Raw genomic sequence first — 57671 nt, 5'->3', positions numbered from 1 at the left:
GGCAAGACCTGAAATCGATGTGTTGATCCCGGGCGCCAAACGCGCAGATCAGCTGATCGACAACCTCAAAACGGCAGAAGTCAATCTGTCTCAAGAGGACATTGATTTCATCGACCGGCTGTTCGCCCGCTAAATAATCAGGAAACCTATCTTAAAAGATAGGTTTCTTTATTTTTAAAATCATATTGACAGCGCTTCCATTTTTGGTATGATAGGAAAGAAGTTAATACAAGTGACGGAGAATGGGAGATTCACAATAAGACCCTCTTGTGCCAGGGGTTTTTTTGTGGATCTCTCTTTTTATTCGTCACATAAGGAGGCGAAAAAAACCGGAAACCAACATTCTGCATACCGACTTGAAAGGGGAAATCATTTGATGAAAAAACTTGTCCGCAGCATCTTCCTTATAACAGCTGCAATCGTTGCCGCCGGTTTTGGACTCAGCGGGCATGCGGAGGCCGCAAGCCATTCCCAGCCGCAGCTCAATCCGGGTCAGCTATTAAATGTCGCACACCGCGGCGCATCGGGTCATGCTCCCGAACATACGCTTTTGGCTTATAAGCTTGGGCAAAAAATGAAAGGCGATTACATAGAAATCGATCTTCAAATGACAAAAGACGGACATTTGGTCGCCATGCACGATGAGACATTGGATCGCACGACCAATGGTACGGGTTTTGTCAAAGACTATACGCTGAAAGAAATCAAACAGCTTGATGCAGGCTCCTGGTTTAACGAAGCATATCCTGAGCGGGCAAAAACGGAGTACGTTGGGCTGAAAGTGCCTACCCTGGAAGAAATCATCCAAACATTCGGGAGAAGCGCGCGCTACTATATCGAAACAAAATCACCGGAAGACTATGATCATATGGAAGAAAAGCTCCTGGACATTCTGAAGCAATACAAACTGACCGGGGCAAACATTCATTCAAGCAAAGTCATCATTCAATCTTTTAGTCCTGAAAGCTTACAAATCATTCATAACGCTAATCCAAACATTCCGCTTGTGCAATTATTATGGTACGACAAACCGGCTGCCATTACTGACGCCGAATTAAAACAATATCAATCTTACAGCGTCGGACTCGGCATGAACTTTGAACGCATTGACCGGGCATACGTGCAAAAAATTCGAAGCACCGGCATGCTGGTCCATCCTTATACCGTGAATGAAAAAGAAGATATGAAGCGGCTGCTCGATTGGGGAGCGACCGGAATGTTCACCAACTTTCCGGACCGGCTGCGCGATGTTTTACGTGAAAAGAAGTAAATGAATAAAGAAGGGGTATACCATGTTAAAACTGTTTAAACCAGCACCGCCGATTGAGCGGATGCCGGACGATCAAATTGATTCGGAATATAAGAAATTCAGACTGCAAGTTTTTCTCGGCATCTTCATCGGTTATGCGGCATACTATTTAATTCGCAAAAATTTCTCACTTGCCATGCCTTATTTAATCGAAGAGGGATTTTCAAAGTCGGCGCTCGGCTTTGCCTTATCCGCTCTATCCATCTCTTACGGGCTGAGCAAGTTCGTGATGGCCACGATATCAGACCGGAGCAATCCGCGGATGTTCCTGCCCGCCGGTTTGATCCTTTCCGCTGTCATCAGCTTGTTGATGGGGTTTGTTCCTTTCTTCACCTCATCGATCGCCATTATGTTTATCATGCTGTTCTTAAACGGCTGGTTCCAAGGCATGGGGTGGCCGCCGTCAGGACGCGTCCTTGTCCACTGGTTCAGCGTCAGCGAAAGGGGAAATAAAACAGCCATATGGAATGTCGCCCACAATGTCGGCGGGGGACTGATGGCGCCTATAGCCGTTGCCGGCGTCGCCATCTTCTCAGGCATTACGGGATCTGCTACAGGCTATGAAGGCGTATTTATTTTGCCCGCCTTGGTCGCCATCGCCGTTGCCGTCATTTCTTACTGGCTGATCCGGGATACGCCGCAGTCTGTCGGACTGCCTCCAATCGAGGAATACCGCAACGATTATTCAAGCAAGTCGAAGAAAACATTTGAAACGGAATTATCAACGAAAGAAATCCTCTTTAAATATGTATTAAATAATAAATGGGTGTGGGCGATCGCACTTGCCAACATTTTCGTGTACTTCGTCCGCTACGGCGTTCTGGATTGGGCGCCAACCTATTTAAGCGAAGAAAAAGGCTTTGATATGAGCAAATCAAGTGTCGCTTATTTTCTGTATGAATGGGCGGGGATTCCGGGGACATTGCTTTGCGGCTGGATCTCTGACAAATGGTTTAAAGGGCGCCGCGGACCGGCAGGCTTTGTCTTTATGGTAGGTGTTTTGATCGCGGTGCTTGTATACTGGTTCAATCCAGCCGGCAATCCGATGATCGACATGGCATCATTGATCGCGATCGGATTCCTCATTTACGGTCCAGTTATGCTGATTGGTCTTCAGGCACTTGACTTTGTTCCGAAAAAAGCGGCAGGTACGGCTGCAGGATTGACGGGTCTGTTCGGATACCTGGGCGGAACCTTGACGGCAAATGCGCTGATGGGTGTTATCGTCGATGCATCCGGCTGGAATGCGGGCTTTACGCTCTTAACCGCTTCATGTGCAATCGCAGCACTCATCTTTGCGATGACATGGAATGTGCGGGGACAGGAAGTTGTGAAACATTAACATCAAAAAAAGATACATCTCGCCTAAAGCTGAGATGTATCTTTTTTATTTTTATGCCATCACTTTGCATATATCATTCGTAAATTCAACGGGGTCTTCGATTGGCAAGCCTTCTATCAGCAGCGCCTGGTTGTACAGGATGCCGGTGTACAGCTTGAATTTATCTTTGTCGTTTTCAAAAGCATCCTGCAGTGTTTTGAAGACTTCGTGATTTGTATTGATTTCCAATGCTTTATCAGCCTTTACGTGCTGGTTGTCAGGCATTGCGTTTAAGATTTTTTCCATCTCGATGGTGACTTCTCCGTCAGCGGCAAGGCATACAGAGTGTGTCTTCAGCCGTTTTGACGCCCTTACGCTTTTCACTTTTCCATCCAGGGTCTTTTTCATCTCTTCAAAAAGGTCTTTGTATTGGCTGTCGTCCCCGTCTGATTGATTTTGCTCATCATCGTTTTCGATTCCGAGGTCGCCGCTGGATACCGACTTGAATTCTTTTTCTTGATAATTCGCCAGCATTTTGATGGCGAACTCATCGATGTCCTCGGTGAAATAAAGGATTTCATACCCTTTTTCCGAAACCAGCTCGGTTTGAGGAAGCTTTTCAATTCGGTCATACGAGTCGCCTGACGCATAGTAAATGTATTTTTGATCTTCAGGCATTCTGGATACATATTCATCAAGGGTGACCAGCTTTTTCTCTTTTGATGAATAGAAAAGCAGCAGGTCTTTCAGCATATCTTTATGAGCTCCAAAATCATTGTATACCCCAAATTTAAGCTGTCTGCCAAACGATTGATAAAAAGACTCGTATTTTTCTCTGTCATTTTTCAGCAAGCTTTTCAGCTCATTCTTGATTTTTTTGCTGATGTTTTTGGCAATCAGCTTCAGCTGCCTGTCATGCTGGAGCATCTCCCTCGAAATGTTGAGCGATAAGTCTTCTGAATCGACCATTCCTTTGACAAAGCTGAAGTGGTCAGGCAGCAGGTCCGGACACTTTTCCATGATCAGCACACCGTTCGAATACAGTTCAAGACCCTTCTCAAATTCCTTCGTGTAGTAGTTGAACGGAATATTTTCAGGGATGAATAAAATCGCATGATATCTCACTGCGCCGTCCACGCTTGTATGGACGTGAGCGAGCGGCTTGTCAAAACCGTAACGCTTTTCCGTATAAAACGCCTCGTATTCTTCATCTTTCAGTTCGCTTTTGTTTTTTCGCCAAATCGGCACCATGCTGTTGACTGTCTGTTCTTCCTGAACTTCTTCAAATTCATTTTCAGCGTCTTCTTTCGGCTTGTTAACGGTGACATCCATCTTGATCGGATAGCGGATGAAATCAGAATATGTTTTGATGATCGCTTTTAAGCGATGAACATCCAAGTATTCATCATAGTTTTCGTCGTCTGTATTTTCTTTCAGCTTCAAAATGACATCGGTTCCCGCTGATTCTTTCGCAGCCGGTTCGATCGTATAGCCGTCGGCCCCCGCTGATTCCCATTGATACGCTTCATCGCTGCCATGGGCTTTTGTCATGACGGTGACGGTGTCCGCAACCATAAAAGCGGCGTAGAAACCGACGCCGAACTGGCCGATAATATCGTGCCCGTCTTTTAATTCGTTTTCTTGTTTAAACGCAAGCGAGCCGCTCTTGGCAATGGTTCCAAGATGTTCTTCAAGCTCTTCTTTCGTCATGCCGATCCCGGTGTCCGCAATCGTCAGCGTTCTGTTTTCTTTGTCTGCGGAGATTTTTATGTAGTAATCATCTTTGTTAAACGTCAGTGAATCGTCTGTCAGCGCTTTGTAGTAGATTTTATCGATGGCATCGCTCGCATTGGATATCAGCTCCCTTAAAAAGACTTCCTTTTGGGAATAAATCGAGTTGATCATGATGTCCAGCAATCTCTTGGATTCTGCTTTAAATTCTTTTTTAGCCATCTGTCTCTCTCCTCTTTTGCTCATATGATATACATATATCGTTCGATTCTGTTCACAAATTAAATAACACACTGCCTGCACGATGTCAATTCATATGGCAGCGGTTTGACAACCGGCACTCCGCTTCATATAATGTGTTGTGAAGGTAAATTTGACCAAAACGAGGTGGAAAGGAATGAAAATCTTATCAACTGTTCTTAAAAGAGAATTGGCTTAAAGACGGGAGAAGTCTGCCCTTTTTTAGACAAGCCATCTCGGGAACAGTTTGATATGATTTGACATCCTTTCTTGCTGTATTTTAAATATGTATCGGGTAAGGTGTAGTTTGCCTTACCCGTTTTTTTTGCCGGACAGGATAGCGAGGCTTCACGCTGTTCTCTTTTGATGGCTTGTTTTTTCAAAAAAAATAAGCCTGAAGGAGAGAATCACCATGAGTATTGTTCATGTCACGAATCTGACCCATATATATGGAGACCGTATTATCTTTCAAGACGCCGGGTTCCGCCTGCTGAAAGGCGAACACGCCGGCCTTGTCGGTGCAAACGGAGCCGGAAAATCGACATTGCTGCGGATTTTGACAGGCAGCCTTCTGCCCGATCACGGAAACATTGAATGGCAGCCAAACATTCGGGCCGGCTTTCTTGAACAGCATGCCAAGCTGACGAAAGGCACAACCATCCTTCAGTACATGGAGCAAGCGTACGACCGGCTGTTTGAAATCGAAAAGCAACTGAATCGGCTTGCCGAAAAAATGGCCGACGCCGAAGACAATCTGGAGGCCATTTTGAAAAGATACGGAGAGCTCCAATCCGAACTGGAGAGTTCAGGATTTTACCAAATCGGAACGAAAATTGAGGATGCCGCTCAAGGCCTCGGCTTTACGGAAATCGGGCTTGATCAGGATGTCGCGGCTTTAAGCGGCGGGCAGCGTACGAAGCTCCTGTTGGCCAAACTGCTGCTTGAAGAACCTGATGTGCTCCTGTTGGATGAGCCGACCAACTATTTGGATGCGGCCCATATTGAGTGGCTGACGGGGTATTTGAAAAACTATAAGCACGCCTTTCTCGTGATCTCACATGACGAACACTTCTTAAATGAGATCACGACGGTGACATTCCATCTGGAACATCAAACGATCAAACGGTACTCCGGCAGCTATCAATATTTTCTGAAGGAATATGTGCAAAGCAGGGCACAGGCTGAAGCCGCATACGCCAAACAACACAGGGAAATTAAAAAGCTAGAGGCGTTTATCGACCGGAACAGGGTCCGAAAGGCGAAGCAGGCCAAAAGCAGGGAGAAAGCATTAAGCAAAATCAAGCGAATCGAAAAACCGACAGATTCTTATGTCCCCAGCTTTTCATTTAAAACGGGGCGAAATCCGGCGATGACCGTACTCAAAACGGAAAATCTTGAGGCGGGCTACACCGTTCCATTATTTAAGCCTCTTTCTCTGACCGTAAAACGGGGCGATAAAATCGCCATTACCGGAGAAAACGGCGCCGGAAAATCGACGCTCATTAAAACGCTGCTCGGTGATCTCAAGCCTCTTAGCGGCACCGTCACAGCAGGACAGCATTTACAGGCGCCTATTTCAGACAGGAAAGTCCGGCTTCTCATCATACACCGCTTGAAAAATTGCGGGCGTTCTTTCCTGATCTATCGGAAAAAGACATCAGGCAGACGCTCGCGATATCCGGTTTGACGCCAAAGCATATCAGCCAGCCCCTTGCTACGCTAAGCGGCGGTGAACAGGCAAAGGTCCGGCTGGCGGAACTGATGCTTTCAAACAGCAATCTGCTTGTTCTTGATGAACCGACAAACCATCTTGACACATCAGCAAAGCGTGCGTTAAAGCAAGCGCTCTGCGACTACAAGGGAACGATTTTGCTCGTTTCCCATGAACCGTCTTTTTATGAAGACTGGGTGACTCATATTTGGCGGATTGAAGCATGGCGCCGCAAATAGGTAAAAGCCGGCCTTTCGAAGGGCCGGCTTTTTCATTTGGACAATACAAGCTCATGAATGGCGTGAGCAACGCCGTTTTCGTTATTCGTACGCGTTTCATAATCGGCCGAAGCTTTTACCTCAGGGATCGCATTCCCCATGGCGACTCCGCATCCCGCCCATTCGATCATCGACATGTCGTTTCCGTTGTCTCCAATACAGATCACTTCTTCTTGCGCGATGCCTAATATGTCGGCAAGCTGCTGAACGGCATTTCCTTTACTTGCCGCAGGGTGAAGAATTTCATAAAAGAACGGCGAGCTTTTCACCATTGTATAACGTTCCTTGACGTCTTCCGGTATTGCTGCGATCGTCCGATCCAGCTTTTCCGGTTCATCAATGTACATCGCCTTTGGCGCCAGAAGATCTTTCGGGATTTCTTCGATCGTCCGGAACCGGAGCGGCACTTTGGTGACGTATGATTCGTGAACAGTATACGGGCTGATTTCCCGGTTTGGCGTATATAAATAAGCAGAATCAAAAAAATGCATCGGCGTATCAAGCTTTTGGCTAAGCTCATATAACGATTTTACATCATGATAGCCCAGCGTCAGCTCTGACACGACTTCCTGAGTGTGCGTATTTTGAACGAGCGCTCCGTTATAGGCGATGACATAATCGCCGTCTTCATTTAGATTCAGTTCTTCCAGATAGCGGCTTACACCGCCGAGAGGACGGCCCGTGCAGAGAACGATTTTGACGCCTTGCTTTTTTGCAGCATACAGGACATTCCGAACTTCCTCTGTTACTTCATGAAGATCATTCAACAATGTTCCATCCATATCTATCGCGATTAGTTTGTACATTTTACACTCTCCCTGATCAGAATCGAGCCCTAACATCGTACTTATGACCCATACCTTCTTTATTGTATCACAGCTTTTCCCCGTCATTTTCGTCTGATGCCCACGGAAAAAACGCCTTACAGCAAATAAGGCGTTTTTCGAGCCGTTTGGCCTGCTTAAAATATTTCCTGCAGAATCGGATCTTCATCAAGGATGCGAAGCGCTTTTTCGCGATAGCCGGCTTCATGCAAGTACGTATAGCGGTTCGGCTTGACAGTGTGCGACAAATTGATCGCTTCGCGAAACTCATCTTTGTTCAGATTCAGCGTTTTCACATATTGAAAAAAGCCTGTTCTCGTAAACACCTTTTCAATCCGCTCAGCCCGATGATCCTGTACATGAGCCATGATGTAGGTGGCTACCCCGACTTGAATGCCGTGCATCTGCGGTTTTTCCGCAATTTTGTCCAACGCATGGGAAATCAGGTGCTCAGAACCGCTGATCGGCGCGCTGTTTCCGCTGATTTCCGTGGCGATGCCTCCCATTGTCAAAGAGCTGACAAGCTCTTTTAAAAAGATCGGCTGTTTAATATCCTGCATCGGTGTACGGACAAAGCTGTTGACCGCTTTCTTGCTGAGCATGGACGCAAACGCATTTACATCGCTGACCCCTTGCCACTCTTCAAACTCCCAATCATAAAGTGCCGTAATATTGGACATCAAATCGCCGATCCCCGCCAAAATAAAGTGCTCCGGCGCTTTTTGAATGATACTCAAATCAGCTATGATTCCATACGGAACCCTTGCCGGCACAGTTGTTTTTTTTCCTTCGACTTGAAGCGAGCAATTGCTGCTCGCAAACCCGTCATTGGATGCCGACGTCGGAATGCTGATGAACGGGGTCCGCTTGGAAAAAGCGATGTATTTTCCGCAATCGACAACATACCCGCCGCCCATGGCAATGATGACATCGTAATTCCCGATTGAAAATGCCTGCTTCAAAAGCTCCTGTATGTCCAGGTTGGACGGCAGCAAAACAGCTTCTACTTTGACATGTTGAAAGGCGGCTTTTAATGAGTGTTCATACTGCTGATAGGAAAAATCGTCAAAAAACATGATCGCCTTGTCAAACTGATGTTTTCTCAATATCTCATCCAATCGGCCAAGCACGCCTTCACTAATGTCCAAAACCGCGGGAATGGCTATGCTGGTAACCTGGCGCGGCATTAGACGATCCGCCCTTTTTCTTTAAGATACTGTTCAATGTCTTCAAATGTTTCAACGGCTACAAATGGCACCCCCTGCTGACGAAGCAAATCCTGAAGCGCATCCTTTGCAAATGTTACATCCGCAAATTTAGCCGGGTGGGAATCCGGTTCACTGTCACCTGCAAAATAAATCGTCTCGTACTCTTCTTTCAGCTTCTGAATGACCTTTGATTTATCAATCCCATAGCGCTCAGAGTAATGCCAATGATTCTCATCAATGTCCAAATGAACATTGTCTTCTTTAAAAAAGCCTTTATTTGAAAAGACCTCAACGTCTGTAATCCCGTATTTCTTTAAAATATAATGAATGTAATAATTCGTGCCGGCGCTTAAAATGTAGAAATCGCCGCCGTTTTTCTGGACATGCTGAATGAAGTCTGGCACATATTCATCAATTGGTATGGAATGAATGTCATCAATGATTTTTTGCTCGCTTTGATGAATTGAAGCAAAAACAGTTCCCAAAAACTCGATATCTTTTAATTCTCCGGCCTTCCACTTCTTGAACAATTCACGGCCTTCCGGAAAATATTTATCAATGACCATCCAGTAAAAATCCTGTTTGGAAATCGTCCCATCAAAGTCTGATACAAATGCCCATTTCTTCATACTGCATACCTCTTTTCTATGGTATTTTAAAAGATTAGATTCATTATACAAAAAGTTTGTGAAGCATTGAACATAATATTATTTCTTTTTTGTGTACTTTCGTTCACAAGCTGAATCATCTGCCTCTCTGAAAAGAGACATATATGATCATTCTTGATCTGTACGCTGTTTACCTTTTTCCGTCACGGCAAATTTGCGCTTCATCGTTTTAATGTTTTCCGCCTTGCGAAATCTGAGCGCAGACCAATCTTCATCTATTGCAATTTGCCGAACCGGTTCATAGCCCTGGTCCGCAAGCAGTCCGGCTACTGTGTCGCGGCTGCAGTCCGATCCTTTGTAGACTTTCGAAGATTTTTTCGGGTAGCAAAGCCAAAACAGTCCGTCTTCCGCCAGATGACGCTCAGCCTCTTTAGCTAAAGCCTGCAACTTTGCGTTGGTCGCTGCGAATACCTGAACAAAATCGTACCGGTCAGCTTCGGCCTGATGATCGACATGGCCTTGAAATTCAGCCATGATGCCGCTGTATGCCTCTGGCGGATTCACGATCAGTACAGGCTGTCCATTATCCTTGAACTGCAGTTTTTTGATCACCGGGTTCGTTTCTGCCATACTTCATCAATCCTTTTTCTGTTTATAGTAACAAATTAACCAAAACAGCACTAATCATACTTAGCAAAAAAAGTGATAGACGAAAGAGGGATTCATTTGCTATATTTACATTGATAATGCGAATCATTATCACTTAGATAATTTCATATGCTTTATATCAACAGGAGGGTCAAGTGAAAAAGAACTTATTGATAATCGGTTTAGTTATGCTGTTGTGTATCGTGATCAGCGCCTGCGGAGGCGGCAATTCGTCAAACAGCAACAAAGAAAAAGCGTCTGAAGAAACGACAAGAACATATCAATCAACGCGTGGAAAAGTAGACATTCCAACACATCCAAAGCGCATCGTGACAGACTTTTATGCCGGTGAACTGTTCACGGTCGGCGCCAATGTCGTCGGCTCCGGCTCGTGGTCTTTCTCCAATCCGTTTTTAAAAGACCGCCTGAAAGATGTGACAGATTTAGGCGACCCAATTAATGTGGAAAAAGTCATGAAACTGAAGCCTGATTTAATTGTTGTCATGAACGATGAAAATTACGACAAACTGTCCAAAATCGCACCGACCGTTGTGATTCCTTATAATACGGCGAAAAATGTTCAGGAAACCGTTAAGATGTTTGGCGACATTGCAGGAGCTAAAGAAGAAGCTGAACAATTCCTCGCCGATTTCGAACAGAAATCGAAATCAGCAAGGAAAAAAATCGCTCAAGTCGTCGACAAAAAGGCTACTTTCGGTATTTATGAAAACACAGAAAAAGGACAATTCTGGGTGTTCAATGACAACGGCGGCCGCGGAGGCCAAGCCGTGTACAACGCGCTCGGCTTAAAAGCGCCTGAAAAGATTCAAAAGGACATCTTCAAAAAAGGCGACATCAAAGAACTATCCTTGGAAGTCGTACCTGAATATGCTGCCGACTACATGTTTGTAACAGACTATAACCCGAACGGCGACAGCAAGACGCTGGACAAACTCAAGCAGTCTTCCATTTGGAAAAACCTTGACGCCGTCAAAAACAATCGTGTCTTTATCAACGACTTTGACACGTTCTACCCGTACGATCCGATCTCTGTCAGCAAACAGGTTGATTTGATTACGGAAATGCTGGTGAAGCGTGAGAAAGAGAATAAGTAAAAAAGCTGGAATTTCCAGCTTTTTTTATTGTTTTCTTTCTTGAATGTTTGAAATCTTAAAAGCAAATTGAAAGATAAAAAAGAAAGGAATGTAGAAAAGAAAAAACATCAATATTTGAAATGATAACCCTTCCAAAGTAAATGGATAAGAAATGTCATGAAACAGAAAAGATAATGCCATCCAAACGACAAAGGCAAACAACCCGGCTTTAAAGCCAAGTCCCCTCTTTTTTCTCAACAGACCTTTGCTCACAAGCCTAATAGAATAATAGCCGCTGCCAATGAAAAAAAGAATGATCAGTAACAGATTGCTCGGTATCTCGTATGAGGTCGTGATAAAGATGGAAATAAAGATGAGTGAAAGAAGAAGCACAAACCCTTCATATCCAACTTTTCTTTCCTGGTCAGCCTTTTGATTTTCACTCATTACGTTCGCCTCCTCTCTACTATTTCCATTTAAACCGACATAAACCATGTTAATAAACATCCATGAAAACAATGATTTAACACGCATGCCCCCCGCTGTTTCACGTGAAACAAAAAACACAGCGAAAAATAGATATTTTGGAATCAATTGCGTAAAATGAAAATAATGACAAAAAAGGGAGGGATCATGATGGGAATCAAAAAGGTTGGACAAATTGGGGTACCGGTTCAAGACCTGGAACGGGCTGTGGCATTTTATCAGGATGTATTAGGCTTGTCCCTTTTATTTCAGACAGATCGTATGGCTTTCTTTGAGTGCGGCGGGCTGCGGCTTCTTCTCAGTCTCCCGGAAAAAGATGAATTTGCTCATGCAAGCTCCGTCATCTATTTTCAAGTTGAAGATTTGCCGGCAGTATATAATGAAATCGCTACAAAAGGCGTTTCTTTTCCAATAGAGCCGCATGTGGCGGCGAAAATCGAGCAAACGGAAACCTGGATGGCCTTCTTTAAAGATACCGAAGGAAATACCCTCGCTTTGATGAGTGAAATGCAAGTCTAAAAAACAGCTGAGCACCTCAGCTGTTTTTCACATCATCACAAGCCGATTGACACGTACGATTTAATTCACAGGCGGCGCATTTTCCTTTCCGGCTTCGTCTGACAAATTTAATAAGCGTCCATGCCGCATAACCGAAGATGAGCGCTCCGATCGTGATATTAAACAACATGCCCTCACATCCTTCCTATGATAACCCAAGCAATCTTCCGCCCTGATAAATCAAGAACGCGATCGCATACGCAATGGCCAGTCCGTAAACAATGGACAGGAACATCCACTTTTTCGAGTTTGTTTCTTTTTTAATCACCGCGACTGTCGCGAGGCATGGTACGTATAAAAGAACGAAAGCCATAAATCCGTAAGCGGCCAGCGGTGTAAATTGCTCAGCCATCATGCCTTGCAGCTGGGCTTCAGGTACGAAATAGATGATGCTCATCGAAGCAACGACAACTTCCTTCGCCAGAAAACCGGTTAATAGTGATGCCGCTGCCTGCCATGTGCCGAACCCCAGCGGCATCAACAACGGTGCGAGCACTCCGCCAATCATTGCTAAAAAGCTGCCATCCATCTCAACGCCCGTTCCACCGGGCCCTGTATACGATAAAAGCCAAATGAGGACAGAACCGCCAAAAATGTAAGTCCCGGCTTTGCGGACGAAACCTTTGCCCTTTTCCCATGTTGCCCGCCACAATGTACGCGCTTGAGGCAAACGATAAGGCGGCAGTTCAATCACGAAAAACGACTTTTCTTCTTTGAGCTTGGATGAGGATAAAAACTTCGCCAGCACCAGCGCCGCAGCAATGCCCAGCACATACAAGGTCAGGACGACGAAAGCCTGATGAGCCGCAAAAAAAGCCCCTGCAAACAAAGCATAAACCGGAAGTCTTGCCGAACAGGACATAAATGGCGTCAGCATAATCGTCAAAAGTCTTTCCTTAGGCTGCTCTACAGTTCGTGCAGCCATGACGCCCGGAACATTGCAGCCGAAGCCGATGATCAGCGGTATAAAGGCTTTACCGTTTAAACCGATCGCCTCCATCAGACGGTCCATCACCATGGCCACACGCGCCATGTACCCGGAATCTTCGAGCACCGAAATGAAGAAAAACAGAATAAAAATCTGCGGGACGAAAACGAGGACACCGCCGACACCGGCAATGATCCCATCGAGAATGAGCGCCTCGATAAACGGGCTGGCTCCCATTGCCGACAGTGCCGAAGCCGTCCATTCCGTCAGCGGTCCGCCGATGAAACCGTCCAGTGTATCAGACAATGGAACACCAAGCCAGTCAAACGTCAGCATGAACATGAGATACATGAACAACAAAAAAATCGGAATGCCAAGCACCGGATGCGTAACGATCTGATCCACGCGTTCAGTCAGCGTCTGTTTTCGGTCTGACTGATATTCAACAGAGGATGACATGATGCGGTCAATCCATCGTTCTCTCTCATTGTAAATATGCTGATGCAGCGATTTTGCGGATTGTTCCTGAAGAAGGCGTTTTTCTGTCTCCTCGTAAATTTCCTTTAACCGTTCGCTGTCGGCCGCGTCTTCCAGCTGCTCTTTCATTTTCGAGTTGCCTTCCAAATATTGAAGAGCCATCCACCGTTTTAAAACGCCGGGACGTTCCGGTATGATCGACTCGATCCGGCCAATCGCTTCTTCTACTGTGCTTCCGTAATTGATGACGAGCGGCTTCGTTCTCTTTTCTTTTTCAAGAAGCAAATGCCGGCTCAGTTCATCACACCCTTTGCCGCTGCGGGCAATCACAGGAATCACCGGAACATCTAGCGCTGCAGACAACTTTTGATGATCAATGAAGACGCCTCGCTGTCCTGCGACATCGATCATATTTAAACCGATTGTGAGCGGATGACCAAATTCGAGGAGCTGCACAGTTAAGTGCAAATTCCGCTTTAATTGGGATGCATCGACAATATTCAATATGTCTGAAAATGATTCGTTGAGCAGGAAGTCAGTGACGACCCCTTCATCGCGGGACAGCGGGCTCAATGTATAAACGCCCGGGAGATCGACCATCATTCCTTGTTTATGGCGGAGCAGTCCCACCTTTTTCTCAACGGTCACCCCACTCCAGTTGCCGACATACTCATAGGAGCCTGTCAGCGCGTTAAACAATGACGTTTTCCCCGTATTCGGATTTCCGAAAAGGGCAATCTGCCGGCTGTTCATAGCTTTTCAATCCTGATCTTTTTTGCTTCTTCAAGCCGTATGCCGAGGCACTGTCCGCCTGACTCAAACATGAACGGTCCGCCAAACGGCAATTTCCGCTGCACGCAAATTTCAGCTTCTTCTTTCATCCCGAGCTGTATGAGCCTGCGCTGAACAAGTTCATTCACTTCTGAAAAATCTATGATTCTTGCTCTCTCTTTTTGTTTTAATTCAGCTAAAACCATTGTTGAGGCCTCCACATTATGAAAATGATAATCGTTATCATAATATGATTATAGGCAATAAGCCACCTTCCATTTAAAAGAAGATGTGTCAAAACCGGAACATTTTTGCGAGAATATAAAAAAGCGAAAAGCTCCGGCGGTGCAACCTGCCGTTCTGGCTTTTCGCTCTATCAATCTAAGTCGTTAACCGGCATGATGGCTCACTTTTTGCTCGATTCTCCTCTTTTTCGGCACGTAAATTTTTCCGACAAACATATAGCCATACTTCAATTTATTGACGGCCCAAGATATGAAAACCGCAACGCCTGTAGAGATCGAAAACAAGAGCAAAACAGCCGAAACCGTACCGATGCTTTCAAAGCTCGTTAAAATGACCAACCCGAAAATCAGGATAAAAGCGTGCAATAAATAAATAGAAAAAGAATAGTTGCTGATCATCATGATCAGCTTCGGCACCGACTTCAGTTTTGAAAACAGGTGAAAGCATAAGAAAATGATGCTTGTTGAATAAAGCAGGATATCCGGACGCTTTGACGTCACTGCGATGTCTTGTCCGAAGTAGGAAACCGCTACAATGAAACATCCGGTCACAGCAGCCGCTGCATATACCGCATGCCTGTATCGTTCCAGCAATGCCAAAAAGCGCTCGTAATTTTTGCCGCAATAATAGGCCAAACAAAAATAAAAGAGCCAGCCGGGAAACGGCACCCATGAAAAAGGAAACGGCGCCTCTTCCTGTACAACCGGAGGTTGAATGAACGTGAAATAGCTCAAATAAGCCGCTGTGACCGCAAAAGAAATCGAAAGCACCCATTTAGGCGACGCCTTTTGCAAAAATGAATGGAAGCACATGTGCAACAAGTAAAATTGAAAAATGACGAGGATGAAATAACCGATGAAATTCCCCAGGAAAATATTCGCCAACAGTTTTTTTAAAATGACCGATGCATGAAATTGCTGCATCATCAGACCAGCGGTCATAAAAGCATCCAAAACAGCGATAAATAGAAAAGGGATGAAAATCGTTTTAAACCGCTTTTTTAAAAACCCTTCCGGAACGCCGCCAGGGTAAGCATGCGCGAGCAAAAATTCGGAAATAAAAATAAACGCAGGCGTACTGAACATCAGAAGCGTCCTGAAAGATTCAACAACCCGGAAAACCGTATCTCCAAGCATGTCCGCCCGCACCATGAGCACCATCGATATCGCATGAAGCAAAACAACGCTTAAGCAGGAAATAAAGCGAATAACAAATATTTCTTTTACCTGCAAATCGATCACTCCTCTTTCAAATTTGAAATAATATCAAATTAACATAATCAACCAAATGAAGAAAGAGGCAAAATACATAGGTATGTTTATCCCAAATTTTCCGGCTGCAAGTATAAAAAAAGCTTGTAGAAAAACACAGGTTTCTCTACAAGCTTCGGTTAGACGCAGTCTAATCTTTTTTAAATCGCCGCTTTTATCTGTTTTGTATAGTAGAAGCGGACAATGAAGTAATATATAACCTGGATGGCGAAGAACACGCCGAGCACCATTGCAGATTCCTTGAAGAGGTTGTACTGAAAGGCATGCGATAAAGCGGTAAGCGCCACAGCTCCATGGACAAGGGCAACAGCGATAGGCGCGAAGAACAGAATGCCGATCTGCCTGTTCAGCACTTTATGCAGTTCCCGGTCTGTTAAGCCCATTTTGGCAATCGATTTGAATTTCTGCTTATCATCGTCCAAATCAGTGTACAAGCGGAAGTAGAGAAAACTTCCTGCTGAAACGAAGAAGACGATTCCGATAAACAGTCCAACAAATAATACCGGGCCATACCCTTTGCTTATATCATATACCTCATAATCTACAGCCGCGAAATAAATCCGATCCAGTTTCTTTTGCAGAACCTCCCCGGCTTTCACTAAAGCCATGCCGTCAGATTCTTTTGCCTGCCAGGCATAGAACCGGTTTTCGCTTTTCGGTTTTTTCAACTGTGCGAAATCTTTGTCTGTCACAATATAATAACTGTTTTCAGATAACGCTTTTGAACGGACCGTTTTGTCAGCCTGCAGCTTTTGTCCGGTTGCAAGAGGGATTGATGAAGGGAGCGGCTGGTCGTCTTCTCCCTCTAGGCCAACCTTGACATCATACTCGGCAGCTGCGGCTTTCCCTTCTTCAAGCTTGACGTGGTCGGCTCCGACCAGATCGGCAAACTTGTTATAGTCAGATTCTTTCACAATCAGCATGTCATGGCCATCGACATCGAAATATTGAAGGACAGCTGATGCTTTGTCTGTTTTGATATTTCGTTCTTTTAGCGTGTCATTGATGAAAGCCACGTCTTGTTCGGTGTCTTTGTTTGTTTTCGGCGGTTTATACGAGAACGTATGCGGGTTCATATCTTTAATTCCGTTTGTCAGCAGAGTTTGGAAACCATACAGCGTCCCAATCGCACTGAACGCGACAGTAGAGATAATGGCCACCATAAAAAACGTCCGCGCATTGTCTTTCATCCGGTAAGACAGATCAGAAAACAAAATCATATTCGTTTTCCGCCAAAACAGGCTTTCCCGTTTTTTGAGCCTGCGGATCACATAAACACTCAGCTGCGTAAACAGCAGATATGTGCCGATAATGACAACAATCGTCACCGGAACCATCGCCACAAGAACGCCTATTTTCTTGACAATCAAAGCGGTGTAATAGCCTCCGGTAAGCAGAACAGCTGCAACCACTGTAAGCAAGGCAGATGCTTTCGGCTCCCCTTTGGAGATTTTGTTTCCTTTTAGCAGAACAATCAGCTTCTCGCTCCTGAGCACAAATGACACAAGAAAAGAAATAAATAAGAACAGGCCGTTAAAAGAAATAAACGTCACAATGATCGCCATCAACGGAAAATAAAAATCGAGCTTGTTATCAATAATCAGCACATTTTCCGCTGTGAGCAGTATCAATTTGGCGAAGACAAGTCCGAGCACAATCCCGCCGATTGTCGCAAAAAGCCCAATCAGCATATTTTCAAGAAATACCATCATGCGAATTTGGCGCATAGACATCCCTTGGATCATTAAAACGCCGAATTCCTTTTTTCTCGATTGAAGAAACGAACTCATTGAGTACAGAACAAAGAAGAAAGAAAAGACAAAGATAATGCCGCTGGAGACTAACAGGCCAATGGAAACATGCTGCCCGATGCCGGAGGTCAAAGAATCACTTGTCATCACCGGGTGGAAAGCAAAGATCGCGAATGCGAAAAAAACCATCACTGTAAACATGCTGCTGAGAAAATAAGCGGCATACAGCCTTTTGTTGCGAATGACGTTGTTAAACGCGAACTGACGAAAGGTCATTTGCATCCCCTCCCAACAAGGACAGTGTATCGAGAATCTTTTGGAAAAACGCTTGGCGGTTATCGCCGCGGTTGATCTCCGAATACAGCTTTCCATCCTTAATAAAGACGACCCGGTTGCAATAGCTTGCCGCCTGAGGGTCATGCGTGACAAGCATCATGGTCGCTTTTTCGTTGCGGTTGATCGATTCAAGCATTTCCATCACATCTTTGGATGACTTTGAATCAAGGTTGCCTGTCGGCTCATCAGCAAGCAGAAGCTTCGGCGAATGAATCATCGCTCTCGCTACAGCGGCGCGCTGGGCCTGACCGCCCGAAATCTCATATGTGCGCTTTTTCATAATGTGGGTAATTCCAAGCTTTTCAGCTAAATCGTTTGCCCTCCGCTTCATTTCCCTGACCTTTTCACCGTCAAGCGTCAAAGGAAGTACGATATTTTCTTCAACGGTTAATGTCGGCAGAAGATTAAAGTCCTGAAACACAAATCCCAGCTCTCTGCGGCGAAATTTAGCCAATTTTTCTTTTTTGAGAACATGCGGGTTTTGGCCGCTGATCAATATTTCGCCCGTCGTCGGTTCATCGATCGTTGCAATCATATTTAATAGGGTCGTTTTTCCGCTTCCGGACGGCCCCATGATGCCGACGAATTCACCTTTATCAATCGTTAGGTTAATATCCGTTAACGCGCGATACGCAATTTTTCCTTCGTAAATCTTACTGGCTTGTTTGACCTGAAGCATCACAAGATCCCCTTTCACCTTTAACTTTTGATCTGTGATCAGTTTACCTAAATTTCTTGTTGATGAACTATCGATTCTTCTTTCACTTTCATTACATCGATGTAAGGTTTTGTGTAGCCGTGAAAATCAGCCGGATTGTCGTGCCTTGCCCTTCTTGTGAGTCAAGTTCGATCCGGTGTCCAAGCTGGTCAGCCGCCGCTTTTGCCAAATAGAGACCCATTCCGGTTGATTCTCTGAAACGGCGTCCGTTTTCTCCTGTGAAAAACGGGTCGAATACCCGCTTTTGATCTGTATCCGGGATGCCGGCGCCGAAATCTGTCACTTCCAATACCGCTTCCGAATCGTTTTCACCAATAGAAATAATAACCGTATTGCTTTTTCCCGCTGAGTATTTGACCGCATTGTTGACAAATTGGGAAATGATGAAAAACAGCCACTTTTCATCTGTTTCGACTGTGATGCCTTTTTTGACTTCCTTGAACTTAGGATAAACTTGACTGCGAATATAGAAGCGCTTGTTTTCACGATTGACCTCGTGAACGATATCCGCCAATGCGACCGGTTTTATCCGGAAATCCTGCTCGATCGTCCGCAATCTGGCCATATAGAGAATCGTATTGAGGCCCGTTTTCATCCGTTCGGTCTCCTCGCGGATGCTTGATGATTCCGGTTCATCCAAATTTTGAGCCGTCAGTTCGATGACCGACAGCGGCGTCTTCATTTGGTGCACCCATTGATCCATGAAGGTCAAATGCTCTTTTTGTCCAAGCTCCAGCTTCTTTAATTCTTGACGGTATTGCCTGTACTGGCTTTTCAGCAGCTGTTCAAGCGCTTCTGAAAGAGGGGATTGGGGCTGATTCGATTGCCTGAAGGTGTCATCCAATGATTCCAGCCCGCTCGTCATCCGTTTGTAGAACTTCCGGCGCGTATAGTAATGGTAGAAAAGATAGCAGACAAGAAAGAAAAAGCCGAGAAAAACGGCATAAAAAGCCGGCCTGATGTGCTGATACCCATCAAGCCAGTACACCGACAGCATCGTGATAAACTGCAGCACTTGCACGGCAATCAACAAATAGTGTTCTTTGAAAAAAAGCTTCATTCCTCTCCCGCCTTCACCCAGGATATATTCAAGCGGTAGCCTGCGCCCCGCACTGTTTCTACCGCATCTTCAATTCCGAGCTCCTGAAACTTTTTTCTGACGCGTGTAATGTTGACATTAAGCGTGTTTTCATCCACATAGGCCTGATCATCCCACAGTTTGGCCAGCAAATCTTCCCGGCCGGAAATCCTCGGGTGGCGTTCCATTAAGCTTTCGATAATATCGGCTTCTTTTTTCGTCAAAGCAGCCGTTTGACCGCCGAATGTCAGTTCAAGTCTTTCCGGATACAGCCGCAGTCCTTCTTTTTCGAGAAGCCGTTCCTCCACTTTTGCTGCATACTCCCCGTAAGCTCTGCGAAGCTGGCTGCGTATTTTTGCCATCACGATTTCGGCGTGAAACGGCTTGGTGATAAAGTCATCCCCGCCGTTTTCCAATGCCATGACCTGATCCATTTCGCCCGTCCGCGCCGAAATAAACAAGACAGGGCAAATCGATTCCTGGCGGATTTGCCGGCACCAGTAATAGCCGTCAAAGCTCGGCAAATTAATATCAAGCAGAACAAGATCAGGCGCCGTGCTTCTGAACTCATCGATGACACGGTCAAAGTCTTTCACGACATGAACGTTGTATCCATATTTGACAATATGCGATTTTAACAGATCGGCAATCTTCGGGTCGTCTTCTACAATCATCACTTTTTGCATCTCGGTCTCTCCTTTTGTTTGGATATATTATGACACGAAGCTGTCTGATAAACAAAAGCCGCCGCGATTCGTCCTACCTTACAATCATGTAATTGTACTGTAATATGAATCAATTTCTTCTCCTTGCGCCTTTTTTATAAAATAATACCATTCACAAACTGAATGAAAGAGGAGAAGGTATATGAAGACACGGGCAGGCGGCCTGATTGCCGCGGTTCTGATCGCCGTTGCCGGCGTTTTTATTGCCGGCGTTTTTATCCTGCAGAAAGCGACAGGGGGCCTTGTGCCGCTGGCCGATCATTTCATACAAGGCCAGGGAAAGCCTGAGGCTTATTATCTCAAAGCCGAAGATCATGCAGAAAAGCTGAATAACGGAAAGTACAACTACACATTAACCGGATATGACGCGAGCGGACACAAACAGCAGATTGAAGCAGAGGCGGACGAAAAACTGCGTCCCGGCGCTTTCATCAAAGTATGGGCGTACGGAACGAAAGCCGGAAGCTTGACTGAAGTACACGAAGAGGAAATCCCCGAGGGCGCTATAGCCGCCATGAAAACCAATTAAAACCCCATCGCCTGATGGGGTTTTCTGCTTAATATTTAAATCGATTGATGACGGTTTGAAGTTCTTCAGCCAATTGAGACAGCGATTCTGCTGCATAAGAGATTTCTTCCATCGAAGCCAGCTGCTCCTGAGTTGAGGAAGCAACCGCTTTTGTGCCAGCCGACGTTTCCTGTGATCCGGAAGCTAATGTTTGAATGGTGTTTTGAACCATTTCGACACCTGATGTCAGCTGCTGAGTAGAAGCTGCGACTTCTTGGATTTGAGAAGCAACCTGTTCCACCAAGTTCAAAATTTCGTTGAAATTGCCGGTTGTCTCCTGGGACAGAGCGATTCCGGAGCTGACATTTTCTTGAACGACTTTAATATTATTCACCGTTTCTACCGATTCATTTTGGATCGTTGTGACTAACGATTGAATATGGTTCGCCGATTTATTCGTTTCGTCCGCCAATTTCCGGACCTCTTCCGCCACGACGGCAAACCCTTTTCCTTGTTCTCCCGCTCTTGCTGCTTCAATTGCCGCGTTTAGCGCCAGCAAATTCGTCTGCTCCGAAATATCGGTGATAAGCGAAGAAATGTTGCTGATTTCCGCCGTGCTGGACACGAGCGCCTCGAGGCCGCTGCCGGCTGAGTCGACGGATTTATCAATGAAGTTCATTTGCTCGAGCATTTTATGAACGGATTCGGAGCCGATTTCGGCTTTGTCTCTCATCGAAGACGACAGATCCGCTATGCTGCCTGTATTGGAGGCAACGGATGATAAACGGTCCAGCAATTCATGAATCGATTCCGAGCTCTTTTCTGTCATTTCGCTTTGCGTCATATTGCTGTCAGCAATCGCCTGCATCTCTTCCGAAATCAGTTCGGAGGTCGATTTCGATTCCTCCGCGCTTGCCGACAACTGTTCAGAGGATGCGGCGACTTGCTCGGACGAACTGCTGATCTGCTTCACAATTTGCGTCAGCGACTGAACAAAAGCATTGAAAGAATTTGCAAGCTGGCCGAACTCGTCTTTATTTTTGACGATCACTTTCTTGGTTAAGTCCGCCTCACCGTGGGCAATGTCCCCAAGCTGCTGATTCAGGCTTCTCAACGGTACCAGAATAGACTTCAAGAGCAGCAGACTCAAGACAATTCCAACTATGGCTGATACTGCTGTGACAGTGATGATGACCCATTCGCTCATCGTCCCGTTGGCGCTGATCTCTGCTTTCAGATCTTCCACCTCTTGTTCCAGGCTTTCGACCAGCTGGTTGACAGACGGATCGAGGACTTCTTTTCTTAATGTTCTTTCCTCTCCGAAATGAATCGATTCAGCTTTTTTAGAGCTTGAAGCGTAAGACTGTATAACTTGTTGATTTAAACCCCAATAAGCCTTAAAATTTTCTTTAATTTCTTCGACGTTCGCTTTGTATGTGTCTTCCCGGATCAGTTTTCCTGCGCGGTCAAGACTCTTTAAAACATCGTCGGCCTTGTCCTTCATTCCTTCACTGTATTCATTATCTCCGGTCATAATAAGGCCTCTTTCATCATTCGACAAACCGGTCAGACGATATTGAATATGCTTAATCTCTTTTTGAAATTCCATCTTGTCCTTAAGTTCTTCATTCTTTTTCACCGTAGAAGAAATCATAAAAACAGAGGAACCTCCGATTCCAATAATGGAAACGACTAAAATCGATATAATTCCCAGCAGTTTTGTTTTTACTTTCATGATGGTGATCCTTTCTCCTTTATGTCATCAATGATAAAATGCAATTTTCAAATTAAAGATCTTCTTCATTTCATAGTATCGACATTTTTCGTCAAAATTTGAGATCTTGTATGATTGTAAACAAAGAAAAAGCTCTGCCTGGAAGGCAGAGCTTTTAATTGATTAATGAATTGGTTTACTTGGCGGACCCGCCGATTTGGTATGTTCATAGAAGTGATGAAAATAATCATTTGTCTCTGCTTTGATAACTTTCCAAAGCAGCAGGATGGCGATCAGGTTTGGAATCATCATCAGTGCATTCGCCATATCGGCAAATGCCCAGACGGTGACGAGGTTGGCGACCGTCCCGATGCCGCAGGCGAGGATGTAGACCAGCCTGTAGCCCGCAATTCCTTTGGAACCGGCCAAATACTCGAAGCATTTTTCTCCGTAAACATACCAGCCGACAATTGTAGAGAACCCAAAGAAAATCACCGACAGCGACACAATATATTCGCCTGCCGCGCCGAGTACTGAGGCAAATGCCGCGCTCGTCAATGCCCCGCCTTCAAGGCTGGCATTATGGGCCACGCCGGATATCAAGCCGCCAGACGGATCCCAGAAACCGGTAATAATAAGGGTTAAACCGGTCATCGTACACACCACGATCGTAACGATAAATGTCCCGGTCATTGCGACGAGCGCCTGTTTTACCGGATGATCTGCACGCGCATTTCCGGCGATTAGCGCAGCCGTCCCAAGGCCTGCTTCGTTTGAAAAAATGCCGCGGGACACCCCGTTCCGAACGGCTTCAGATACGGCAATTCCAAGGAAACCGCCGGCTGCTGCCACAGGGTGGAAAGCATAATAGAAAATCAGCTCAAAAGCCGGAATAATCTTGTCATAATTCAAAATCAGAATCAAGATCGCCCCGCCCATATAAAGAAAAGCCATGATCGGCACAAAGAAGCTGGCAACCGTGCTGATCCGCTGGATGCCGCCGAAGATGATGACGCTGACAAGAATGACGAGAATCAGCCCTGTCACCCAGTTTTCGATACCGAAGCTGTTCTTTGTAATATCGGCAATCGTATTGGATTGGACGCTGTTGCCTATCCCCAAAGCGGCAAAAGCTCCAAACAGCGCAAAAGCGATGGCGAGTCCTTTAAATCTGCGTCCGAGTCCGCGTTCGATATAATACATCGGCCCGCTTGAATATTCCCCTTTTTCATTTTTTACGCGGAATTTAACAGCAAGCAAGGCTTCCGCGTATTTCGTTGCCATGCCCAACAGCCCGACAACCCACATCCAGAAGATCGAACCCGGTCCGCCGAGTGTCAATGCCGTCGCGACACCTGCGATATTTCCGTTTCCGATCGTGGCGGCAAGCGCTGTCATTAAAGCTTTAAAATGGCTCACATCCCCTTCGGCAGCTGCGTCTTTGCTGTCTTCCTTGCCAAATCCGATCTTAAACGCATAGATCAGGCGGCGAAATTGCAGTCCTTTTAAAACAAACGTTAAAAATAAGCCTGTCCCAAATAATAAAATTAAACTGGGCGGCCCCCATAATACCTTATTAATCTTGCCTAGTATTTCTAAGATATCCATATGACTCACTCCCAACAAAGATAACGCTTTCATAGCTGCAAGAGATATTCTATCACAACGAAATATGGTTATGTTTGTGAAACGACACAAAATGTAATCGCTTACATTTGTTTTTTTAACAAAACTATTTTTTAAAGAAAAAAATTTTAATAGATAACTCCTCATATCAATCCTTTCACTTCATTCAACGTTCACCAATTTGTTAAATTTCACAAAAAAGCGCTTACATTTTTAATTTTACACACGATGCTCTTGCCGGTTCAGAGATTTATACTAGCGGTAGAATCATATTTCATTTGAGGGGGACGACATCATGATCATTGGAATTCCGAAAGAAATTAAAAACAATGAGAACCGTGTAGCCATTACGCCGGCCGGAGTAGTCGCGCTTAAAAAAAGCGGTCATCAAGTTTTAATCGAACAGGGAGCCGGACTTGGAAGCGGCTTTGAGGATGCTGACTACAAAGCAGCCGGGGCAGACATTTTGGTTGAAGCGAAGGATGTATGGGCAAAAGCGGATATGGTCATGAAGGTGAAAGAGCCGATCAGCTCTGAATACGGCTATTTCCGAAAAGGACTTGTTTTATTTACGTATCTGCACTTAGCAGCAGAGCCTGAGCTTGCGAAAGCGCTTGTGGACAGCGGCGTCACAGCCATCGCCTACGAAACGGTCGAAGTGAACCGGACGCTTCCGCTCCTGACTCCAATGAGTGAAGTCGCCGGACGCATGGCTTCACAGATCGGCGCGCAATTTCTTGAGAAATCAAAAGGCGGCAAAGGCATCCTGTTATCAGGCGTACCCGGGGTAAAACGCGGCAAGGTTACGATCATCGGCGGCGGAGTAGTCGGTACGAACGCTGCCAAAATCGCAGTCGGACTTGGCGCTGACGTCACTTTGATCGATTTGAGCGCTGAGCGCCTCCGCCAGCTCGATGACCAGTTCGGCAAAGACATTCAAACGCTTATGTCCAACCCGCTCAACATTGCGGAAGCCGTAAAAGACTCTGACCTTGTCATCGGCGCCGTCTTAATCCCTGGTGCAAAAGCGCCGAAACTTGTCACAGAAGAGATGATTCAGTCGATGTCCCCAGGCTCAGTTGTTGTAGACGTGGCGATTGACCAGGGCGGCATTATTGAAACGGTTGATAAGATCACTACGCATGACGATCCGACTTATACGAAGCACGGCGTTGTCCATTATGCAGTCGCCAATATGCCGGGAGCCGTTCCCCGTACTTCAACGATCGGCTTAACAAACGTCACTATGCCTTACGCTTTGCAAATCGCAAATAAAGGCGTTGAACAAGCAGTCGCCGAAAATCAGGCGCTCGCTCTCGGCGTCAACGTTGCAAACGGAAGCATTACCTACAAGGCCGTCGCGCGCGACCTTGGATATGAATACGTATCTGTAGAAGATGCATTTCAAACGGTAACCGCTGGTTAAGCGGACCCTATCTTTCTGTCAATTGAATGAAAACATTTTAATTACGCTTTCTGACTGTCCTTTCACGAAAAAAAGCCGGATATCATCCGGCCTTTTTTCATTCTGCTTTAAACCGCTTTCCGGCAAACGGCGTTCGCCTTCATCCAAGAATTCAGCTGCAAGTCAATTTTTGAATGGTGTTCCCGTATCAACATACTTAAATACATTCAGAGAAGGCAATGGACGTCCTTTAAAATCAAACAATGCCTGATTGTCTACGGCGCTGCCGCCAAACCACTTTCCTGCGTCTTCCGGGTCGTATTCAGCGGCATAGCTTGTGGCCCAGCCTGATCCGTATGTCTCCCAAAGCGATTTATTTTTCTCAAGCTGGCGTGCCGGTCCTACTGGAATCCAAGCCGGTTCCCAATAGAAAACGCCGATTCCAGCTTCTCCTACATCGCTGACCGCTTGAATCACATCACGGACCGCGTTCGCCTGTCCTTGAACGGTGACCGGGTAATTGAGCGTTTGACCGTTTTTAGGGGCTGTATTTTCGTGTCCGTCTCCGTCTTCAGCCGTATACGTATAAGATGTCTCGGCTACCATGACCTTTTTGCCGTACGTATCCGCGACAGATGTCAGGACGGATGTTAGATTCTTCAGTGTGCCATGCCAAAATGGATAATACGAGCTTGCAAATACATCATAGTCGACATGGTGCCGGTGAAGCGTCTCGGCAATCCAAGCGTACCTGCCGGACGTCTCCGGATTGGTAAAATGCAAGGCGACTAAAATATTCGAATCCGTCTCCCGGACCGCTTGGCTCCCCGCATTGAATAATTGGCTCATCTTCGCCCAGTCCGTTTCACCGGCAAGACCCCCGTTTGTTTCGTTTCCGACCTGCACCATGCCGACGTTGATCCCCGCTGCTTTCATCGCTTCAAGGCTTTGTTTTGTATATTGGTAAAGCGCCGTTTTTTTATCTTCAAAGTTTAGGTTTGCCCATGCTTTTGGCGCTTTCTGTTTCGCCGGGTCCGCCCAGAAATCGGAATAGTGGAAATCCGCCAGCAGCTTCATTCCGTTGGCAGTGGCCCGTTTTCCGATCTGAATCGCTTTTTTCAGATCATTATTGCCCCCTCCATAGCCATTGCCGTTGGCATCATAGGGATCATTCCAGATGCGCACCCGGACATAATTGACGCCTGCTTCTTTCAGCGTTTTGAATATATCCTGTTTCTTTCCGGATTCATTGTAAAAGGCGACGCCGCTCTCTTCCAAAGCGATGATACTCGAAACATCAACCCCTTTTATAAAATCCTTGTGAAGCCCTGAAACCTTTTCGACAAAAAGGCCGCTTTCTGCCGCCTTGGAACCTCTGGCGGCTTCCGCCGGACCGCCGGTTCCAAGTGCGCCCAAAACAACAATCAGCACCACAAAAACAGCCACCACGTTTTTCATGAATCTCGCTTCTCCCCTTTCATGATTGACACACGCCAAACAGAAAACGCTTTCATTATTTTTTCAAGAGAAACACCCACATTAAAGCGGATGTCCCCCGGGCTTATTTTTTTGTTTTTACCGCTATTCTGGCTTCATATTTTTCCAATGTGATTTCGCCGGTCAGCGTTTCTCCGGTCAGCATATCTTTTACGGCCGACTCCAACACGACGGGCTGGCGTTTTTCTGTGAAATTCATGATGAAAATATAATCATTTTCTTCATCCTGTCTGACTTGAACGGAGACGCCAGGCTGATGTTTCACGTCAAAAGCCGGTTGAATCGATAGCTCTTTGATCAATGTTTCATAAAAATCCCGATGAAATTGGCTGCTTAAGCGCGCACCGATATAGTACGTCTTCCCCTGTTTGTATGAATGGCTTGTAACAGCCGGCGTGTCCGCATAAAAATCGTCCTCATAGAATCCCACGGGATCTGCCGTATCCAGCTTCAGCACGGTCGCATAATCTTTCAGCTCATAGGACCGGTTTTGATAACGGACCCTATTTTTGTCGCCCGGATAGAGCGTATCGGTTTCAACAGGTTCCATGCCAAACATCTCTTGCAGATCTTGCGGCCATCCGCCTAAATAGGTCAGGTCAGATTCGTTGACGATTCCGCTAATATACGTCATCACCAATGTGCCCCCGTTTGCAGCAAAGGCTTTTAAACGCGCGATTGTTTCTTCACTTGCTAAGTAAAGCATCGGAACGATCAGCAGCCGGTACGGCGAAAAATCCTGTTCCTTCGTAATCACGTCGACTGGAATATCACGCTCCCAAAACGCGCGGTAGTGCTCGTGCAAGGTTTGGGGATACCGCTTGGTTTTCATCCCGAATCCTTGTGCATCTTCGAGCGCCCAATGGGTTTCCCAATCATAGAGGATCGCGACATTCGCGGGCCGGGTCGTTCCGACGACTTCAGACAGTTCATCAAGGGTTTGCCCCACTTTTGCCACTTCTTTAAATACGCGGTTCTCGGAACAATTGTCATGGCCGACAACCGCACCGTGAAATTTTTCCGATGAGCCGCGGGATTTCCGCCATTGAAAATAGAGAATGCTGTCAGATCCGTGGGCGATCATCTGCATAGAAGACAAGAGATGCATCCCCGGCCGTTTCGCTTTATTAAAATTGTGCCAATTGACAGCGCTTGGCGTCGATTCCATTAAAAGAAACGGCTGCTGTTTCAGGCTGCGGTACAAATCATTGATAAAGCCGACTTTCATGGCCAAATCAGCTGTGCTTTCCCAATCATTGTGCCAGGCGGGATACGCGTCCCAGCTGATCACGTCCAGATGCTTGGCAAACTTGCTGTAGTCCAGCCCTTGAAATGGAATGAGATCATGCGTGTCAGCCATAAAGTTGGTCGTAATCGGAATATTCGGCGTGATTTCCTTCAACGGAACGATTTCATTTTGAAAGAAAGAGATCGTCTGATCAGTGACGAAGCGGCGCCAGTCCAAATTCAAGCCGTGCACCGCATTTTCACCGATCGGAGACGGCGATTCAATCTGTGACCAATCGTTGAAGGTATGGCTCCAAAAAGGCGTCCACCATGCATCATTCAAAGATTTAAGATCATTGTTGTACTTCTTTTTCAGCCAGTCTCTAAAAGCGTGCTGGCATTGATGACAATGGCATTCTCCTCCGTATTCGTTGGAGACATGCCACATCAAAAGGGCAGGATGGCTGCCGTACCTTTCAGCCAGCAAGCGGTTGATCTTTCTCGTTTTTTCACGGTATACGTATGAAGTGAAGCAATGATTGTGCCTTCCGCCATGCAGCTGTTTGACACGTTCCGCATTGACGCGCAGCACTTCCGGATATTTTTGCGACAGCCAAGCAGGACGGGCGCCGCTCGGTGTCGCCATTATAATCCGTCCGCCGTTCCGGTGAATGTTCTCAAACATATCATCCAGCCATTCAAACGTATAGACGCCTTCCTCCGGCTCAAGAGCGCTCCATGAAAAAATCCCCACTGAAAATGTATTCGTATGGGCAAGCTTCATCAGCTTGATATCATCTGCAAGAATATCCGGACGGTCAAGCCATTGATCCGGATTGTAGTCTCCCCCGTGAAGCATGTATTTTGCTTGTGTCGTATAAATTTTTGGCATAATACTCTCCTTTTTTAGACCATATTCTTCTCGGACTATCCTTTCGTTCCGCCTGCCGTCAACCCTGATACAAAGTTCTTTTGCAGCATGATAAAGATGACGGCTACCGGAATGCTGATCAAAATGGCGCCGGCGGCAAACGTCGTATAGCTGGCTCCCATGACTTCATTGACTAAATTGTATAAACCGATCGGCAATGTATACGACTCCGGCGTCCGCAATATGGTCGAAGACAAAACGAAATCCCCGAGCGGTCCGGTGAATCCGTTCATGGCGACGACCGCGATCATCGGTTTGGATAGCGGCATAATAATCTGCAGAAAAATCCTTGTATTGCTAGCGCCGTCAATCTTAGCGCTCTCATCCAAATCGATGGGAATGGAATCCATATACCCCTTCATCAAATACGTGTTCATCGGTATAAGCCCGCCGATGTACAGCAAAATCAGCAGCCAATGGCTGTTCATCATTCCGAGCATCTGCGCTAAAACGAAGAGCGCAACCAAAGCCGAAAATTGAGGAATCATTTGCAGCAGCATGAATAAAACTAAAGCGTTTTTTCTACCTTTAAAACGAAACCGTGAAAAAGCATAAGCTGTAAAAGAAACACTGATGATTGATCCGATCATCGTAAAGATGCTGATTTTCAGCGAGTTTATATACCATTGCCCGTATTGAAGGCTCTCTTTTCCTGCAAATAATTCTCTATAGTGATCCAATGTCGGATTTGCCGGAATGATAGAAGTACTGACCAAACTGTTGCCGGGATTAAAGCTGGCTCCCACCGTCCAAAGCAGAGGATATATGATAACGGCTGTCATAAAAACCAACAGAGAATAGGTCAGAAGGAGCCGAAAGAATCTTCTTTTCTTCATATGTTAAGCCCCCTCTTTGAAAGAATTTGTCCGTCTGAACTGCCACAGCGCGATCGAGATGACAAAGACCGACAGCAGGATCGTCAATGCGGCGGCTAAAGAGTACTGGCTCGACTGCATCGTCAATTTGTAAATCCAGGACACCAGAATGTCGGTTCCTCCCGCTGTTGACCCGGGAACAGCCGGACCGCCTCCATTGAATAGATAGATAATGTTGAAGTTATTAAAGTTAAAAGTGAATTGCGTGATGATAATCGGCGCCATTGCGATTAAAATCAGCGGCATTGTGATATGCCTGAATTTCGAAAACGCGGACGCGCCGTCAATTGTCGCCGCTTCATACAGGTCGTCCGGAATCGACTGCAGAACACCGGTCGTCACAATAAACACATAAGGAAAACCGAGCCACCCCTGCATGAGGATAAGCGCCAGCTTCGTCCAATTGGCATTCGTCATCCAGGGAATCGGATCGATGCCGAATGCGGCGAGGATTTGATGATTGAATGCACCGAAGCTGTCATTAAAGAGGCCGGCAAACACAAGAATGGTAACAAAGCCGGGCACGGCCCAAGGCAAAACCAGAATCGTCCGGAAAAATTTCTTGAAGCGGACTTCCTTCTGATTGACGACAACCGCCAACAAAATTCCCAACCCGACTTGGAGCGTAGAAGCGACAAGCGTCCAGACAATGGTCCAAGCTAAAACATCCAAAAAGGTCGACCGCCAAATATCAACGGTGAAAATTTCGGAAAACGTTTTAAGCCCTACCCAATCGACAAGGTGGGCAGGCGGAGAATGGTAGAGGTTATAATTTGTAAAAGCTAATGCAAAGCTGAACAAAATCGGAAAAACAACGGCGAAAATCAAAATGAACAGTGATGGTCCGCTGATGAGATACGGATATCCCTGAGCCATTAAATTATGATATTGTTCCTTGAGTGAACTGAGCTCCTTTTGTTCATCGCGCCGCTTTCCGTTTTGGTAGGCATCCCGCAAATTGGCGTAATAGACAGCCAGCCCAAAACCGGTGACAATCACGGCGATGATGCCTTCTGCCAATAGAAAAATCGAGTTATCGCGCGGCACTTCGGTTCCAAGCGTAAACAGGCCCCACAGCCCCATATTCAGCAAATCGCCAAAAACCGCAAAGAACGAGACGCCTAAAAGAAGGAATAACAGACCCTTTATCCATTGTTTATTGTAGAATTGCCCCAAACCGGGAATGATTGATAATAGTAAAGCTTTTTTGCGATGCTGCACCTTCTCTTTCACCTCTTTATATGGACGTCCTGATCATAAATGGCGCCAAACTTAAGACAAGTTTGACACCAATGCTGCGGCTTATTTGCTGCCGCTGTGCTTCGCTTTGATCTGTCCTTGTATCGTTTCCGCGGCTTGATCAAGCGCTTTTTTCGGTTCCGCTTTTCCGGTTGCGATCGTTTGCAGAGCCGCATCCGCCGGCGTCCATACTTCATTCATCTCAGGAATATTCGGCGTCAACTCTGAGTACTGAGATTGCTCGGCAACAGCTTGAGCCGCTTCGCTTTTTGTGACGGCAGGATCATCCGCCAGTTCTTTGACAGCGGGAACTTCTTTTGTGATCTCATATCTCTTCTTTGAGTTTTCTTTATTGGCGAGAAAGACGGCTAATTCTTCCGCTAGATCGGCATTCTTCGAATAAGCGCTTACATTGTAGCTCTTCACGCCGACAAAAGAACTCATATGTTTGCCGTTGGACAGCTTAGGCAGCTTGGCAACCCCGTAGTCGATGCCCGCTTTTTTGAACGGTTCCAGATTCCACGGACCAGAAATGATCGCTGCTGCTTTTCCTTCCGTAAACAGCGATTCCAGCACATTGATGCCTTGCTCCCCAATAATTCCGGCAGGGAACAGCCCTTCTTGATAAAACTTCTGAATGTACTCGGCTCCTTCAACTGCACCTTTGTTATTCAAGCCGAGATCAGCCGGATCATAAGTGCCGTCTGCATGGCTCTTAAAAATGTAGCCGCCGTATCCTCCCATGACGCTCTGTGCATAATAAATCTGGTCAAACAGCGCCAGGAAGCCGAATTTTTTGCCGTCAGCCGTTTTTTTCGAATACTCATACCATTCATCCAGCGTTTTCGGCAGTTCTTTTTCAGAAATCAAATCTTTATTATAGTAGAGCATCGTCGTTTCGACCGCTTTCGGCAGGCCGTAGACCTTACCGTTTGTCACCTGGGATCTCATTGCCGGTTCCGTATAGATCGATTGGATCTCTTTGTCCACCTTTAATTCCTTGATCAAACCTTCCGTTACCGCTGTTCCGATTTGATCTCCAGGCATCGTTAACACATCAGGCCCCGTTCCTGCCGGTCCATCCATCCGCAAATCTTCGATCTGCTTTGCGTAAGGCTTTTCCACGACTTTGACAGATACGCCGTGCTCTTTTTCAAACTGGGCAACGGCATCTTTAATGCCTTCGCTTTTTTCTTTATCTTCCCAGACCACGAGTTCCTTTTGCTTCGAGCCTGATGCTTCATTGCTGCTCTCTTTAGGTCCGCAGGCAGTTAAAGACAAACTGAGAGCAATCACACTGCTGATTCCAACATATTTTTTCATATTCATCATTTGTCTCATTCCTTTTATTGGATTGAAAGCGTTTCACAAAAACAATATAGCATGTCTAAGAAAAAGTGTAAACAATTATTTTACTGACTATAGTAAAATATTTTACGAAAAAGGCGCGGCTTATGAACAGCCCGCGCCTTTTTTTAATTGGTGCTTTTCCTGACCACCAGTTCTGCACCGATATATAGCGTTTTTACAGCTTTTCTCTTTTCAAGTATTTGTTCAAGAAGCAATTCAATGGCGTTTTTGCAAAGTTCTTTAATATCGATATGGAATGTCGTCAGCGGCGGAGATACGTATTTCGCCACACTGATGTTGTTGATGCTGATGACGCTCACCCTGCCCGGGATGGCGACCCCTTTTTCATTTAAAGCCTGAAGGCAGCCTACGGCGATCGGATCCGCCGCTGTAAAGAAGGCCGTCGGCAGCTTTTCGCCCAATGTTTCAACCGCTTTATCCATCAGATGGTAGCCGTTTTCCACCGAAAATCCCCTGCGGCAAAAAATAAAGCCTTCCTCCAAGAGCCCTTTTTCCCTCATATAATCGCGAAACGTTCGTTCCCTTACATCCATTTCGTCTTCATCGGTATTGGGATTGTGGTACGTGCCTCCGATAAAGCCGATCTTTTCATGCCCTTTTTCGATAAGAAAGTCCACCGTTTTCCTCGTCATCTGCTTTAAGTCCGGCCTGACTGAATCAAAATGATTCGGATCCGGCGTCGAATCGATAAATACTCCGTGAGGCGTCATCTGCCTTAACCGGGTTAATTCATCATCTGAAAATGATCCGACCGCAATGAATCCTTCAATGTTTTCGGGGATGGCGTCAATACCCCCCGAAATTTTATACGTCGTCAGTTCAACGTTGAATTGCTTTGCGAGCTTCTCGATTTCCAGCCTCATCGTTTTAAAATACACGTCTTCGAGTTCCTCTTTATCCGTCAGCCAGTACAGAAACGCGATGTTTTTTACCAGTGTTCTGATCGTTTTTTTGCGGTAGTTCAGGCTTTCCGCCACTTCAAATATTTTCTCCCGCGTCTCATCGGGTACGGACAGGCTTTCGTCGTTATTTAATACGCGGGAAACCGTCGAGATGGAATACCCCGCCTTTTCTGCAACATCTTTTATCGTCGCCACGATTGCAAAACCTCCATGAACATCTTTCATATTTTTTAGTAAAATATTTTACTAATTTAACGTTGATTTTTGTAAAAGTCAAGTGCTGATTGCCCTATCCCCGCCAATAAGGATTTTACATGAAAACGTTTCATTTGAAAAAACACTTTTTATTGCACCAATTGAAAACCCGTAGTAAACTGGGGTTAAACTTAATTAAATTAATTTATTAAGTCTGCACGTCAAACGAATGGGAGGATATATGAATACTGCAGCCGCTTTATCAAACGACTTTCGCTCTATTTTTAAGACAGAACAGACACCGCGAACCTTTTTTGCTCCGGGAAGAATCAACTTAATAGGCGAACACACGGATTATAATGGAGGGCATGTTTTCCCCGCTTCGATTTCATTTGGCACCTATGCCCTTGGCGTGAAACGAGATGATCAAATGATCCGTTTCTATTCAAAGAACTTCCATGACAAAGGCATAATTGAATGCAGCTTGAGCGATTTAGCATTTGACCGGTCTGACGGCTGGGCCAACTATCCGAAAGGAATGTTCCTTTTGATGAAAGCAGCAGGCCATCAAATCGTTCACGGCGCCGATATTTTGTATTACGGAAATATTCCGCACGGGGCGGGCCTCTCTTCTTCCGCATCGATTGAACTTGCGACAGGCGTTCTTTTAAAAGGGCTTTATGGTTTGCAGACAGACACGATCTCCATGGTTAAGCTCGGACAAAAAGTCGAAAACGAATACATCGGCGTAGGCAGCGGCATTATGGACCAATTTGCGATCGGCATGGGGAAAAAGGATCACGCGATTTTGTTAGACTGCCAAACACTTCATTACACATACGCTCCCTTCGTATTGAAGGAACACGATGTGATCATCATCAATACAAACAAACAGCGGACGCTGGCCGGATCTAAATATAATGAAAGGCGTGCCCAATGCGAAGAGGCGCTCCGCGATCTGCAGCAGGAGTTACCGATTGCAAGCCTGGGCGAAATGACGGCGGAAGCATTTGAAGCTCATCAGCACCTCATCCGAGATGAAATTAATCGAAAACGTGCCAGACATGCGGTGTACGAAAATGCCCGGACGCTGAAAGCGCTGGAAAAACTTCGCGGGGACGACCTCGCCGGGTTCGGCAAGCTGATGAATGAATCTCATATGTCTTTAAGGGATGATTATGAAGTGACAGGGCTGGAGCTTGATACCATTGTCCAGGCGGCTTGGGAACAAGACGGCGTCCTGGGTGCACGCATGACCGGCGCCGGGTTCGGCGGCTGTGCGATTGCGATTGTAGAAAAAGACCGGACAGACAGCTTTAAAGAACGCGTGAATGCCGTCTACCGCGAAACGGTTGGCTATGATGCCGCATTTTATACTGCGGCGATAGGCGACGGCGCCAAAGAAATATAGAAAGGGGAATGGATATGAGTGTGTTGGTTTTGGGCGGTGCCGGCTATATCGGTTCACACGCCGTGTATCAATTATTGGACAGGGGCGAAACCGTCGTTGTCGTTGACAACCTTGAGACCGGCCAAAGACAGGCCGTACATCCTGCGGCAGTCTTTTATGAAGGGGATGTGCGCGATCGCGACTTCCTCCGCACTGTTTTCGAAAAGGAACGTATTGAAGAAGTGATCCACTTCGCCGCCAGTTCACTTGTCGGCGAATCAATGAAAGATCCGCTTAAATACTACGACAACAATGTATCCGGGACACAGGTTTTGCTTCAGACGATGCTTGAGCACGATGTGAAAAAAATCGTATTCTCCTCGACGGCGGCCGTCTACGGAGAGCCTGAATCGGTGCCGATCACAGAAGACATGCCGACGAGGCCGACAAGCACCTACGGGGAAACGAAACTGATCATGGAGAAGCTCATGAAGCGGACTGAAGAAGCCCATGGAGTCAGCTTTGTGTCTCTCAGGTACTTTAATGTCGCAGGAGCAAGGGAAACGGGAGAGATCGGAGAAGACCATCATCCGGAAACACACCTGGTCCCCATCATCCTGCAAACCGCTCTCGGACAAAGACCGCATATTACGATTTTTGGGGATGACTATGATACGCCCGACGGCACGTGCATCCGCGACTATGTTCATGTCGAAGACCTGATTGACGCTCATCTGTCGGCTTTGGACTATTTAAGAGAAGGCGGCAAAAGCGATATATTCAACCTCGGCAGCAGCGAAGGATTTTCGGTGAAAGAAATGATTGATGCGGCGAGAAAGGTCACCGGCAAAGACATTCCCGCCGAGATCGGCAAGCGCAGAGCCGGCGACCCGAGCATCCTGATTGCCGGCTCTGACAAAGCAAAGCAGGTCCTAGGCTGGAGGCCTTCGCGCACTTCTGTAGCAAAGATCATTGAAGACGCCTGGAAGTGGCATTCATCACATCCAAACGGGTACAGGAAGGAAGTGTCAACATGATTGAACAAGACATAGCCGGACTCATTCAAAAAGCGCTTGAAACAGGGTTAATCGAACCGGATGACGTGAACTACGCACGCAACCAAGTGATGAACCTGCTGGGTCTGGACTCGTTTCCCGAAGAAGCCCCTGCGGCTTCCGGCGACTCCATCCCCGACCTTTTGGAAAGACTCGCCGCTTATGCAATTGAACACTGCGTCATAACCGACGACGCAGACGCGAAAGACATGCTGGCGGCAAATGTGATGAATTGCTTTGTTGCAAGACCTTCTGTCATCAATGCCGTGTTTCAGCAAAAATACGAGCAATCGCCGCTGGAGGCGACCGCCTATTTTTATCAGCTCAGCAAAAACAGCAACTATATCCAGACAAAACGAATTGAAAGAAATATTTCGTATCAGGCAGATACACCTTACGGCACAATGGATATTACGATCAATTTGTCAAAGCCGGAAAAAGACCCTGAGCAAATCAAACGGGAGCGCGCCGCTGCAAAACGAGCACGCAGCTATCCGACGTGCCTGCTGTGCAAAGAAAACGAAGGGTATGCAGGACGAATCGGGTATCCCGCCCGGGCGAACCACAGGATTATTAAAGTCCCGCTCGCCGGAGAAAACTGGTATTTTCAATATTCTCCATATGCTTACTATAACGAGCACAGCATTTTATTTTCTGAGCAGCATCGGCCGATGAAAATTGATAAGCTTGCCTTTCACAGGCTGCTTGTTTTTACAGAGCTGTTTCCGCATTATTTTATCGGATCGAATGCCGATTTGCCGATCGTCGGCGGGTCTATTTTAAGCCATGACCATTATCAAGCCGGACGATATGAGTTTGCAATGACGCGCGCAGAAAACGCGTTCTCCTTTCAAATCAAACAGCATCCGGACATCGAAGCCTCTGTTTTAAAATGGCCGATGTCTGTCATCCGCTTGAAAGGAACGGCGATCAACAGCCTTGTCGATGCGGCGGATCATATTTTTCAGACTTGGAAAAACTACTCGGATCAACAAGCGGATATTACGGCTTTTACTGATGAAACGCCTCATAACACGATTACGCCTATTGCAAGAAACGTGAGCGGTGTTTTTGAAATCGACCTTGTGCTCAGAAACAACCGGACATCTGCCGAGCATCCATACGGCATATTCCACCCGCATGCTGACGTTCACCATATTAAGAAAGAAAATATCGGCTTAATCGAAGTGATGGGCCTGGCCGTTCTTCCTCCCCGCTTAAAGACCGAACTGGCAGGTGTCCAAGAATTCCTGCTCGGTCAGTCAGATGCCGTTGAAGCGCATCACCGGGAATGGGCCGAACAGCTCAAAACCGAATACGGAGAGCCGTCCGTGCCGAAGCATGCTGAATCAATTGTACGAAAAGAACTTGGCCGGAAATTTGTTAAAGCCCTTGAGGATGCCGGGGTATTCAAAAACCGCGAAGCTTTCATGCGCTTCATCCACACGGTCAATCGTCAGGGGTAAGGCTTCACCGATGTTAAAACAGGCGAAAAAAAGGCTTATTTTAACACCGGATCAAACAGCTCCGCCAACAGCAATGAAACGGCTCCGTAAAGCGTCGCTTCATCGCCGAGCTTCGTTATCGTCACCTCTGTCTGCCTCGCTTCGGCTGTTAAGGCTTTCTGCTGTATCGTTTCTCGTATCGCCGGCAATATGAACCTCCCGCCTTTCATCACTCCGCCGCCCAGCACGATTTTGCCCGGATTGACAAGATGAATGAAGTTGGTCAGCCCGATTCCGATGATCACACCGGTTTCCCGAAAGAGTTCGATACACGTTTGGCAGCCGTTCTCGGCCATTTCAAACAAATCTTTGGCTGTCAGGCTGTCCGGACTTTCTTTTAACCGTTTGTTTCCCCGCTTGGCAATCGCTTTACCGCTCACAATCGTCTGCAGGCAGCCCCGGTTGCCGCACTCGCACTTTTCTCCATTAATATCAATGATCATATGGCCCAGTTCCCCTGCGATTCCTTCCGCTCCATGGTACAGTTTTCCGTTGATGACAATCCCCGCACCGACACCGTGGCCGACGTTTACGGCCGCCATACTGCCTGCATCATCGCGGCCGCCGAACCACGATTCGCCAAGCGCCATCGCCCTGGCATCGTTTTCAACTCTGACCGTTAAGTTGAATTCTTGTTCCAGCACATCTTTAATGGGAATATTGGTTAGGTTTAAAATCGGGGCGATGCGTGACATTCCCGTTTCAGCATCGACGACCCCGTGCATTGCGATGCCGATCCCGATGATCTTTTCCTGATTGACATCGGCCCGTCCCAAAATCGCATAAACATTTTCTTTTAAAACATCAATGAACGTCTCGTTTGTCAGCGGTTTTTTCAGCAGGCTGGATGTCCGCTGCAGTATCCCTCCGGCTAAATCGGTTAAGATGCACTCCACCGTCTCAGGCCCGGCATCAATGCCAATGACATAATAGGCACCTGTGTTGATGTGCAGCATTGTCGGCTTCCTTCCGCCGCTCGAATGGCCGAGCGTGCTTTCTTTCACGAGCCCTTGTTCGATCAGCTCTTTGACAATGCTTGAGACCGTGGGAGGGGTAATCTTTGTTTCCTTGGCGATCTCGGCTCTCGAAATCGGCTCTGAAGTTCTGATTTTATTAAGAATGATCGATTTGTTCACCGATTTCATTAATTGAAATGTACCGCGTTGCATGTGAAATCCTCCATTTACACCATATCGTAGGTTTTATTGTACCACGGTTAATTAATTAAATTAACAAACGAAAACAAGAAGGCTTGCGTTCAAAAATATAATCAGTTATACTGACTATATTGTTTGGTGATTATTTTAGGTGGTGATGATTTTTGAAACAGTTAAGTCAATTTTACGGATTTTTGCTAGGAAAGGTTCTTCAGCAAATGGAGGATCAATTTGCTGATGTTCTCGCTCCGTATAGCTTGAATGCCAGGCAATTCGGAGTACTTGTATTTATTGAAGAAAACCCTTTTTCTTCTCAAAAACTGATTTCTGAACAACTGCAGATCGACCGTACGACAATGGTGAGCCATGTTGACCATTTAGAAGCTTCAGGCTTTGTGGAAAGGACAAAAAACGCAAGTGATCGCAGGGCATACAGCCTAATCCTTACTGAAAAAGGCAGCGATGTACTGTCATCATGCAAACAGGTTTTAGTACAGACAGAATATGAGGTTTTATCCCCTCTGACTGACAATGAAAAAAAATTATTTAAAGATTTGCTTTTAAAAGTATGGAAAAAGTATAAAAACTAGGAGGCATACCCTATGAATTCACTCGATTTTTTTAATGCACGTTTAGAAGCCACCATTAGCCCAATGGATTATTTTAAATCTTCAAAGAATCACCCTGAAAAATATTTTTTAATAGATGTAAGAAACGGGCCAAGCGAAGTCAGGAGTTTGACGATAAAAGGTGCTCAAGCGATACCTGAACACGATCTCCCTCATCGATTAGAGGATATTCCAAAAGATAAAGAAATCATTGTGTACTGCTGGGATGTCTGGTGCAATACGGCAGCTAAAGCAGCTAAATTTTTATTAGAAAAAGGCTATCAAGTGAAAGAGCTGACCGGAGGGATCGCGGCATGGAGAGAAATGAATTTTCCTGTGTCAGCATGCACCGAAGGGAATACTGACAAGGATGATTGCGGATGCTGAATGGAATGAAAAGAAGGTATTGGATCGGCGTAGCTTCGCGCGATCACGTCTTGAAAGGTGTATCCGGAGGCTTCGCCCAACTTTGCCACGGAAAAGAGGCGCCTTTAAAAAGAATGAATCCCGATGATTGGATCATTTATTACTCGCCAAAACAAAATCTCAAAGATGATGCGCCCTATCAAAAGTTTACAGCTGTAGGGGAAGTGAGTGATAACAGAGTTTACAAGGTTCATGCGGGAGAAGGATTCTCACCTTACAGAAGGAAGATCAACTTTTTAAAATGCCGGGAAACGCCGATCCACCCATTCATTCCCAACCTCTCTTTCATCAAAAACAAACGGCACTGGGGTTATTCCTTTCGATTTGGGCACATAGAAATTAGCGAACATGACTTCAAACTCATCGTTAAACAAATGGTCAAAATATAAAGGGCAGCTGCTCCCTTTATATTTTTTTTACTTTAGTGGAGTATTTCGAGCGCATTGGCAAAACAAATCGTTTTCTAAATGGAAAAAATTTTTCGGAAAATTTGAAATGAAAGTGTTTGCATAATCAAAATAATCGCGTTATCATACTTGTATACAAGTATACTCGTATAACTAGGAAGGTGAGTGTATGAGCCAATCTAAAAATCTTTTATATCCGGAGAAGTGGCTTTCAAGAGCTTCAACAGGTGTTCGCGTCGCATGCGAGCTGAGAATGCGCATTATTTCCGGCTTGATTGAAAGCGGTACCATTTTATCTGAAAATAAATTGGCTGCGGAATTCTCGGTGAGCCGGTCTCCCATCCGCGAAGCTTTAAAAATACTGGCATCGGAAAAAATCATCCGTTTGGAACGGATGGGCGCCGTTGTCATCGGTTTAACCGAAAAAGAAATTGGAGAAATTTATGATGTGCGTCTGGTGATGGAAACATTCGTATTCGAACGGCTTGGACGGGCAAATGTCGACGAACTGGTAACAGACCTCAGCAAAATATTGGAGATGATGAAAGTCTCCATCAAATACAAAGATGCCGACGAGTTCTCATTTCAAGACGTCTTATTTCACGAAACGATTGTCCGCTCCATCAATCATTCTTACATTTTGATGATATGGAACAATCTCAAACCTGTGATGGAAAGCTTTATTCTTTTATCCATGCGGGCCCGCTTAAAAGAAAAATACGAAGACTTTGAACGAATTCTCGATAACCATGAACTTTATATCAAAGCGATCAAAACGAAAGACAGGGATCTGATGCTTAAATCCCTACATCAAAATTTCGATGACGTGCAAGGTAAAGTTGAAGATCTGTGGCTGTCGCAACAAATGCTGGCGAAAGGGGCCGAACAAGAAAATGACTAGTTATATGTTAGGCATAGATATCGGTACGACAAGCACGAAAGCGGTTTTATTCAGTGAAAAAGGGGACGTGATCCAAAAGGAAAGCATCGGCTACGCGCTTTACACACCGGACATCTCGACCGCTGAGCAAAACCCGGATGAGATTTTTCAGGCCGTCATCCAGTCAACGGCGAAAATCATGCAGCAGCATCCTGACAAACAGCCGTCATTCATTTCATTCAGCAGCGCGATGCACAGCGTGATTGCGATGGACGAAAACGACAAGCCGCTCACCTCCTGTATCACTTGGGCAGACAACAGAAGCGAAGGCTGGGCTCATAAAATCAAAGAAGAAATGAACGGGCACAATGTCTATAAACGGACGGGAACGCCGATTCATCCGATGGCGCCGCTAAGCAAAATCACATGGATTGTAAACGAGCATCCTGAAATCGCTGTCAAAGCAAAAAAATATATCGGAATCAAGGAATATATTTTTAAAAAGTTATTTGATCAATATGTCGTCGATTACTCCTTAGCTTCGGCGATGGGAATGATGAATCTCAAAACATTGGCCTGGGATGAAGAAGCACTGGCCATTGCAGGCATCACACCTGACCACCTATCAAAGCTCGTTCCGACAACAGCCATTTTCCATCACTGCAATCCGGAACTGGCGGCGATGATGGGAATTGATCCGCAAACGCCATTTGTCATCGGTGCCAGCGACGGCGTGCTTTCCAACCTCGGCGTCAACGCGATTAAAAAAGGCGAAATCGCCGTCACTATTGGGACAAGCGGTGCGATTCGCACGATTATCGATAAACCGCAAACCGATGAAAAAGGCAGAATCTTTTGCTATGCCTTAACTGAGAATCATTGGGTCATCGGCGGGCCAGTCAACAACGGCGGGATCGTCCTTCGCTGGATCAGAGATGAATTTGCATCATCAGAAATCGAAACGGCAAAACGTCTCGGCATTGATCCGTACGATGTCTTGACCAAAATTGCCGAACGCGTCAGACCGGGTGCCGACGGACTGCTGTTCCATCCATACCTCGCAGGCGAACGGGCGCCGCTCTGGAATCCGGATGTGCGCGGTTCATTCTTCGGCCTCACCATGTCGCATAAAAAAGAACACATGATTCGCGCGGCATTGGAAGGGGTTATTTACAATCTGTACACCGTCTTCCTGGCGTTGACAGAATGCATGGACGGTCCAGTTGCCCGAATTCAGGCGACCGGAGGTTTCGCAAGGTCTGACGTATGGCGGCAAATGATGGCCGATATTTTCGAATCGGAAGTCGTCGTGCCGGAAAGCTATGAAAGCTCTTGTCTCGGAGCCTGCATTTTGGGGCTGTACGCGACAGGGAAAATCGATTCATTCGATGTCGTCTCCGACATGATCGGAAGCACGCACAGACACGCGCCGAAAGAAGAATCGGCCAAAGAATACAGAAAATTAATGCCGCTTTTTATCAACTTATCTCGAGCACTTGAAAACGAATATACACAAATTGCAAATTATCAAAGAAGCTTATCCAGCAAAAAATAGGGGAGAATTGGAGGCGTTATCATGCCATTACTGATCGTAGCAATCGGGATTGTCGCATTATTGCTTTTGATTATGGGGTTAAAACTGAATACGTTTGTTTCCTTGATTATCGTATCGTTCGGGGTTGCATTGGCGCTTGGAATGCCGCTTGACGACATCGTCAAAACGATTGAAGAAGGCCTTGGCGGAACGCTCGGCCATATCGCATTGATCTTCGGGCTCGGCGCCATGCTGGGCAGGCTGATCGCGGATTCAGGGGGCGCTCAGCGCATTGCGATGACCCTCGTCAACAAATTCGGAGAGAAAAACATCCAATGGGCGGTCGTCATCGCCTCCTTTATCATCGGGGTTGCATTATTCTTCGAAGTCGGATTGGTATTATTGATTCCAATTGTATTCGCCATTTCAAGAGAATTGAAGATATCTATTTTATACCTTGGAATTCCAATGACGGCGGCCTTATCCGTCACACACGGCTTCCTGCCCCCGCATCCGGGACCGACGGCTATCGCGGGAGAGCTCGGCGCCAATATCGGGGAAGTGCTGCTCTACGGTATCATTGTTGCAATTCCAACCGTTCTTTTGGCCGGACCTTTATTTACGAAACTGGCGAAAAAAATCGTCCCGCAATCATTTGAGAAAATGGGCAGCATCGCTTCACTCGGTGAGCAGAAAACGTTCAAGCTTGAAGAGACGCCCGGCTTCGGCATCAGCGTCTTCACAGCTATGCTTCCGGTCATTATCATGTCTATTTCGACTGTTATTACGCTTATTCAAGAAACGATGGGTCTTGCAGACAACAGCCTGCTGGCAGCTGTTCGCTTAATCGGGAATGCCTCGACTTCGATGGTCATCTCCCTGTTGGTCGCGATCTATACGATGGGGATCGCCAGAAAGATCCCGATCAAACAAGTGATGGATTCCTGTTCAACCGCCATTACACAAATCGGAATGATGCTCTTGATCATCGGGGGCGGCGGCGCCTTCAAACAAGTCTTGATCAATGGCGGAGTAGGCGACTATGTAGCTGAGTTATTCAAAGGAACAGCCATGTCGCCGATCTTGCTCGCCTGGGTCATCGCCGCAATTCTGCGCATCTCCTTAGGATCCGCGACAGTTGCTGCATTAAGCACAACCGGACTCGTTCTTCCGATGCTTGGACAAAGCGATGTCAATCTTGCGCTGGTTGTGCTTGCAACAGGGGCCGGAAGTGTAATCGCTTCCCATGTCAATGACGCAGGCTTCTGGATGTTCAAAGAGTATTTCGGACTAAGCATGAAAGAGACATTTGCCACCTGGACACTGCTTGAAACCATTATCGCGGTGGCCGGATTAGGATTTACTTTATTGTTAAGCCTATTTGTATAAAAAAGTCTTAAATGAAGGAGCAGGTATTACATGCGCAATACAATCGGTGTCATAGGTTTGGGAGTCATGGGGAGCAATATCGCCCTGAACATGGCAAGCAAAGGCGAACAAGTCGCCGTCTATAACTACACAAGGGATTTAACCGATCAACTCGTCCAAAAAACGGGAGGCCAAACAGTCAAGCCGTACTATGAACTTGAAGATTTCGTAAAGTCTTTAGAAAAACCGAGAAAAATCTTTCTTATGGTCACAGCAGGCAAACCGGTTGATTCTGTTATCGACTCGCTCGTTCCTCTGCTTGAAGAAGGGGATGTCATCATGGACGGCGGCAACTCCCACTACGAAGATACGGAACGAAGATATGATAGTTTGAAAGCGAAAGGTATCGGCTACTTGGGAATCGGCATTTCCGGCGGCGAAGTCGGCGCTTTAAAAGGCCCATCCATTATGCCCGGCGGAGATCGGGACGTCTACGAAAAAGCAGCTCCGATTCTCACAAAAATCGCCGCCCAAGTAGAAGGAGATCCATGCTGTGTCTACATCGGTCCAAAAGGCGCGGGGCATTTTGTCAAAATGGTGCACAACGGCATCGAATACGCAGACATGCAGCTTATCGCTGAAGCGTATACATTTTTAAGAGAAAAGCTTCTTTTGCCGATAGATGAAATCGCTGACATTTTCGACACGTGGAATCAAGGAGAGCTGAAAAGCTATTTAATCGAAATCACGGCAGAGATCCTGAGGAAAAAGGATGAGCGAACGGGCGCTCCGCTCATCGACGCCATCCTCGACAAAACCGGCCAAAAAGGCACGGGCAAATGGACGAGCCTGCAGGCCATCGACAACGGCATTCCATCATCGATTATCACGGAATCCCTGTTTGCCCGTTACCTGTCATCATTAAAAGACGAACGGACAGCTGCCGAAAACGTATTGGCCGGCCCTGAAACAGAAGAACGGCCCCTGGATCAGAACGTGTGGATCGACCGCGTCAGACAGGCGTTATACATGGGGAAAGTCTGCGCCTATGCCCAAGGCTTCGCTCAATATAAAATGACGTCTGACCTGAACGGATGGAACCTGCCGTTAAAGGACATCGCCCTCATCTTCCGCGGCGGCTGCATCATCCGCGCACAATTTTTAAATCTCATCAGCGAAGCGTTCGACAAACAGCCGGACCTGTCCAACCTGCTGGTCGCACCTGACTTCGCTGAAAAACTAAAAGAATACCAGTCCGGCTTGCGAAAGGTCGTCTGCGAAGGCATCAGCTCAGGCATCTCATTCCCGTGCCTGAGCACCGCCCTCTCCTATTACGACGGCTACCGGACGGGCCGCTCAAACGCAAACCTGCTGCAGGCGCAGCGCGATTATTTCGGCGCTCACACGTATGAGCGGACGGATATGGAAGGCGTGTTTCATACGGACTGGTATTAAAAGCTGCACCCCGGACCTCGGGGTGCATTCTTATTTTACTCAAGAATGAATTTCATACTTTGTTCAACATTTCACAAACTCATACTTCAAATTCGTGATATGATAAATTCAGCCACAGAAAAGGAGGACTGATACCAAAATAAACCAGATATCCGCTTCAGGGATAAAATTTTTTAACTCCACTTGTGAAATGTTTCACAAACAATGTCCGCATCATTCATCCCTGAACATCCTGTTGTAATCAAATTCCTATTCATTCACTGGAGGGTTTACAATGGCAATCGAAGAAAAGGAAATGAAACAAAAGCAAAATGCCTCAACCATGGTTGATCAGCTAGTCGAAAAAGGCCTAAAGGCATTGGAAGAATTCCGCAGCTTTGATCAGGAGCAGATTGATGAGATCGTCAAACAGATGGCGCTTGCCGGCCTTGATCAGCACATGCCTCTCGCCAAACTTGCCGTCGAAGAAACGAAGCGCGGCGTTTATGAAGATAAAATCATTAAAAACATGTTTGCCACAGAGTATGTCTACCATCATATCAAATACGATAAAACAGTGGGCATCATCAATGAAAACGAACACGACGGAGTCATTGAAATCGCGGAGCCTGTCGGTGTCATCGCCGGCGTGACGCCGGTGACCAACCCTACTTCCACTACAATGTTCAAGTCCCTGATAGCGATCAAAACAAGAAACCCTATCGTGTTTGCTTTCCATCCATCGGCCCAAAAATGCAGCCGCGAAGCGGCGAGAATCCTTCGGAACGCAGCCGTCAAAGCAGGAGCACCAGACAACTGTATCCAATGGATTGAAACGCCTTCGCTGAATGCAACTCAAGCCTTAATGACCCACCCGAACGTTTCCCTGATCCTCGCAACAGGGGGCGCCGGCATGGTGAAATCAGCGTACAGCTCCGGAAAACCGGCCCTTGGTGTCGGACCTGGAAACGTTCCGTGCTACATCGAGAAGTCTGCCAACCTGAAGCAAGCCGTCAATGATCTGATCTTATCCAAAACATTTGACAACGGCATGATTTGCGCATCAGAGCAGGCCGTCATCATAGACAAAGACATCTACTCAGACGTCAAAGTCGAAATGACAAGAAACAACTGCTATTTCTTAAATGAAACCGAAAAATCAAAGGTCGAGAAATTGGTCATCAATGAAAATACTTGCGCGGTAAACGCTGATATCGTCGGCATGCCGGCATTCAAAATCGCTGAAATGGCCGGTGTCAAAGTGCCTCAAGATACAAAAATCCTCATCGCCGAATTAGAAGGCGTAGGTCCGGATTACCCGCTTTCCAGGGAAAAACTGAGCCCTGTTTTAGCGTGCTACAAAGTCAGCGGAATTCAAGAGGGATTAAAACGCGCCGAAGACATGCTCGCGTTCGGTGGAACCGGCCACTCGGCGGTAATTCATACGAACGATCAAGAAGCCGTTAAAGAATTCGGATTACGGATGAAAGCCGGGCGGATCATCGTCAATGCACCGTCGTCACAAGGGGCGATCGGCGACATTTACAACGCCTATATGCCTTCTTTAACACTCGGATGCGGCACATATGGCGGAAACTCCGTCTCGTCAAACGTTGGAGCTGTTCATTTAATCAACACGAAAAAAGTGGCGAAAAGGAATGTCAATATGCAGTGGTTTAAAGTTCCTCCAAAAATCTATTTTGAAAAACACGCAACCCAATATTTAGCGAAAATGCCTGACATCTCAAAAGCGTTGATTGTGACTGATCCGGGGATGGTGAAACTCGGATATGTAGACCGCGTCCTACACTACTTAAGAAGGCGCCCGGATTACGTTCATTGTGAAATTTTTTCTGATGTCGAGCCTGATCCTTCAATCGAAACGGTGATGAACGGCGTCGACATGATGGCCAAATTCCAGCCGGATGTCATCATCGCCCTCGGCGGAGGTTCTGCAATGGATGCCGCAAAAGGAATGTGGTTGTTCTATGAGCACCCGGATGCTGAATTCTTTGGATTAAAGCAAAAATTCCTGGACATCCGCAAGCGCATTGTCAAATACCCGAAACTGGGCGAAAAAGCAAAATTCGTCGCGATCCCGACGACATCAGGCACAGGCTCTGAAGTCACTTCATTCTCTGTCATTACAGACAAAGAAACGAATACGAAGTATCCGCTGGCCGACTATGAATTAACGCCGGACGTCGCGATCATTGACCCGCAATTTGTCATGACCGTGCCGAAACATATTACGGCTGACACAGGAATGGACGTATTAACACACGCAATTGAATCATACGTATCGTGCATGGCTAACGACTATACAGACGGCTTGGCCATGAAGGCCATCCAGCTGATCTTCGAATACCTGCCTAGAGCATACAAAAACGGCAGCGACGAGCTGGCCCGCGAAAAAGTGCATAATGCATCAACGATTGCCGGAATGGCGTTTTCCAATGCCTTCCTTGGCATCAACCACAGCTTAGCCCATAAGCTTGGCGCGGAGTTTCACATCGCTCATGGACGGGCAAACGCCATCCTTCTGCCGCACGTGATCCGCTATAATGCAGAAAAGCCGAAAAAGTTCACGGCATTTCCTAAATACAGCCACTTCATAGCCGATCAGCGCTACGCGGAGATTGCCAGAACGCTCGGCCTGCCTGCAAAAACAACTGCAGAAGGCGTTGAAAGCCTGATCCAGGAGATTATCTCGCTCGCCAAAGAGCTTAAAATTCCGATGAGCATTAAACAAAACGGCGTGGATGCTGCCGCATTCGAAAGCAAAGTGGATCTCATGGCCGAACGCGCCTTTGAAGATCAGTGTACGACAGCCAATCCGAAGCTGCCGCTCGTTTCGGAGCTTGCTGAGATTTACCGTTCCGCATATAAAGGAGTTTAGCCAAAGAAGCCGTCATTCCGACGGCTTTTCGTTTTCAATTAGGACTCTTCATTCTCACTACTCTACCATTTGTGCCAATCATACTATATGAAAGTTACGAAACTCCAACTCTTTTCTTTAGCTGAAATACTTAACAAAAAATTAATGGGCTTTCCCCTTGACAAAAAATATTTATTACTTGATAATTTATATATAATTATAATAATTACAGAGAAATAAAGTTTACAATTTTTATTTCTCTTAAACTACATTCAGGAGGACGATATTATGTCTCTAATCGGAAAAGAAGTACAACCATTCGCAGCGAAAGCTTACAAAAACGGTGAGTTTATCGATGTTACACACGAAGATCTAAAAGGCCAATGGAGCATTTTCTGCTTCTATCCAGCAGATTTCTCATTTGTTTGCCCGACTGAGCTTGAAGACCTTCAAAACGAATATGCTGCCCTAAAAGAACTTGGTGTCGAAGTATACTCTGTTTCTACAGACACTCACTTCGTACATAAAGGATGGCATGATAGCTCTGAGAAAATCGGCAAAATCACTTACGCGATGATCGGCGACCCGTCTCAAACGATCTCCCGCAACTTTGAAGTGCTGAACGAAGAAGAAGGTCTTGCTGACCGCGGAACATTCATCATCGATCCGGACGGTGTGATCCAAGCTGTTGAAATCAACGCAGGCGGTATCGGCCGTGATGCAAGCACCCTGATCAACAAAGTAAAAGCGGCTCAATACGTCCGCCAAAACCCAGGCGAAGTTTGCCCGGCTAAATGGGAAGAAGGTTCTGAAACACTGACACCAAGCCTTGACCTAGTAGGCAAAATCTAAGGAGTGCATTCAATTGGTACTTGAAGCAAATATCAAAGCACAATTAAACCAATACATGCAGATGATTGAAAATGACATCGTCCTTAAAGTCAGTACAGGCGATGACAGTGTCTCTAAGGATATGCTGGCTCTTGTAGGAGAGCTGGCTTCCATGTCATCAAAAATCACTGTTGAAAAGGCGCAGCTCGACAGAACGCCAAGCTTCAGCGTCAATCGTGCCGGAGAAGAAACAGGCGTCACATTCGCCGGAGTTCCGCTCGGTCACGAATTCACATCTTTGGTGCTGGCACTCTTGCAAGTAAGCGGCCGACCGCCGAAAGTCGATCAAAAAATCATCGATCAAATCAAGAACATCAGCGGCGAATACCGCTTCGAATCTTATATCAGCCTCACATGCCACAACTGCCCGGACGTTGTGCAGGCATTGAACATGATGAGCGTGCTCAACCCGAACATCACGCACACGATGATCGATGGTGCGGCATACAAGTCAGAAGTCGAAAGCAAAAACATTATGGCTGTGCCGACCGTATACTTGAACGGCGAATCCTTTGGAAGCGGCCGAATGACGCTTGAAGAAATTCTTGCGAAAATGGGCAGCGGCACAGATGCATCTGAGCTTTCTGATAAAGATCCGTTCGATGTACTCGTTGTCGGAGGCGGACCTGCCGGTGCAAGCGCAGCAATCTATGCGGCGCGCAAAGGCATCCGCACAGGAATCGTTGCCGAACGCTTCGGCGGCCAAGTCCTTGACACGATGAGCATCGAGAACTTCATCAGCGTGAAGCGCACCGAAGGGCCGAAGCTTGCGGCAAGCCTTGAAGAACACGTGAAGGATTACGAGATCGACGTCATGAACCTGCAACGCGCAAAAGGTCTCGAGAAAAAAGATCTTTTCCATCTTGAACTCGAAAACGGCGCTGTTCTGAAAAGCAAAACCGTCATTCTGTCAACTGGCGCACGCTGGCGCAATATCGGCGTACCTGGCGAACAAGAGTTCAAAAACAAAGGTGTCGCATACTGCCCTCACTGTGACGGACCGTTGTTTGAAGGCAAAGACGTCGCCGTCATCGGCGGCGGGAACTCCGGTATCGAAGCAGCGATTGACCTTGCAGGTATCGTCAACCACGTGACTGTTCTTGAGTTCGCACCGGAGCTGAAAGCAGACGAAGTTCTGCAAAAACGTCTCTACAGTCTCCCTAACGTGACTGTCGTGAAAAACGCCCAAACAAAAGAAATCACGGGTGATGAAAACGTAAACGGCATCACTTACGTTGACCGTGAAACAGGAGAAGAAAAACACGTCGAGCTCCAAGGCGTCTTCGTCCAAATCGGTCTTGTGCCGAACACGGAATGGCTCCCTGAAACCGTCGAACGCAACCGCATCGGCGAAATCGCAGTCGACAAACGCGGCGAAACAACCATCCCTGGCCTATTCGCTGCCGGCGACTGCACAGACGGACCATATAACCAAATCATTATTTCGATGGGATCGGGGGCAAATGCCGCATTAGGGGCGTTTGATTATTTGATCCGGAACTAACACGAAAGGCGCTATGCTGCTTAAACGGCAGTATGGCGCTTTTTTATGTTATAACCCATATAAATAGGACTTCACATCATGGCCGACAAACGCTTTCCATATGATCAAATTGTACGGATAGGACCAAGCGGGATATTGCGATTGTCCATTCATGTATGAATTGTATTCCATGACTCCATTCCTCTCGTTCTCATGTCTACATTAAATATAAACCTATAAAAGGAAACGGTTAATCAAAAATAAAGACGGCATACTGCATGCAGTACACCGTCTTTTTCAAGAGATTTAATTTGACTCATCATGTTCTTTTTGTCCTGTTTTTTTCATCCAAAATAAAATAAACAATACAATAAACCATAGAGGAGTCAGCAGCAAGGCCGGGCGAGTCGCATCCGCATACAGCATAATCATGAGAATGACCGCAAACATCGCCAGGACAACATAATTGATAAACGGCGCGAATGGCGCTTTGAATGTTGATGCTGCGTGTAAGTGCGGACGGGTTTTCCTGTATCTAATATGGCTGACAAGAATCACACCCCACACCCATATGAAACAAATCGCGCTGATGGTTGTCACAATGCCAAAGGCTTGTTCCGGTATCAGTTTGCTTAATAGCGCCCCTGCTGACAGGACAATGGTTGATACCCATAACGCGTGACTCGGCACATGGTTTTTATTCAGCTTCGCAAAATTGGCCGGGCCCTGTTTCGTTTTACTTAAATTGTACAGAATCCGGCTTGTTGAAAACATCCCGCTGTTACAAGCAGACGCGGCTGACGTTAATACAACAAAATTAATGATTCCCGCGGCAAGCGGGATGCCGACTAAGCTGAAGGTTTTCACAAAAGGACTTTCCGCTGCATTCAGTTCCATCCAAGGGTTAATACATAATAAGACGATAAGCGCGCCGACGTAGAAAAATAAAATCCGTAAAGGAATTTTATTAATAGCCGATGGAATATTTTTTTTCGGGTTCGACGTTTCCGCCGCCGATACACCTACTAATTCCACACCAACATATGCAAAGATCACCATTTGGAAAGAAAGCAAAAAGCCTGAAAATCCGTTTGGAAACAAACCGCCATGCGCCCAAAGGTTGGTAACCGAAACCGTTCCTGTATGCGTCTTAAACCCGATCACCAGCAAAATAACACCGATGACAATTAACGCAAGAATCGTGATCACCTTTATTAAAGCGAACCAAAATTCCAATTCTCCAAAAAGCTTGACAGTCAACAGATTGAGCCCTAATAAAATGAGTAAACAGATAAGTGCAGGGACCCACTGTGGAATATCAAACCAATATTTCACATAGACACCGACGGCAATCACATCCGCCATAGCTGTCATAATCCAGCAAAACCAATAGGTCCACCCGGTGACAAACGCCGCACGCGGCCCCAGATACTCCTCGGCAATATCGGTTAACGATTGATAACCCGCTTTAGATAACAGCAATTCTCCCAGCGCCCGCATCACGAAAAAAAGCGCAATACCTACAATGAAATACGCAAAGATGATAGAAGGACCCGCCAATTGAATCGCCTTACCGGAGCCTAAAAACAACCCGGTGCCAATCGTCCCGCCAATAGCGATAAGCTGTACGTGCCGATTGGATAAGTCCCTCTTTAATTCCCGCTGTTCCACATCAAACTCCTCCTTACCTCTCTAGTGAACGACGAGCAGTAAAAAAGCCCATAAAAAAAGAGATTGGATGTCCTCCAATCTCGCGGTCATAAGAATATCAAAATATATTTGTGCCGCTGACAATCATCAGCACGACAAATACATATTCGGTACTCTTCTGTCCTTTTGCCTGAGATTGTGAACCCTTCGGCGCCGCAGAATTCCGCGGTCTCTCCAGAAGCTGCTCCTGCTGTAGTGCGACCCACAGCAATCATAGCTTGCATGTATTGAGTTTTTCGATAGAGATAATTACTATCGGATAACTTTTAATTTTAATAGAGGTTGAGTGATTTGTCAATGGTCCTATTTATAGTTAACGCTAGTATTCTTAAACTCACCTATACTAGCGACAATATTTTCCTCCCATTTCTGAGAACGAGACAATGCTGGGATAGAAAGAAATCAATTCCATGAAAGTGACCAAGCCAAAGCCGGGGTACTCTGAAATGCGGTGTCCGATTAATGTTAAAGAAGCCTTCTCAAGCTTTCTCTCCGCTCATCTCAGCGCCTCTTTCCCTCGTTTTGATTGTCTCAAAAAGGAGTTATGCGGTACTATCATATAAAGGTCAATTATTTAAAAATAATGTCATACTTTTAAAATCACCTTATCATGCAAATGCTCGTACATAGGGGGACAGCTCCTATTCTAAAAAGGGGATGGACGATTTTGGAAACCAAATATTTAGATTTACTCGCACAAAAATACGATTGTGAAGCAAAAGTGGTAACGGAAATCATTAATTTGAAAGCGATACTGAACCTGCCGAAAGGCACCGAGCATTTTGTCAGTGATTTGCACGGGGAATACCAGGCATTCCAGCACGTGCTGCGGAATGGTTCAGGAAGAGTAAAAGAGAAGATACGCGATATTTTCAGCGGTGTCATTTATGATAGAGAAATTGATGAATTAGCAGCATTAGTGTATTATCCGGAAGACAAACTGAAGTTAATAAAACATAATTACGATACGAAAGCATTGTTAAACGATTGGTATAAAGAAACGATTAATCGAATGATTAAGCTCGTATCTTATTGCTCTTCCAAGTATACCCGCTCCAAATTACGCAAAGCACTGCCCTCTCAGTTTGCTTATATTACGGAGGAGCTGCTGTATAAAACAGAAGAGTCTGCCAACAAAGAACAGTATTACTCCAAAATCGTAGATCAGATCATTGCGCTTGGCCAAGCTGATAAGCTGATCACCGGTCTTGCATATAGCACGCAGCGATTGGTTGTCGACCATCTGCATGTTGTCGGCGATATTTACGACCGCGGACCGCAGCCGGATCAGATTATGGAAGAACTGATCAACTATCATTCAGTCGATATTCAGTGGGGAAATCACGATGTCCTTTGGATAGGCGCTTATTCAGGCTCTAAAGTATGCCTGGCAAATATTATCCGCATCTGTGCCCGCTATGACAACTTGGATATTATTGAAGACGTGTACGGCATCAATCTGAGACCGCTCTTGAACCTTGCCGAAAAATATTACGATGATAACCCATCTTTCCGTCCGAAAGCAGACGAAAACAGACCGGAAGATGAGATTAAGCAAATCACAAAAATTCATCAAGCGATTGCGATGATCCAATTCAAGCTTGAAAGCCCGATTATCAAGAGACGGCCGAACTTTAATATGGAAGAGCGGCTGTTATTAGAGAAAATAGATTACGACAAAAACGAAATCACGCTGCACGGAAAAACATATCAGCTGGAAAACACCTGCTTTGCGACAGTGAATCCGGAGCAGCCAGATCAGCTATTAGAAGAAGAAGCAGAAGTCATAGACAAGCTGCTATTCTCTGTCCAGCATTCCGAAAAGCTGGGCCGCCATATGAATTTTATGATGAAAAAAGGCAGCCTTTATTTAAAATATAACGGCAACCTGTTGATTCACGGCTGTATTCCAGTTGATGAAAACGGCAATATGGAAACGATGATGATTGAGGATAAACCGTATGCAGGCCGTGAGCTGCTTGATGTATTTGAACGATTCTTGCGGGAAGCGTTTGCCCACCCGGAAGAAACCGATGATCTGGCGACGGATATGGTCTGGTATTTATGGACAGGCGAGCACTCCTCCCTTTTTGGAAAACGCGCTATGACGACCTTTGAGCGGTATTTCATTAAAGAGAAGGAAACACATAAAGAGAAGAAAAACCCGTATTACTATTTGCGTGAAGACGAGGCAACCTGCCGAAACATCCTGAAAGAATTCGGCCTCAACCCGGATCATGGCCATATCATCAACGGCCATACACCGGTAAAAGAAATCGAAGGAGAAGATCCGATCAAAGCAAACGGAAAAATGATCGTCATCGACGGCGGCTTCTCCAAAGCCTACCAATCGACAACAGGTATCGCCGGCTACACGCTGTTATACAACTCCTACGGCATGCAGCTCGTCGCCCATAAACACTTTAATTCCAAGGCGGAAGTGCTGAGCACCGGAACTGATGTCTTAACGGTGAAGCGATTAGTGGATAAAGAGCTTGAGCGGAAGAAAGTAAAGGAAACGAATGTTGGTGAGGAACTCTTGAAGGAAGTAGCTATTTTGGAGAGATTGCGGGAGTATCGGTATATGAAGTGAGGAAATGTGGAGTTCAGGGATCATTCTCTGGGCTCTTTTTGACGGTTTTCCACTTCGTACAGCAAATTGCTAACAAGGTCTGGTTTTCTGCTCGTTCATAGATAAGTAAGCGGCGATTGATCTCGCAGGCATCGTCAACCATGTCACTGTTCTTGAGTTCGCACCGGAGCTGAAAGCGGAGGAAGTCCTGCAAAAACGCCTCTACAGCCTGTCAAACGCGACTGTAGTGAAACATGTACAAACGAAAGAAATTACAGGTGACCTAAACGTAAACGGCATCACTTACGTGGATCGTGAAACAGGCGAAGAACAACACGTTGAACTCCAAGCTGTCTTCGTCAAAATCGGTCTTGTGCCAAACACAGAGTGGTTAGACGGATCAGTCGAGTGCAACCGCATCGGCGAAATCGCAGTCGATAAAGGCGGCCAAACAAGCACCCCCGGCCTGTTGACTCATCACCGTTCACTCCCAAACATCATTCGTAATTGATTATCAATGATAAGTTATTAAACTTGTTTTCATCATAATTAATTTTTTCTTTCTAAAAGTTTTCACTTTCATGAGGGTACTATGATAAGGACACAATTTTTACATTGACATATTGAAAAATGAAATATATATTTATTGTTGATATTGATAATCATTATCGTTTATTTATTTTCATTCTGCGGTTCATACAGCTATTTACTGAAGAATTAAATACTGGCTCTGGAGGACGTTTAATTGTAAAAAATCTCTGTGTAACGATTCCAGATAAAAAGGAACAACCATATCCTGAGGTCAGCGCCAATGTGTTTGAATTGCTATGGCTCTTGTACGGGAGACGGACATGATTTACATCGAGGAGCTGCTCGTTTTTTTCGGATTATATCATTGCATTAAAGACGGCGAAGTCGTGAAGCTGGGCTTGTGAAGAGGCGAGTACTGCGGGAAGTCTTTCAAATTGACCCAAGAACAAATAAACCGAAGTGTGTTACTTACAATTTATAAAGAGGTGAAAATGAGCATGAAGAAACTATTAATCCCGTTTTTGCTATTGCTGACGCTTATGATTAGTGCATGCAGCAATGAAGAGTCAGCAACAAAGGATAGCGGCTCAGCAAAAAAAGAATCTAAAACGATTACATACCAAGCGGAAACAGGACCAATAGAAGTTCCAGCCGATCCGCAAAGAGTTGTTATGCTTTCAGGGTATACCGGAAATGTGTTAGATTTAGGAGTCAACGTTGTCGGTGTAGACACTTGGTCTAAAAACAATCCAACCTTTAAAGAAAAGTTAAAAGATGTTCAAGAAGTTTCAGAAGATGACCTAGAAAAAATTATTGAATTAGAGCCAGATTTAATCATCGCGTTATCAACGGTTAAAAATTTAGACAAATTAAATGAGATCGCTCCTACTGTTACTTATACATGGGGTAAAGTAGATTATTTAACTCAGCACGTGGAAATTGGCAAGCTACTAAACAAAGAAAAAGAAGCCCGAGCATGGGTTGACGACTTTAAACAGCGGGCAGAAGAAATCGGAGAAGATATTCGCACAAAAATCGGCAAGGATTCAACTGTATCTGTTATTGAAGCATATGGGAAAGATCTTTATGTTTACGGTAATAACTGGGCGCGCGGTACAGAAATCTTATATCAAACGATGAAACTAAATATGCCTGAAAAAGTAAAGAAAGACGCATTAAAAGCAGGGTATTATACGTTATCAGCTGAAGTGCTTCCAAAATATGCGGGAGATTATGTCATTTTAAGTAAGTACTCTGATGCGAATACATCTTTCCAAGAAACAGACACATACAAGAACATTCCAGCTGTCAAAAATGGACATGTCATTGAAATGCAAGGTGAAGGCGCATCATTCACTGACCCAATCACACTTGAAAAACAACTAGCATTCTTTAAAAAAGCGTTTCTAGGAAACTAAGACTAGAAAAGCAGAGGTCTATTGAAAGGGGTTGGCCAAAGGGCAGCCCCTTTCCCATTCTAAGAAAGGAAAATGATGAGCTTTATGATAAGAAAAACTCAATCTTTTACCTCATTTGCCTTCAAACTCATCTTAGGAATTCTAGTGTTTATTGGTATGTTTTTTATGGCAATGGTATTTGGAGCTGCAGACGTTTCAGTTGAAGATGTATGGTTGGCTCTTTCGTCTTCTGCAACCGGCGATCATATTTCGATTATCCGTGATATTCGGTTACCTCGTGAAATAGCTGCGATTTTTGTTGGCGCAGCTCTTGCTGTCTCTGGTGCAATCATGCAAGGTATAACAAGAAACCCACTTGCTGATCCAGGTTTACTAGGATTATCTGCCGGGGCTTATGCAGCATTGGCTGTTACGATCGCTTTCATTCCATCAGCCAATTACTTTTTGACGATGGTTGCCTGTTTTATTGGAGCCGCACTCGGTGCCTTGTTGGTTTTTGGAATCGGTTCGATGAAAAAAGGCGGATTCTCTCCTTTCCGTATTGTGTTAGCGGGTTCTGCTGTTTCCGCCTTTTTATACGCCATTGCTGAAGGGCTTGGCCTTTATTTTAAAATTTC

48 protein-coding genes, 2 pseudogenes and 1 riboswitch (2 of these 51 cut by a window edge) are annotated in these 57671 nt (G+C 45.9%); of the genes and pseudogenes, 25 read left to right on the top strand and 25 right to left on the bottom strand.

Translation table 11 applies throughout. From position 1 onward, the window contains the following. The 3 genes from M1D90_RS00580 to glpT form a co-directional block, all read left to right on the top strand. A protein-coding gene (locus M1D90_RS00580; RefSeq protein ID WP_456283062.1) for an aldo/keto reductase crosses the window boundary here: on the top strand, positions 1 to 133 show its end. 803 nt of this gene lie to the left of the window's left edge; 133 of the gene's 936 nt are visible here — the last part of the coding sequence; its start codon lies off the left edge, out of view; its stop codon occupies positions 131 to 133. A 243-nt stretch (positions 134 to 376) separates the two neighbouring features. Continuing rightward, on the top strand, positions 377 to 1270 hold the full coding sequence (locus tag M1D90_RS00575; RefSeq protein ID WP_456283061.1) for a glycerophosphodiester phosphodiesterase: 894 nt from the start codon (positions 377 to 379) through the stop codon (positions 1268 to 1270). A gap of 22 nt (positions 1271 to 1292) precedes the next feature. Further along, entirely contained in the window at positions 1293 to 2651 is a 1359-nt protein-coding gene (gene glpT, locus M1D90_RS00570) for a glycerol-3-phosphate transporter (protein ID WP_020453551.1), read from the top strand. A gap of 51 nt (positions 2652 to 2702) precedes the next feature. Here glpT and htpG read toward each other — a convergent pair whose 3' ends face one another. Continuing rightward, positions 2703 to 4583 (bottom strand): molecular chaperone HtpG, encoded by a 1881-nt coding sequence (htpG, locus tag M1D90_RS00565; protein WP_020453552.1) that lies wholly within the window; start codon positions 4581 to 4583, stop codon positions 2703 to 2705. Between the two features lie 430 nt (positions 4584 to 5013). Here htpG and M1D90_RS00560 point away from each other — a divergent pair. Continuing rightward, positions 5014 to 6551, top strand: a pseudogene (locus tag M1D90_RS00560) (ABC-F family ATP-binding cassette domain-containing protein). 32 nt (positions 6552 to 6583) lie between these two features. Here the strand turns inward: M1D90_RS00560 and yidA are convergent. The 4 genes from yidA to M1D90_RS00540 form a co-directional block, all read right to left on the bottom strand. Then, a complete protein-coding gene (yidA, locus tag M1D90_RS00555) occupies positions 6584 to 7396 on the bottom strand; it encodes a sugar-phosphatase (RefSeq protein ID WP_456283060.1) in 813 nt (270 codons plus the stop codon). A 155-nt stretch (positions 7397 to 7551) separates the two neighbouring features. Then, positions 7552 to 8601 (bottom strand): iron-containing alcohol dehydrogenase family protein, encoded by a 1050-nt coding sequence (locus M1D90_RS00550; protein WP_026580381.1) that lies wholly within the window; start codon positions 8599 to 8601, stop codon positions 7552 to 7554. After that, the gene (locus tag M1D90_RS00545; RefSeq protein WP_020453556.1) at positions 8601 to 9251 is read right to left on the bottom strand and encodes an MtnX-like HAD-IB family phosphatase; all 651 of its coding nucleotides are present in this window, start codon (positions 9249 to 9251) and stop codon (positions 8601 to 8603) included. Before M1D90_RS00545 ends, M1D90_RS00550 begins: the two co-directional genes overlap by 1 nt. A gap of 147 nt (positions 9252 to 9398) precedes the next feature. Beyond that, a complete protein-coding gene (locus M1D90_RS00540; protein WP_020453557.1) occupies positions 9399 to 9860 on the bottom strand; it encodes a hypothetical protein in 462 nt (153 codons plus the stop codon). A 173-nt stretch (positions 9861 to 10033) separates the two neighbouring features. Between M1D90_RS00540 and M1D90_RS00535 the strand changes: the two genes are divergently transcribed. Further along, on the top strand, positions 10034 to 10993 hold the full coding sequence (locus M1D90_RS00535; RefSeq protein ID WP_144497503.1) for an iron-hydroxamate ABC transporter substrate-binding protein: 960 nt from the start codon (positions 10034 to 10036) through the stop codon (positions 10991 to 10993). 24 nt (positions 10994 to 11017) lie between these two features. Here M1D90_RS00535 and M1D90_RS00530 read toward each other — a convergent pair whose 3' ends face one another. Further along, positions 11018 to 11419, bottom strand: coding sequence for a hypothetical protein (locus M1D90_RS00530; RefSeq protein WP_020453559.1), 402 nt, complete (start codon positions 11417 to 11419; stop codon positions 11018 to 11020). Positions 11420 to 11608: 189 nt separating this feature from the next. Here M1D90_RS00530 and M1D90_RS00525 point away from each other — a divergent pair, with 189 nt between their 5' ends. After that, positions 11609 to 11977, top strand: a complete 369-nt coding sequence (locus tag M1D90_RS00525; RefSeq protein ID WP_101561280.1) for a VOC family protein — start codon at positions 11609 to 11611, stop codon at positions 11975 to 11977. 16 nt (positions 11978 to 11993) lie between these two features. On the opposite strand, the gene M1D90_RS00520 is transcribed toward M1D90_RS00525, so the two are convergent. The 8 genes from M1D90_RS00520 to M1D90_RS00485 form a co-directional block, all read right to left on the bottom strand. Continuing rightward, positions 11994 to 12146, bottom strand: coding sequence for a FeoB-associated Cys-rich membrane protein (locus M1D90_RS00520; RefSeq protein WP_026580385.1), 153 nt, complete (start codon positions 12144 to 12146; stop codon positions 11994 to 11996). A 15-nt stretch (positions 12147 to 12161) separates the two neighbouring features. Further along, entirely contained in the window at positions 12162 to 14174 is a 2013-nt protein-coding gene (feoB, locus tag M1D90_RS00515; RefSeq protein ID WP_456283059.1) for a ferrous iron transport protein B, read from the bottom strand. Continuing rightward, positions 14171 to 14398, bottom strand: a complete 228-nt coding sequence (locus tag M1D90_RS00510; RefSeq protein ID WP_020453562.1) for a FeoA family protein — start codon at positions 14396 to 14398, stop codon at positions 14171 to 14173. The genes feoB and M1D90_RS00510 overlap by 4 nt, the downstream gene beginning before the upstream one ends. Before the next feature lie 183 nt (positions 14399 to 14581). After that, on the bottom strand, positions 14582 to 15670 hold the full coding sequence (locus tag M1D90_RS00505; RefSeq protein WP_020453563.1) for an acyltransferase family protein: 1089 nt from the start codon (positions 15668 to 15670) through the stop codon (positions 14582 to 14584). A 179-nt stretch (positions 15671 to 15849) separates the two neighbouring features. Beyond that, a complete protein-coding gene (locus M1D90_RS00500) occupies positions 15850 to 17736 on the bottom strand; it encodes an FtsX-like permease family protein (protein ID WP_020453564.1) in 1887 nt (628 codons plus the stop codon). After that, entirely contained in the window at positions 17711 to 18475 is a 765-nt protein-coding gene (locus M1D90_RS00495) for an ABC transporter ATP-binding protein (RefSeq protein WP_020453565.1), read from the bottom strand. Before M1D90_RS00495 ends, M1D90_RS00500 begins: the two co-directional genes overlap by 26 nt. A 91-nt stretch (positions 18476 to 18566) precedes the next feature. Then, positions 18567 to 19574 (bottom strand): sensor histidine kinase, encoded by a 1008-nt coding sequence (locus tag M1D90_RS00490; RefSeq protein WP_020453566.1) that lies wholly within the window; start codon positions 19572 to 19574, stop codon positions 18567 to 18569. After that, positions 19571 to 20278: a response regulator transcription factor gene (locus M1D90_RS00485; protein ID WP_023856861.1), complete on the bottom strand. Its 708-nt coding sequence runs from the start codon at positions 20276 to 20278 to the stop codon at positions 19571 to 19573. The genes M1D90_RS00490 and M1D90_RS00485 overlap by 4 nt, the downstream gene beginning before the upstream one ends. Before the next feature lie 181 nt (positions 20279 to 20459). On the opposite strand from M1D90_RS00485, the gene M1D90_RS00480 reads away from it, so the two are divergent. Further along, a complete protein-coding gene (locus tag M1D90_RS00480; RefSeq protein WP_020453568.1) occupies positions 20460 to 20846 on the top strand; it encodes a YxeA family protein in 387 nt (128 codons plus the stop codon). Positions 20847 to 20874: 28 nt separating this feature from the next. On the opposite strand, the gene M1D90_RS00475 is transcribed toward M1D90_RS00480, so the two are convergent. Together M1D90_RS00475 and M1D90_RS00470 are read right to left on the bottom strand one after the other, a co-directional pair. After that, positions 20875 to 22560, bottom strand: coding sequence for a methyl-accepting chemotaxis protein (locus M1D90_RS00475; protein ID WP_026580388.1), 1686 nt, complete (start codon positions 22558 to 22560; stop codon positions 20875 to 20877). A 162-nt stretch (positions 22561 to 22722) separates the two neighbouring features. After that, entirely contained in the window at positions 22723 to 24147 is a 1425-nt protein-coding gene (locus tag M1D90_RS00470) for an alanine/glycine:cation symporter family protein (protein WP_026580389.1), read from the bottom strand. Between the two features lie 313 nt (positions 24148 to 24460). Between M1D90_RS00470 and ald the strand changes: the two genes are divergently transcribed. Next, the gene (gene ald / locus M1D90_RS00465; protein WP_020453571.1) at positions 24461 to 25591 is read left to right on the top strand and encodes an alanine dehydrogenase; all 1131 of its coding nucleotides are present in this window, start codon (positions 24461 to 24463) and stop codon (positions 25589 to 25591) included. Between the two features lie 162 nt (positions 25592 to 25753). Here the strand turns inward: ald and M1D90_RS00460 are convergent, their stop codons facing one another. The 6 genes from M1D90_RS00460 to M1D90_RS00435 all read right to left on the bottom strand — a co-directional run bounded on the left by M1D90_RS00460 (position 25754) and on the right by M1D90_RS00435 (position 33807). Further along, positions 25754 to 27028 carry an arabinogalactan endo-1,4-beta-galactosidase gene (locus M1D90_RS00460; RefSeq protein ID WP_026580390.1) on the bottom strand — a complete coding sequence of 425 codons (1275 nt, stop codon included), beginning with the start codon at positions 27026 to 27028 and terminating at the stop codon, positions 25754 to 25756. Between the two features lie 103 nt (positions 27029 to 27131). Next, the gene (locus M1D90_RS00455; RefSeq protein WP_026580391.1) at positions 27132 to 29186 is read right to left on the bottom strand and encodes a beta-galactosidase; all 2055 of its coding nucleotides are present in this window, start codon (positions 29184 to 29186) and stop codon (positions 27132 to 27134) included. 35 nt (positions 29187 to 29221) lie between these two features. After that, positions 29222 to 30061 carry a sugar ABC transporter permease gene (locus M1D90_RS00450; RefSeq protein WP_020453574.1) on the bottom strand — a complete coding sequence of 280 codons (840 nt, stop codon included), beginning with the start codon at positions 30059 to 30061 and terminating at the stop codon, positions 29222 to 29224. 3 nt (positions 30062 to 30064) lie between these two features. After that, entirely contained in the window at positions 30065 to 31321 is a 1257-nt protein-coding gene (locus tag M1D90_RS00445) for a carbohydrate ABC transporter permease (protein ID WP_025810524.1), read from the bottom strand. 81 nt (positions 31322 to 31402) lie between these two features. Then, positions 31403 to 32671, bottom strand: a complete 1269-nt coding sequence (locus M1D90_RS00440) for a sugar ABC transporter substrate-binding protein (RefSeq protein ID WP_035400404.1) — start codon at positions 32669 to 32671, stop codon at positions 31403 to 31405. Positions 32672 to 32814: 143 nt separating this feature from the next. Beyond that, positions 32815 to 33807 (bottom strand): LacI family DNA-binding transcriptional regulator, encoded by a 993-nt coding sequence (locus M1D90_RS00435; RefSeq protein ID WP_020453577.1) that lies wholly within the window; start codon positions 33805 to 33807, stop codon positions 32815 to 32817. Between the two features lie 241 nt (positions 33808 to 34048). Here M1D90_RS00435 and M1D90_RS00430 point away from each other — a divergent pair, with 241 nt between their 5' ends. Genes M1D90_RS00430 through galT form a run of 3 tightly spaced genes read left to right on the top strand, consistent with a single transcriptional unit; the run spans position 34049 to position 37718 of the window. After that, positions 34049 to 35218, top strand: coding sequence for a galactokinase (locus M1D90_RS00430; protein WP_456283058.1), 1170 nt, complete (start codon positions 34049 to 34051; stop codon positions 35216 to 35218). A 14-nt stretch (positions 35219 to 35232) separates the two neighbouring features. Then, positions 35233 to 36234 carry a UDP-glucose 4-epimerase GalE gene (gene galE / locus M1D90_RS00425; protein ID WP_025810522.1) on the top strand — a complete coding sequence of 334 codons (1002 nt, stop codon included), beginning with the start codon at positions 35233 to 35235 and terminating at the stop codon, positions 36232 to 36234. Continuing rightward, positions 36231 to 37718: a UDP-glucose--hexose-1-phosphate uridylyltransferase gene (gene galT, locus M1D90_RS00420; protein ID WP_456283057.1), complete on the top strand. Its 1488-nt coding sequence runs from the start codon at positions 36231 to 36233 to the stop codon at positions 37716 to 37718. Before galE ends, galT begins: the two co-directional genes overlap by 4 nt. 35 nt (positions 37719 to 37753) lie before the next feature. On the opposite strand, the gene M1D90_RS00415 is transcribed toward galT, so the two are convergent. Next, a complete protein-coding gene (locus M1D90_RS00415) occupies positions 37754 to 38926 on the bottom strand; it encodes an ROK family transcriptional regulator (protein WP_105979437.1) in 1173 nt (390 codons plus the stop codon). A gap of 152 nt (positions 38927 to 39078) precedes the next feature. On the opposite strand from M1D90_RS00415, the gene M1D90_RS00410 reads away from it, so the two are divergent. From M1D90_RS00410 to ahpF, 10 genes are all read left to right on the top strand, one after another. Continuing rightward, positions 39079 to 39504: a MarR family winged helix-turn-helix transcriptional regulator gene (locus M1D90_RS00410; RefSeq protein WP_020453582.1), complete on the top strand. Its 426-nt coding sequence runs from the start codon at positions 39079 to 39081 to the stop codon at positions 39502 to 39504. Between the two features lie 12 nt (positions 39505 to 39516). Continuing rightward, entirely contained in the window at positions 39517 to 39909 is a 393-nt protein-coding gene (locus M1D90_RS00405; protein WP_025810520.1) for a rhodanese-like domain-containing protein, read from the top strand. Further along, entirely contained in the window at positions 39903 to 40337 is a 435-nt protein-coding gene (locus M1D90_RS00400) for an EVE domain-containing protein (RefSeq protein ID WP_020453584.1), read from the top strand. The genes M1D90_RS00405 and M1D90_RS00400 overlap by 7 nt, the downstream gene beginning before the upstream one ends. 187 nt (positions 40338 to 40524) lie before the next feature. Continuing rightward, positions 40525 to 41256: a GntR family transcriptional regulator gene (locus M1D90_RS00395; RefSeq protein WP_020453585.1), complete on the top strand. Its 732-nt coding sequence runs from the start codon at positions 40525 to 40527 to the stop codon at positions 41254 to 41256. Then, positions 41249 to 42790, top strand: a complete 1542-nt coding sequence (gntK, locus tag M1D90_RS00390; protein ID WP_020453586.1) for a gluconokinase — start codon at positions 41249 to 41251, stop codon at positions 42788 to 42790. Before M1D90_RS00395 ends, gntK begins: the two co-directional genes overlap by 8 nt. Before the next feature lie 21 nt (positions 42791 to 42811). After that, positions 42812 to 44158 (top strand): GntP family permease, encoded by a 1347-nt coding sequence (locus M1D90_RS00385; protein WP_023856844.1) that lies wholly within the window; start codon positions 42812 to 42814, stop codon positions 44156 to 44158. Positions 44159 to 44188: 30 nt separating this feature from the next. Next, positions 44189 to 45592, top strand: a complete 1404-nt coding sequence (gene gnd / locus M1D90_RS00380) for a decarboxylating NADP(+)-dependent phosphogluconate dehydrogenase (RefSeq protein ID WP_456283056.1) — start codon at positions 44189 to 44191, stop codon at positions 45590 to 45592. Between the two features lie 274 nt (positions 45593 to 45866). Then, entirely contained in the window at positions 45867 to 48470 is a 2604-nt protein-coding gene (gene adhE, locus M1D90_RS00375; protein ID WP_026580397.1) for a bifunctional acetaldehyde-CoA/alcohol dehydrogenase, read from the top strand. 267 nt (positions 48471 to 48737) lie between these two features. Further along, the gene (gene ahpC / locus M1D90_RS00370) at positions 48738 to 49301 is read left to right on the top strand and encodes an alkyl hydroperoxide reductase subunit C (protein WP_020453590.1); all 564 of its coding nucleotides are present in this window, start codon (positions 48738 to 48740) and stop codon (positions 49299 to 49301) included. Positions 49302 to 49314: 13 nt separating this feature from the next. Next, positions 49315 to 50844: an alkyl hydroperoxide reductase subunit F gene (gene ahpF / locus M1D90_RS00365; protein WP_039073088.1), complete on the top strand. Its 1530-nt coding sequence runs from the start codon at positions 49315 to 49317 to the stop codon at positions 50842 to 50844. A gap of 48 nt (positions 50845 to 50892) precedes the next feature. On the opposite strand, the gene M1D90_RS00360 is transcribed toward ahpF, so the two are convergent. Further along, positions 50893 to 51015 (bottom strand): hypothetical protein, encoded by a 123-nt coding sequence (locus M1D90_RS00360; RefSeq protein WP_257419524.1) that lies wholly within the window; start codon positions 51013 to 51015, stop codon positions 50893 to 50895. A 114-nt stretch (positions 51016 to 51129) separates the two neighbouring features. Then, entirely contained in the window at positions 51130 to 52494 is a 1365-nt protein-coding gene (locus M1D90_RS00355; RefSeq protein ID WP_197407058.1) for an amino acid permease, read from the bottom strand. Between the two features lie 147 nt (positions 52495 to 52641). Continuing rightward, positions 52642 to 52721, bottom strand: a riboswitch (glycine riboswitch). Between the two features lie 479 nt (positions 52722 to 53200). Here M1D90_RS00355 and fbp point away from each other — a divergent pair. The 4 genes and pseudogenes from fbp to M1D90_RS00335 form a co-directional block, all read left to right on the top strand. Beyond that, positions 53201 to 55126 (top strand): fructose-1,6-bisphosphatase, encoded by a 1926-nt coding sequence (gene fbp / locus M1D90_RS00350; protein ID WP_025810513.1) that lies wholly within the window; start codon positions 53201 to 53203, stop codon positions 55124 to 55126. Positions 55127 to 55235: 109 nt separating this feature from the next. Next, a pseudogene (locus M1D90_RS00345) lies at positions 55236 to 55574 on the top strand (FAD-dependent oxidoreductase); the annotation flags it as partial. Positions 55575 to 56133: 559 nt separating this feature from the next. Continuing rightward, positions 56134 to 57054 (top strand): iron-hydroxamate ABC transporter substrate-binding protein, encoded by a 921-nt coding sequence (locus M1D90_RS00340; protein ID WP_456283055.1) that lies wholly within the window; start codon positions 56134 to 56136, stop codon positions 57052 to 57054. Between the two features lie 84 nt (positions 57055 to 57138). Beyond that, positions 57139 to 57671, top strand: partial view of a FecCD family ABC transporter permease gene (locus M1D90_RS00335; RefSeq protein ID WP_035339312.1) — the 5' portion only. The gene runs 478 nt beyond the window's last position; only the first 533 of its 1011 coding nucleotides appear in the window; it begins with the start codon at positions 57139 to 57141; its stop codon lies beyond the right edge, outside the window.

The sequence above is a fragment of the Bacillus sp. JZ34 genome (genome assembly GCF_053903205.1).
This window is presented reverse-complemented; position numbering and strand designations above follow the sequence as displayed.

Coding starts and splice junctions, on each gene's coding strand:
- M1D90_RS00575 (WP_456283061.1), top strand. CDS start 377: ATGAAAAAACTTGTCCGCAGCATCTTCCTTATAACAGCTGCAATCGTT.
- glpT (WP_020453551.1), top strand. CDS start 1,293: ATGTTAAAACTGTTTAAACCAGCACCGCCGATTGAGCGGATGCCGGAC.
- htpG (WP_020453552.1), bottom strand. CDS start 4,583: ATGGCTAAAAAAGAATTTAAAGCAGAATCCAAGAGATTGCTGGACATC.
- yidA (WP_456283060.1), bottom strand. CDS start 7,396: ATGTACAAACTAATCGCGATAGATATGGATGGAACATTGTTGAATGAT.
- M1D90_RS00550 (WP_026580381.1), bottom strand. CDS start 8,601: ATGCCGCGCCAGGTTACCAGCATAGCCATTCCCGCGGTTTTGGACATT.
- M1D90_RS00545 (WP_020453556.1), bottom strand. CDS start 9,251: ATGAAGAAATGGGCATTTGTATCAGACTTTGATGGGACGATTTCCAAA.
- M1D90_RS00540 (WP_020453557.1), bottom strand. CDS start 9,860: ATGGCAGAAACGAACCCGGTGATCAAAAAACTGCAGTTCAAGGATAAT.
- M1D90_RS00530 (WP_020453559.1), bottom strand. CDS start 11,419: ATGAGTGAAAATCAAAAGGCTGACCAGGAAAGAAAAGTTGGATATGAA.
- M1D90_RS00525 (WP_101561280.1), top strand. CDS start 11,609: ATGGGAATCAAAAAGGTTGGACAAATTGGGGTACCGGTTCAAGACCTG.
- M1D90_RS00520 (WP_026580385.1), bottom strand. CDS start 12,146: ATGTTGTTTAATATCACGATCGGAGCGCTCATCTTCGGTTATGCGGCA.
- feoB (WP_456283059.1), bottom strand. CDS start 14,174: ATGAACAGCCGGCAGATTGCCCTTTTCGGAAATCCGAATACGGGGAAA.
- M1D90_RS00510 (WP_020453562.1), bottom strand. CDS start 14,398: ATGGTTTTAGCTGAATTAAAACAAAAAGAGAGAGCAAGAATCATAGAT.
- M1D90_RS00500 (WP_020453564.1), bottom strand. CDS start 17,736: ATGACCTTTCGTCAGTTCGCGTTTAACAACGTCATTCGCAACAAAAGG.
- M1D90_RS00495 (WP_020453565.1), bottom strand. CDS start 18,475: ATGCTTCAGGTCAAACAAGCCAGTAAGATTTACGAAGGAAAAATTGCG.
- M1D90_RS00490 (WP_020453566.1), bottom strand. CDS start 19,574: ATGAAGCTTTTTTTCAAAGAACACTATTTGTTGATTGCCGTGCAAGTG.
- M1D90_RS00485 (WP_023856861.1), bottom strand. CDS start 20,278: ATGCAAAAAGTGATGATTGTAGAAGACGACCCGAAGATTGCCGATCTG.
- M1D90_RS00480 (WP_020453568.1), top strand. CDS start 20,460: ATGAAGACACGGGCAGGCGGCCTGATTGCCGCGGTTCTGATCGCCGTT.
- M1D90_RS00475 (WP_026580388.1), bottom strand. CDS start 22,560: ATGAAAGTAAAAACAAAACTGCTGGGAATTATATCGATTTTAGTCGTT.
- M1D90_RS00470 (WP_026580389.1), bottom strand. CDS start 24,147: ATGGATATCTTAGAAATACTAGGCAAGATTAATAAGGTATTATGGGGG.
- ald (WP_020453571.1), top strand. CDS start 24,461: ATGATCATTGGAATTCCGAAAGAAATTAAAAACAATGAGAACCGTGTA.
- M1D90_RS00460 (WP_026580390.1), bottom strand. CDS start 27,028: ATGAAAAACGTGGTGGCTGTTTTTGTGGTGCTGATTGTTGTTTTGGGC.
- M1D90_RS00455 (WP_026580391.1), bottom strand. CDS start 29,186: ATGCCAAAAATTTATACGACACAAGCAAAATACATGCTTCACGGGGGA.
- M1D90_RS00450 (WP_020453574.1), bottom strand. CDS start 30,061: ATGAAGAAAAGAAGATTCTTTCGGCTCCTTCTGACCTATTCTCTGTTG.
- M1D90_RS00440 (WP_035400404.1), bottom strand. CDS start 32,671: ATGATGAATATGAAAAAATATGTTGGAATCAGCAGTGTGATTGCTCTC.
- M1D90_RS00430 (WP_456283058.1), top strand. CDS start 34,049: ATGAATACTGCAGCCGCTTTATCAAACGACTTTCGCTCTATTTTTAAG.
- galE (WP_025810522.1), top strand. CDS start 35,233: ATGAGTGTGTTGGTTTTGGGCGGTGCCGGCTATATCGGTTCACACGCC.
- galT (WP_456283057.1), top strand. CDS start 36,231: ATGATTGAACAAGACATAGCCGGACTCATTCAAAAAGCGCTTGAAACA.
- M1D90_RS00415 (WP_105979437.1), bottom strand. CDS start 38,926: ATGCAACGCGGTACATTTCAATTAATGAAATCGGTGAACAAATCGATC.
- M1D90_RS00405 (WP_025810520.1), top strand. CDS start 39,517: ATGAATTCACTCGATTTTTTTAATGCACGTTTAGAAGCCACCATTAGC.
- M1D90_RS00400 (WP_020453584.1), top strand. CDS start 39,903: ATGCTGAATGGAATGAAAAGAAGGTATTGGATCGGCGTAGCTTCGCGC.
- M1D90_RS00395 (WP_020453585.1), top strand. CDS start 40,525: ATGAGCCAATCTAAAAATCTTTTATATCCGGAGAAGTGGCTTTCAAGA.
- gntK (WP_020453586.1), top strand. CDS start 41,249: ATGACTAGTTATATGTTAGGCATAGATATCGGTACGACAAGCACGAAA.
- M1D90_RS00385 (WP_023856844.1), top strand. CDS start 42,812: ATGCCATTACTGATCGTAGCAATCGGGATTGTCGCATTATTGCTTTTG.
- gnd (WP_456283056.1), top strand. CDS start 44,189: ATGCGCAATACAATCGGTGTCATAGGTTTGGGAGTCATGGGGAGCAAT.
- adhE (WP_026580397.1), top strand. CDS start 45,867: ATGGCAATCGAAGAAAAGGAAATGAAACAAAAGCAAAATGCCTCAACC.
- ahpC (WP_020453590.1), top strand. CDS start 48,738: ATGTCTCTAATCGGAAAAGAAGTACAACCATTCGCAGCGAAAGCTTAC.
- M1D90_RS00360 (WP_257419524.1), bottom strand. CDS start 51,015: ATGGAATACAATTCATACATGAATGGACAATCGCAATATCCCGCTTGG.
- M1D90_RS00340 (WP_456283055.1), top strand. CDS start 56,134: ATGAAGAAACTATTAATCCCGTTTTTGCTATTGCTGACGCTTATGATT.